45 protein-coding genes (2 of these 45 only partly in view) are annotated in these 57,671 nt (G+C 61.1%); 38 read left to right on the forward strand and 7 right to left on the reverse strand.

Annotation, left to right across the window (positions count from 1 at the left end):
* The 4 genes from ACTQZK_RS04930 to rlmH all read left to right on the forward strand — a co-directional run.
* Positions 1–451 carry the 3' portion of a TorD/DmsD family molecular chaperone gene (locus ACTQZK_RS04930; protein ID WP_216530010.1) on the forward strand. The gene continues 227 nt to the left of window position 1, outside the view, so 451 of the gene's 678 nt are visible here — the last part of the coding sequence; the start codon falls outside the window, past its left edge; its stop codon occupies positions 449–451.
* Between the two features lie 20 nt (positions 452–471).
* Positions 472–1,215 carry a 4Fe-4S dicluster domain-containing protein gene (locus tag ACTQZK_RS04935; RefSeq protein WP_216530009.1) on the forward strand — a complete coding sequence of 248 codons (744 nt, stop codon included), beginning with the start codon at positions 472–474 and terminating at the stop codon, positions 1,213–1,215.
* Positions 1,212–2,117 (forward strand): 4Fe-4S binding protein, encoded by a 906-nt coding sequence (locus tag ACTQZK_RS04940; protein ID WP_216530008.1) that lies wholly within the window; start codon positions 1,212–1,214, stop codon positions 2,115–2,117. Before ACTQZK_RS04935 ends, ACTQZK_RS04940 begins: the two co-directional genes overlap by 4 nt.
* Positions 2,118–2,242: 125 nt before the next feature.
* Positions 2,243–2,713: a 23S rRNA (pseudouridine(1915)-N(3))-methyltransferase RlmH gene (rlmH, locus tag ACTQZK_RS04945; protein ID WP_114566392.1), complete on the forward strand. Its 471-nt coding sequence runs from the start codon at positions 2,243–2,245 to the stop codon at positions 2,711–2,713.
* Here the strand turns inward: rlmH and ACTQZK_RS04950 are convergent.
* Positions 2,704–6,114: a peptidase M6 gene (locus ACTQZK_RS04950; protein WP_441898686.1), complete on the reverse strand. Its 3,411-nt coding sequence runs from the start codon at positions 6,112–6,114 to the stop codon at positions 2,704–2,706. The two genes, rlmH and ACTQZK_RS04950, sit on opposite strands and share 10 nt — an antisense overlap.
* Before the next feature lie 158 nt (positions 6,115–6,272).
* On the opposite strand from ACTQZK_RS04950, the gene ACTQZK_RS04955 reads away from it, so the two are divergent.
* From ACTQZK_RS04955 to ACTQZK_RS04975, 5 genes are all read left to right on the forward strand, one after another.
* Positions 6,273–7,133 (forward strand): exodeoxyribonuclease III, encoded by an 861-nt coding sequence (locus tag ACTQZK_RS04955; protein ID WP_216530006.1) that lies wholly within the window; start codon positions 6,273–6,275, stop codon positions 7,131–7,133.
* The gene (locus tag ACTQZK_RS04960) at positions 7,126–8,304 is read left to right on the forward strand and encodes an SLC13 family permease (RefSeq protein ID WP_441898687.1); all 1,179 of its coding nucleotides are present in this window, start codon (positions 7,126–7,128) and stop codon (positions 8,302–8,304) included. Before ACTQZK_RS04955 ends, ACTQZK_RS04960 begins: the two co-directional genes overlap by 8 nt.
* A gap of 32 nt (positions 8,305–8,336) precedes the next feature.
* Entirely contained in the window at positions 8,337–8,900 is a 564-nt protein-coding gene (gene folE / locus ACTQZK_RS04965) for a GTP cyclohydrolase I FolE (RefSeq protein WP_114566396.1), read from the forward strand.
* A 102-nt stretch (positions 8,901–9,002) separates the two neighbouring features.
* On the forward strand, positions 9,003–9,272 hold the full coding sequence (locus ACTQZK_RS04970; protein WP_441898689.1) for an ACT domain-containing protein: 270 nt from the start codon (positions 9,003–9,005) through the stop codon (positions 9,270–9,272).
* A gap of 192 nt (positions 9,273–9,464) precedes the next feature.
* The gene (locus tag ACTQZK_RS04975) at positions 9,465–10,925 is read left to right on the forward strand and encodes a CorA family divalent cation transporter (protein WP_441898691.1); all 1,461 of its coding nucleotides are present in this window, start codon (positions 9,465–9,467) and stop codon (positions 10,923–10,925) included.
* Positions 10,926–11,057: 132 nt separating this feature from the next.
* Here ACTQZK_RS04975 and ACTQZK_RS04980 read toward each other — a convergent pair whose 3' ends face one another.
* Positions 11,058–12,851 (reverse strand): FAD-dependent oxidoreductase, encoded by a 1,794-nt coding sequence (locus ACTQZK_RS04980; RefSeq protein WP_441898693.1) that lies wholly within the window; start codon positions 12,849–12,851, stop codon positions 11,058–11,060.
* A gap of 249 nt (positions 12,852–13,100) precedes the next feature.
* Between ACTQZK_RS04980 and ACTQZK_RS04985 the strand changes: the two genes are divergently transcribed.
* From ACTQZK_RS04985 to nhaA, 3 genes are all read left to right on the forward strand, one after another.
* Positions 13,101–14,039, forward strand: coding sequence for a LysR family transcriptional regulator (locus ACTQZK_RS04985; protein WP_114566403.1), 939 nt, complete (start codon positions 13,101–13,103; stop codon positions 14,037–14,039).
* Between the two features lie 84 nt (positions 14,040–14,123).
* On the forward strand, positions 14,124–14,474 hold the full coding sequence (gene nrdD / locus ACTQZK_RS04990; protein ID WP_441898695.1) for an anaerobic ribonucleoside-triphosphate reductase: 351 nt from the start codon (positions 14,124–14,126) through the stop codon (positions 14,472–14,474).
* Between the two features lie 114 nt (positions 14,475–14,588).
* Positions 14,589–16,079, forward strand: a complete 1,491-nt coding sequence (gene nhaA / locus ACTQZK_RS04995; protein ID WP_441898697.1) for a Na+/H+ antiporter NhaA — start codon at positions 14,589–14,591, stop codon at positions 16,077–16,079.
* A 72-nt stretch (positions 16,080–16,151) separates the two neighbouring features.
* Here the strand turns inward: nhaA and mscL are convergent, their stop codons facing one another.
* Positions 16,152–16,604, reverse strand: a complete 453-nt coding sequence (gene mscL, locus ACTQZK_RS05000) for a large conductance mechanosensitive channel protein MscL (RefSeq protein WP_418830805.1) — start codon at positions 16,602–16,604, stop codon at positions 16,152–16,154.
* Between the two features lie 147 nt (positions 16,605–16,751).
* Between mscL and ACTQZK_RS05005 the strand changes: the two genes are divergently transcribed.
* The 9 genes from ACTQZK_RS05005 (at position 16,752) to ACTQZK_RS05045 (ending at position 31,074) form a co-directional block, all read left to right on the forward strand.
* Positions 16,752–18,008: an isochorismate synthase gene (locus tag ACTQZK_RS05005; protein ID WP_441898699.1), complete on the forward strand. Its 1,257-nt coding sequence runs from the start codon at positions 16,752–16,754 to the stop codon at positions 18,006–18,008.
* Entirely contained in the window at positions 18,005–19,882 is a 1,878-nt protein-coding gene (gene menD / locus ACTQZK_RS05010) for a 2-succinyl-5-enolpyruvyl-6-hydroxy-3-cyclohexene-1-carboxylic-acid synthase (RefSeq protein ID WP_441898701.1), read from the forward strand. Before ACTQZK_RS05005 ends, menD begins: the two co-directional genes overlap by 4 nt.
* A gap of 85 nt (positions 19,883–19,967) precedes the next feature.
* Entirely contained in the window at positions 19,968–20,906 is a 939-nt protein-coding gene (locus ACTQZK_RS05015; RefSeq protein ID WP_225749697.1) for an alpha/beta fold hydrolase, read from the forward strand.
* A gap of 844 nt (positions 20,907–21,750) precedes the next feature.
* Positions 21,751–22,590 (forward strand): 1,4-dihydroxy-2-naphthoyl-CoA synthase, encoded by an 840-nt coding sequence (gene menB / locus ACTQZK_RS05020; RefSeq protein WP_114566410.1) that lies wholly within the window; start codon positions 21,751–21,753, stop codon positions 22,588–22,590.
* Between the two features lie 107 nt (positions 22,591–22,697).
* Positions 22,698–25,520, forward strand: coding sequence for an o-succinylbenzoate synthase (menC, locus tag ACTQZK_RS05025; RefSeq protein WP_441898704.1), 2,823 nt, complete (start codon positions 22,698–22,700; stop codon positions 25,518–25,520).
* Between the two features lie 90 nt (positions 25,521–25,610).
* Positions 25,611–27,140, forward strand: coding sequence for a basic amino acid/polyamine antiporter (locus tag ACTQZK_RS05030; RefSeq protein WP_225749700.1), 1,530 nt, complete (start codon positions 25,611–25,613; stop codon positions 27,138–27,140).
* A gap of 129 nt (positions 27,141–27,269) precedes the next feature.
* Positions 27,270–27,848, forward strand: coding sequence for a xanthine phosphoribosyltransferase (locus ACTQZK_RS05035; protein WP_114566449.1), 579 nt, complete (start codon positions 27,270–27,272; stop codon positions 27,846–27,848).
* Positions 27,845–29,278, forward strand: coding sequence for a uracil-xanthine permease family protein (locus ACTQZK_RS05040; protein ID WP_225749701.1), 1,434 nt, complete (start codon positions 27,845–27,847; stop codon positions 29,276–29,278). The genes ACTQZK_RS05035 and ACTQZK_RS05040 overlap by 4 nt, the downstream gene beginning before the upstream one ends.
* Positions 29,279–29,754: 476 nt before the next feature.
* Positions 29,755–31,074, forward strand: coding sequence for a hemolysin family protein (locus tag ACTQZK_RS05045; RefSeq protein WP_114566414.1), 1,320 nt, complete (start codon positions 29,755–29,757; stop codon positions 31,072–31,074).
* A gap of 63 nt (positions 31,075–31,137) precedes the next feature.
* Here ACTQZK_RS05045 and ACTQZK_RS05050 read toward each other — a convergent pair whose 3' ends face one another.
* Complete coding sequence (locus tag ACTQZK_RS05050; protein WP_418830627.1) at positions 31,138–31,929, reverse strand: amidohydrolase family protein; 792 nt, start codon at positions 31,927–31,929, stop codon at positions 31,138–31,140.
* Between the two features lie 344 nt (positions 31,930–32,273).
* Between ACTQZK_RS05050 and groL the strand changes: the two genes are divergently transcribed.
* The 6 genes from groL to ACTQZK_RS05080 all read left to right on the forward strand — a co-directional run bounded on the left by groL (position 32,274) and on the right by ACTQZK_RS05080 (position 41,275).
* Complete coding sequence (groL, locus tag ACTQZK_RS05055) at positions 32,274–33,860, forward strand: chaperonin GroEL (protein ID WP_225749703.1); 1,587 nt, start codon at positions 32,274–32,276, stop codon at positions 33,858–33,860.
* A 208-nt stretch (positions 33,861–34,068) separates the two neighbouring features.
* Positions 34,069–34,704 (forward strand): IMPACT family protein, encoded by a 636-nt coding sequence (locus ACTQZK_RS05060; RefSeq protein WP_216529838.1) that lies wholly within the window; start codon positions 34,069–34,071, stop codon positions 34,702–34,704.
* A 196-nt stretch (positions 34,705–34,900) separates the two neighbouring features.
* A complete protein-coding gene (locus tag ACTQZK_RS05065; protein WP_441898708.1) occupies positions 34,901–36,796 on the forward strand; it encodes a protein kinase domain-containing protein in 1,896 nt (631 codons plus the stop codon).
* A 71-nt stretch (positions 36,797–36,867) separates the two neighbouring features.
* Entirely contained in the window at positions 36,868–37,764 is an 897-nt protein-coding gene (locus ACTQZK_RS05070) for an acetamidase/formamidase family protein (RefSeq protein WP_114566419.1), read from the forward strand.
* Positions 37,765–37,937: 173 nt separating this feature from the next.
* Entirely contained in the window at positions 37,938–39,617 is a 1,680-nt protein-coding gene (locus ACTQZK_RS05075; protein ID WP_114566420.1) for an MFS transporter, read from the forward strand.
* Positions 39,618–39,652: 35 nt separating this feature from the next.
* Positions 39,653–41,275 (forward strand): amidohydrolase, encoded by a 1,623-nt coding sequence (locus ACTQZK_RS05080; protein ID WP_441898710.1) that lies wholly within the window; start codon positions 39,653–39,655, stop codon positions 41,273–41,275.
* A 109-nt stretch (positions 41,276–41,384) separates the two neighbouring features.
* Here the strand turns inward: ACTQZK_RS05080 and ACTQZK_RS05085 are convergent, their stop codons facing one another.
* Entirely contained in the window at positions 41,385–43,496 is a 2,112-nt protein-coding gene (locus ACTQZK_RS05085) for a BglG family transcription antiterminator (protein WP_441898712.1), read from the reverse strand.
* Between ACTQZK_RS05085 and ACTQZK_RS05090 the strand changes: the two genes are divergently transcribed.
* Positions 43,476–44,342, forward strand: a complete 867-nt coding sequence (locus tag ACTQZK_RS05090; protein WP_441898714.1) for an MFS transporter — start codon at positions 43,476–43,478, stop codon at positions 44,340–44,342. The two genes, ACTQZK_RS05085 and ACTQZK_RS05090, sit on opposite strands and share 21 nt — an antisense overlap.
* A complete protein-coding gene (locus ACTQZK_RS05095) occupies positions 44,339–45,019 on the forward strand; it encodes an MFS transporter (RefSeq protein WP_441898716.1) in 681 nt (226 codons plus the stop codon). Before ACTQZK_RS05090 ends, ACTQZK_RS05095 begins: the two co-directional genes overlap by 4 nt.
* A 63-nt stretch (positions 45,020–45,082) precedes the next feature.
* Here ACTQZK_RS05095 and ACTQZK_RS05100 read toward each other — a convergent pair whose 3' ends face one another.
* Together ACTQZK_RS05100 and ACTQZK_RS05105 are read right to left on the reverse strand one after the other, a co-directional pair.
* Positions 45,083–45,952: a bifunctional hydroxymethylpyrimidine kinase/phosphomethylpyrimidine kinase gene (locus tag ACTQZK_RS05100; protein WP_441898718.1), complete on the reverse strand. Its 870-nt coding sequence runs from the start codon at positions 45,950–45,952 to the stop codon at positions 45,083–45,085.
* Between the two features lie 122 nt (positions 45,953–46,074).
* The gene (locus ACTQZK_RS05105; protein ID WP_114566450.1) at positions 46,075–46,272 is read right to left on the reverse strand and encodes a DUF6724 family protein; all 198 of its coding nucleotides are present in this window, start codon (positions 46,270–46,272) and stop codon (positions 46,075–46,077) included.
* A 148-nt stretch (positions 46,273–46,420) separates the two neighbouring features.
* Here ACTQZK_RS05105 and ACTQZK_RS05110 point away from each other — a divergent pair, with 148 nt between their 5' ends.
* The 9 genes from ACTQZK_RS05110 to ACTQZK_RS05150 all read left to right on the forward strand — a co-directional run.
* Positions 46,421–49,096 (forward strand): ATP-binding response regulator, encoded by a 2,676-nt coding sequence (locus tag ACTQZK_RS05110; RefSeq protein ID WP_441898720.1) that lies wholly within the window; start codon positions 46,421–46,423, stop codon positions 49,094–49,096.
* A 576-nt stretch (positions 49,097–49,672) separates the two neighbouring features.
* Positions 49,673–50,962 carry a serine--tRNA ligase gene (gene serS / locus ACTQZK_RS05115; protein ID WP_114566426.1) on the forward strand — a complete coding sequence of 430 codons (1,290 nt, stop codon included), beginning with the start codon at positions 49,673–49,675 and terminating at the stop codon, positions 50,960–50,962.
* Positions 50,963–50,996: 34 nt separating this feature from the next.
* Positions 50,997–52,310 (forward strand): hypothetical protein, encoded by a 1,314-nt coding sequence (locus ACTQZK_RS05120; protein WP_441898722.1) that lies wholly within the window; start codon positions 50,997–50,999, stop codon positions 52,308–52,310.
* Positions 52,303–52,797 (forward strand): hypothetical protein, encoded by a 495-nt coding sequence (locus ACTQZK_RS05125; RefSeq protein ID WP_441898724.1) that lies wholly within the window; start codon positions 52,303–52,305, stop codon positions 52,795–52,797. The genes ACTQZK_RS05120 and ACTQZK_RS05125 overlap by 8 nt, the downstream gene beginning before the upstream one ends.
* Before the next feature lie 4 nt (positions 52,798–52,801).
* On the forward strand, positions 52,802–54,088 hold the full coding sequence (locus tag ACTQZK_RS05130) for an aminotransferase-like domain-containing protein (RefSeq protein ID WP_441898726.1): 1,287 nt from the start codon (positions 52,802–52,804) through the stop codon (positions 54,086–54,088).
* 55 nt (positions 54,089–54,143) lie between these two features.
* Positions 54,144–55,139 (forward strand): D-alanine--D-alanine ligase family protein, encoded by a 996-nt coding sequence (locus tag ACTQZK_RS05135; protein WP_181792531.1) that lies wholly within the window; start codon positions 54,144–54,146, stop codon positions 55,137–55,139.
* Positions 55,140–55,369: 230 nt separating this feature from the next.
* Positions 55,370–55,900 carry a YtxH domain-containing protein gene (locus tag ACTQZK_RS05140; RefSeq protein ID WP_441898728.1) on the forward strand — a complete coding sequence of 177 codons (531 nt, stop codon included), beginning with the start codon at positions 55,370–55,372 and terminating at the stop codon, positions 55,898–55,900.
* 159 nt (positions 55,901–56,059) lie between these two features.
* The gene (locus ACTQZK_RS05145) at positions 56,060–57,019 is read left to right on the forward strand and encodes a PRC-barrel domain protein (RefSeq protein ID WP_441898730.1); all 960 of its coding nucleotides are present in this window, start codon (positions 56,060–56,062) and stop codon (positions 57,017–57,019) included.
* Positions 57,020–57,671, forward strand: the 5' portion of a protein-coding gene (locus tag ACTQZK_RS05150) for a TVP38/TMEM64 family protein (RefSeq protein WP_114566429.1). It continues 170 nt past the right edge of the window; 652 of the gene's 822 nt are visible here — the first part of the coding sequence; it begins with the start codon at positions 57,020–57,022; its stop codon lies off the right edge, out of view.

Raw genomic sequence — 57,671 nt, forward strand, 5'->3', positions numbered from 1 at the left:
GCGGTTTGCCGTGTCGTTCAACCGGGTGTTTTTCGGCATGGGCCCGCGTACTGCCCAGAAAGCATTCCCGTACGAATCCGTGTACACCAGCTCGTCGGGCCTTATGATGCAGGACGCATACGCCCAGGTGAGAACTTTGTATCACGCCATGCGCTTTGCGAAAACCCCCGACTTCCCGGAGCCCGAGGACCATCTGGCCGTGGAGTTGGCGTTCATGGCGCGCTTGTGCGACGTGGCGGTGGATGCTTTGCGAGAGGGTGACGCCGCGGCCGCCGAAACCGCCCTGTCCGCTCAGCTGTCGTTCTTGCGCGACCACCTGTTGAACTGGATAGACCGGTTCGTCGTCGATGCGAAGAAGGCCGACGACGGCGGGTTCTACGGGGATTTGGCTGCGTTTACGCAGGCGTATTTGGAGGCCGACGTTGATGCGGTGGCGGAGGTTGTCGAGTAGAGCGTGCGGAGGCGAGAGGGATGACGGAGCAAATTACCCGACGAGGATTCTTGGCGGCCGGCGTTGTGGGCGCGGGTCTTGTGGGGCTGGGGGGATACGGTGCCTTGACGCGGCAGGCCGACGAGGCGTTCGTGCGCCCGCCCGGCGCGCAGTCGTCTTCGGACCTGGTGGCTGCGTGCGATCGCTGCCAGCGATGCCTGCAGGCATGTCCGTATGAGATTGTGACCCCGGTCCCGCTGTCCCAAAGCTTGGTGGCCTACGGCACGCCGATGCTTGCATTCGAGAACGGGTGCTGCGATTTCTGCATGAAGTGCACGGAAGCGTGCCCGACGGGCGCGCTTTCCTTCGGCGGCCCGCGCGAGCGGGATCTGGGCGTTGCCGTGGTGGTGAAGGACGCGTGCGTGGCGTGGGACTGGGCCGGATGCACGGTGTGCGTTGACGAATGCCCGGTCGAAGGCGCGATCGAGCTGGACGGCAACGACCGTCCGCTTGTGCACGCCGACTATTGCGACGGCTGCGGCAAGTGCGAGAAGGTGTGTCCGTCGGCTTCGCTGCGAGCGTACAACGCGGGCGTTGCGGACAAGGGCATCGTAGTGGTTTCGCGCGCCAGCGAAGCGGCTCAGATGACGGGCGCGGTGGATACGGCCACGCTGGAAGCGGGTAAAACCGTTGCCGTGACGCGCGGCGCGGAACTTGCCGCGCATACGAAGGGCGTCCATCCCGACGGCCCGGATAAAACACGCGAGGCGGGAGGGCTTCGATGAAGACGCGCGCGAAGATGGTTCGTATTGCGGTGGCTTCGGGCGTGCTGGTGCTTGCCGTTGCGCTTGCTCATGTGGGGGGCGTTGCGGCTGCGGGCACGCTTTGCGCGCTTTGCCTGGTTGGCTTTGCGCAGATCGCCGCGGCGTCGGGCTCGATTCCTTGGGGGCTTGCGCCCGGCGTGCTGGCCGTGCTGGCAATCGTGTTCCTGATCGGCCGGGCGTTTTGCTCGTGGCTGTGCCCTTCGCAGCTTTTGAAAAACGTGTTCGGCGGCCGTTCGCCTCGCGGCATTCTAGGTCGCAGCGGGAAGGCGGCGAACGGTCGCGCGCTCGAATCGTGCGCGCCGAACGACGATGCCGCGGCGCCTGCGCATGGGGGCTGCGCGTCGTGTGCGGAGGCTTCGGGGCTCGGCCTTAAAACGCAGGGCATCGTGCTGGTCGTGCTGTTGGTCGTGTCGTTTGCCGTCGGGTTCCCGGTGTTTTGCCTCCTGTGTCCGATCGGGCTTGTGTTCGGTACGCTGTGGGCGTTCAATCGCGTGTTCGTGCTGTTGCAGCCGGGCTGGGAGCTGATCGTGTTTCCGCTTATGCTGGTGGCCGAGCTGTTCTTGTTCAAACGCTGGTGCTCGTCCGTGTGTCCGCTGGGATTTTTCTTCGGGCTTGTGGGCAAGCTGCGTGCGAAGCTGGGGTTCGGGGTGCGCCCGGTTGCCGACTGCGCAACCTGCCTATCGCGCGAGGGCTGCCGCACGTGCTCGACGGTGTGCCCCGAGGACATCGACGTCTCGGATTCCGGCAAGACCACGCTCGAGCACTGCACGTTCTGCCTTGATTGCGTGGAAAACTGCCCCACGAAGTCCATCAAGCTAGCCGTGAAGGAATCTGCGGCCGACGCCGATCGATCTTCTCATTAGGTGTGATGCGACTAGTTTTCCGTGCCGCCCGATGCTCGCGCTTTCCGGTATCATGGCTGCATCAAGTGCGATGAAGCTTGCCGCGCGGTAGCCGTGCGGGCAACAAGGAAAGCGAAGGGAAGTCGATGAAGTTCACGATTGTGGCGGTGGGCAAGCTCAAGGAGCGGTTCTGGGCGGACGCCTGCGCCGAGTACCTGAAGCGTTTGCAGCCGTACGCGAAGACAACCGTGAAGGAGATTCCCGATGTTGATCCTGCGCGCGCCGGCGGCGTGGACGCCGCGCGCGAGCGGGAGGGCGCGGCCATCGTGGCGGCGATTCCTCCCAGCTCCCATGTTCTGCTGCTTGCTATCGAGGGCAAGCAGCATTCAAGCGTGTCGCTGTCGAAGCGCATCGATGCGCTGGCGTTGGGGGGCACGAGCGACCTTTCCTTCGTCATCGGCGGATCCGACGGCGTGAGCGCTGCGGTGCGCGAACGCGCGAACGAAACGCTCTCGTTCGGCCCCATCACCTTGCCGCACAACTTGGCGCGCGTGGTGCTGCTCGAGCAGCTGTACCGCGCTCAAAAGATCTCGCGCGGCGAGCCTTATCACAAGTAGCGCGCGTTGCCGGATCGGTCGGATAGCCTCTGTCGCCGCGCGGCCGCCGCTGCGCCGCCAGCGAGCATAGCGAGCGCGCCTACGACAAGCGTTGCCGCTGTTGCCGAATCACCGGTTGGCACCAAGGCTTTCGGGTCTTCGGGTTTCGCTGCGCCGTCCTTGGCCGGAACGTCCGGCGCAACCGGCGGGGTAAGCGGATCGCCCGGCTTCTGAGGATCCACGTCAAGGGGCGTCGTGATGTTGTAGAACAGGAAATCGCCCGGCCATGTGTTTTCGCGCCCGCCTTCGTTTGCGCCGGCGGGCGAGCCTTTAGGCCCGAACAGCGCCATCAGGTCATGGCCTATGTCCAGCCACCTTCCGTCTGCCAGCCAAGCGCCCGTGCACACGGGCGCCGTGGACAAGGAAGCCGTTCGATTCATGGTGGCATCAAGGAATTGAACGGTGCCCCTTATGGCTCCTTGAGCTGGCAAGGGGCCGCGCGCAAGAAGCGCGATGCCGCCGTTCTTCCCAACGCGCATGTGGCTGAAGGCGTCTCCTGTTGCGGCGTCCATGCTGATGTCGGCGCGGGCGATTTCGACGCCCTTGTCGTCGAAGCGGACGAGCAAGCCGTCCTCTCCCTCTGCTTGAGGGTCGTACGGGACCGAAAGCAGCACGTAATAGTCGCCGTTAGCGCGTTGCACGTCAAGGAGCGACCGCCCGACTGCAAGGGGGAGCGTGGCGCTCATGACGTCGGAGGTGCACGCGTTTCCTCCATCGCTTGCGTTTTCGGGGCTGTACGTGCTGTCGGCAAGCTTTCGAGCCAAGTCGGTTCCGGCTACGATGCCCACTTCTTTCAATGCGCCGGTTTCGTTGTCGATGGTTCCGCAGGCGATCGCGTCGCTTCCCGCGAGGGCGGTCACGTCGAACGATGTCCAGCCGTAGCGTGCATCGGTCGTTTTGTCCGCTTGGAGCGTCAGCTTGGTCAAAAGGTTGCCGGCTCGCCATCCTTGCGGAGTGTGCCCCGGGTACGCGGACAACATGATGACGCTTTCATCTGCGCTTATGATCCTTGGATGGCTTTCGCTGCCAAGGGAACACGTTGCTTCCACCACGCCGCGCTCAAGATCTATCCAGTAACCCTCGCATGATTTCGTTTCGTCGTTCGGCGTGGCCAGGAATGCGCGCTGGTTCGACAGCGGCACCGCGGTTAGGGTCTTCACCACTTCCCCGGCGGGCATGTCGGCCCCTTCGACCACGACGGTTTGAAGGTGCCCGGGGCTTTGCGGATCAATCGTGTGCAACTTGAGCTTTCCGTCTGCCACCTGGAAGAACTTCTGAGATCCGTCAGAGGCTGAAAACAGGTCGCTGGCAGCGGTTTGGCTGTCGTGGTATTCCGTTTCGAAATACTGGCCCGACTGCGAGATCGTTGCCATGTGGGCATCGACTTCAAGGGGGATGCCCACTTCGGGGGACAGGACGTCCTCATCGTTTTCCCGTGCGATCACGAACGTGCCTGCGGGAAAAACTATCTCGCATGTCGAGGTCGGCTTCAGATCGGCGGGGTTCACGAAGAACGGCACGGTTATCTTGGTTCCGTCTATTTTGATGTCGTAAAGGGGTGCATGCTCCCCGTCTACGATAAGGGTGGGCTGGGGTGTTGGGCCTAAGGGAAAGCTTGGCGCGCTCGACGCCTCGAACACCAGGTTGTTCGCGTTCGACACCGTGCTGAACGCAGGGGTCAGCGTGAAATCGCTCGGAGCTGCGGGCTTGTCTTCGGAAGAGTAGGAAACGGAGAATTTTCCTGCGCCTCCCCCTGTTTCGGTTGCGGTTATGGTCAATCCGGTAAAGCCCAGGTTGACGTTCTCGAAGAAGTTGGTTGACGGAAAGCTGCGCGGGGAGACCGTGTCCCCTTCGTATAGCATGCAGCCGTAGCCCGTTCCGTTTACGGCTGAAGAGACAAGCCCGCCGCCGCCGTTGGTGTGGATCTCGTTCATGTCGGGATCGACCAGCTCTATCAGCTGGTTGTACACGGTTCCGTGGCTGTTCGTGTGCGCGTAGTTCTCTCCGTTCGCGGTCAGCTCCCCTTGCACGCGGAACAGGCGGAAGCCCGAGGGCAGCGGCATCTTTCCCTCGGAAGAGCTGCCGTAGTAGACGCTTTGGTTCCCGGCGAATTGGTCGTATTCAAGCACGTAATACGACGAGAACATGCCTTCGTCCTGGTTCGAGACGACGGCTATCCGGCCGGCTTTCGTCGGATCGTTCGAGGTGAAAGGCTCCAGCGCCTGCTCGACGGTCGCGTTGCTGGGCGCTTGCTCCACAACGGTTTGCCCCTGCTTGACCGTGATGCCTTGCTCGTTGGCGATCACGCGCGTGACGTCTTCGTCGGCTATCCACCCGAGCAGCCATTTGGAAAAGCCGTTGTGGTCGCCTTGGTTGTCCATCATCATGTCGAAGGTGAGAAGCCCCGTTCGAGCATCGGTGCTTCCCTGCTGCGCCGCGTACTGGTAGTAGTCGGGCAGACCCAGAACGTGCCCGGTTTCATGGATGAGCGTTTGCGCGGCGTGTGCGTCGTTCGACGGCTCGGCCAGCGTGACGGTGTTCCAAAGGCGCACGCGTCCGTTTTCGTACGTTTCGGTCGAGCCGAAGGCGGTGCTTTCGTTGCTCCACCATACCGAGCCCCATCCGGTGTCTTTCCCGGCGAATCGCAGGTACACGGCGTCGATCTTCCCGTCCTCGTTGGCGTCGAAGCGCGTTAGATCCACGCTGTCGTCGAGCGACTTGAGCGCTTCCTCGAACAGGGCCGTTATGTTGGTCGAGTAGTAATCCCGGGGGTGTTGCGCGCGGTACTCGAACGTCTCTCCCGTAAGGGAGAGCTTGCCGTACGACGCCCGGTAATAGTACGCGCTCAAGCTTTCGTAGGGAAACGATGCGGCTCCGGGATTGGCGGCGGCTCCTTCGGACGTAGGCCCGATAAGCGCCTGCAAGGCTTGAGCCGTGTCGCCTGCTTCGAAGGAGCAATCGGGAAACGTGACGTGCAGGGCCAGCACGTGGGCCTTCCCTTGCGTGGCCATGCCGCTTGCCCAAACGCTGGGAACCGATCGCTGGGCAATGCCGTCCTGGGCATTCTGGCGTGCGAGGGCCTGCTGCACAAGCGCGTCGTTCGGCTGGTCGTTTTCGAGGGCTTGTTCGAACGCCAAGCGGTTTTCGAACGAGCCGTCGGCAAGGTAGGCGGCCTTTTGCTCCGCGGTGGGCGTGCATGGGGATTCGCCCGTTTCGTGCGCGAGCGCCCAGCCCGGCGCAAGGAAAAGCGCACATGTCAGGGCGATGCCTGCGGCAAGCGCGACCGCAATGCCGTGCAGTCGGCGTTGTTCGGGCGTGCGCTCGAGCGGCAGGGCTGTTTCGTGGCGGGCGAAGCGGTCCATGCGGTCCTCTTTTCAAGAAAGAATTCGATAGCCCGTATAGTATCGGTTTGCTTGACCGGGCACCACCTTTGCCGAGCGCGAAGGTTACATTTTCCCGCGGCAGGCTTCGCGCGCGCTTCCGCTATACTGGACGCGATCAATTCGAGGGAAGGATTCCCATGCGCTTTATATCGTGGAACGTGAACGGCTTGCGGGCTGTGCAGAAAAAGGGCTTCGAGGACATCGTGTCCGAACTTGATGCGGACATTGTGGCTTTGCAGGAAACCAAGCTTCAGGAAGGTCAGGCAACGCTCGATCTGCCGCAGTATCGCGAGTATTGGAGTTATGCGGAAAAGAAGGGCTATTCCGGCACCGCCGTGTTTTCCAAGGAGGTTCCTTCTCGCGTGATTCACGGCATTGGCTCTCCGTATCTGGATACCGAAGGCCGTGTGACGGCGCTCGAGTTTCCCCAGTTCTGGTTCGTTGACGTGTACACGCCCAACGCTCAAAACGAGCTTGCGCGCATCGATCATCGTATGGAATGGGACGATGCGTTCCGGGATTTCTGCAAGGGGCTTGAAGAGGGCGTCTTGCCTGCCGGCGTGCCGGTTGAAAGCCCTGCTCCGGGAGAGGGGCACGTTACCATTTCCGAGCTGCCCTTGACGCAGCCGGGCGATAGCGCCGATCCGAAGCCCGTTGTCGTGTGCGGCGATTTGAACGTTGCGCACCAGGAGATAGACCTGAAGAATCCCGGCCCGAACCGCGGAAAAGCCGGATTCTCCGATGAGGAGCGCGGCAAGTTCGACGAGCTGCTTGCGGCGGGCTTCACCGACACGTTTCGGCATTTGCATCCCGACGTGACGGGCGCGTACTCGTGGTGGAGCTATCGCTTCAAGGCGCGCCAGACGAACGCGGGATGGCGTATCGACTACTTCTTGGTGAGCGATTCCCTTGCGCCGAAGATTACGAGCGCGTGCATATACGACGAGGTGTACGGCAGCGACCACTGCCCGGTCGGGTTGGAATTGGACCTTGCCTGATAACGCACGCCCCTCCTTGGCGAGGCGCGGTGCTTTGACGGGCGGCTGGGTTCGGGCGTGCGCGTGCGGGGTTGTTCGTCGTATGCGCCGCGAGCCGGTCCTGTGCGTTGCATTTCTGTGCGCAGCGCTTTCCGCGCTGTTCGTTCCGCTTGATGCCGCCTACGCTTCGTACATTGACGCACGGGTGTTGATCTTGCTGTTCTGCTTGATGGCAACGGTTGCAGGCTGCAAGGCAAGCGGCTTGTTCGACATGCTTGCAAAGCTGTTGCTGCAAGGGGACCGATCGTTTCGCGTGGTGTCGTTTACGCTGGTCATGCTTCCGTTTTTCGCATCTATGCTGGTGACCAACGACGTTGCCCTGATCGCGTTCGTTCCGTTTGCCGTGCTGGTGCTGACGCATGCCGGGCGCACGCGCTCCTTGGCGTGGGTCGTGGTCTTGCAGGCCGTGGCTGCGAACTTGGGCGGCATGGCCACGCCTGTGGGCAACCCCCAGAACCTGTACCTGTTCCTGCGCTACGACGTGGGGCTTGCTGAATTTCTGGGGCTGCTCGCTCCCTACGTGGCGCTTGCCTTTGCGGCGTTGGCGGCAGCGTCGTTGGCGTCGGGGTCGGGACGCGCTCGCGTGGTCGTGCCCCTTGCGGCGAAGGGCGTCGACGTGCGGCGCGTGGCTTTGCACGGCGCGCTGTTCGCTGCGTGCTTGCTTGCCGTCGCGCGCGTGATGGACGCGTGGCTGCTTTTGGTTGCGGTGGTGGCGGTGCTGCTGCTGTTCGATAGGCCCGCGCTCAAGGCGGTCGATTACGGATTGCTGCTCACGTTCGTGTGCTTTTTCGTGTTCGCAGGCAACATTGGGCGCATCGACGAAGTGCGCGCTGCACTCGAGGGGCTTATGGACCAAAGCGCCTTGGCGGCATCGATTGCGGCGAGCCAGGTTATCAGCAACGTCCCGGCCGCAGTGTTGCTTTCGGAGTTTACCGCCGATTGGCGAAGCCTGCTGCTCGGCGTGGACATCGGCGGGCTGGGAACGCCGGTCGCGTCGTTGGCCAGCCTTATCGCGCTGAGGATATACTTGCATTCCGAAGGGGCTGGCATCGGGCGCTTCCTTGCTACGTTTGCCGTGGTGAATGTAGCATTTCTGACGTTGCTGCTTGGCTTGTGGGCATGCATGCTATGATGCTGGGACAAAACGACGAAGGAAAGCTTGGTATGGATAGAGCGAAAATAGAACAAGGCGTACGGCTGATTTTGGAGGGCATGGGCGAGGACCCTGATCGCGAGGGCTTGCTCAAGACTCCCGAGCGCGTGGCTAAAATGTACGAAGAGGTATTTTCCGGTTTGACCGAGGATCCCTCCGAACATTTTGAAACCACGTTCGACGAGCACCATGAAGAGATGATCCTGGTTCGGGACATCCCCTTCTATTCCATGTGCGAGCATCACCTGGTTCCGTTTTTCGGCTTGGCCCACGTTGCCTACATTCCCGCCGCCGACGGCCGCATTTGCGGGCTGTCGAAGCTGGCGCGCCTGGTTGACGTGTTCGCCAAGCGCCCTCAGGTGCAGGAGCGCCTTACCTCGCAAATCGCCGACACGCTGATAGAGGAGCTGCATCCTCAGGGCGTCATCGTGGTTTTGGAGGCCGAGCACATGTGCATGAGCATGCGCGGCGTGAAGAAGCCGGGCACGAAAACCATGACGAGCGCCGTTCGCGGTGCGTTTGAAAAGAGCCAAGCTACCAGGGCCGAAGCGCTTTCGCTTATCTTCGCGCGCTAGAGCTGGTGGCGCCGCGCACGTGCTTCACGTGAAACATGGCCGCGCGGTCGGGTATTATGGGTGCGAGCAGATTGTGGATGCAGGCGAGAAAGGGATTACCTTATGAAGTGCGTAGTTTCCGTTTTGGGCAAGGATCGCAGCGGCATCGTTGCAAAGGTTTCGATGGCCCTTGCCGAGTGCGGCGCCAACATCGACGATATCAGCCAGACCATTCTGGACGACATCTTCTCGATGACGATGCTCGTCACGCTTGATACTAAGGCCGCTGATTTCAATACCGTGCAGGAAAAGCTCGAGGCGGTCGGCGAAGACCTGGGCGTGCAGATCATCATTCAGCGAGAAGACGTGTTTCAGTTCATGTACAAGATTTAGCTTCGAAGCTAAATAGTCGCAGGGCCGATGCCGCTGCGATTGCAAACGTGCCGTCAGAATTTCCTGGCGGCACGTTTCGTTTGGTAACGTCATGGTCTTCGTCGCGGGCTTTCGCATTGCTTGGCTTACAATGTGCTCGCGTACGTGAGCTTCTTTGCCGAGCTTGTCCATCGAGCAAAATGTAGGTGATACATGCATCGCGGAAAAGAGAAAAGCCCTAAAGCGCTGCGCCTTGTGAGCGCGCTCCTTCTTGTCATTGCGTTGTTGGGGCTGGTTAATGCGTTGGTCCTGCTTTTTAACGTCGACGCTATCATCCAAGACCCCGAAAGCGTCAGGCAGTTGTTCGACGGGCAGGCCCTTGATAACGAGACCGTTATCTTGTTCGTGGCGGTAATCGCAGGCATAGGCATAGCGGAATCCTTGCTGCAGATTTTTTCAGCTGCGATGGGTTTTCGCGCCGCGCATGGAAAAGCTCCTGCCGAAACGTGCCAGGTTCTTGGTTTAGGGCTGATTGGCGCCGCGCTGATCTCCTCGTTGGCCACGGGTCTGCTTTCGGGCTTTACGTACCAGCATATTGTTTCGTCTGCGGCTTCCGTGATCTTGCCCGTTCTGTATTACGCGGCGGCTCGTCGTGCCACCGCGGAAACGTTTTGGCAGGGCATCAAAGAAGAGCAAGACCATGAGGACGAAAAGGCCGAAGCCGATTCGGCGGCGTCGCATGCTTTCGAAGCTCCTTGCTCGTACCGGCTTGAAGGGCGGCTGGTTCCTGTTGCCGATTCCGACCAGGCGGACGTGTTCATTGTGGGCAGGGATCCCGCCTTGTGCGGCGAGGCGTGTTCGTCTGACGACTTTGCAGAGAATCTCGTGCGTCATTGTCATGCGGACGTGCTGCCGTCGAACGTGAGCGGAACCCTTTTGCTTCCGGTTGACATGCTTCCCGAGGAGGTGAAGAAGCACGCCGCGCGCCCCCTTGAGGCTGCATACGTGTTGGACGAGGGGCACTTGGTTTTTGCGACCGAGGATCCGTTGTTTCCCGTGCTGTTCAAGCTGTACGTCGATCGGCAAACGTTTGAAAAGACCAGTTCAGCCGCAGTTCTATTCGAGTTTTTGCGCTATCTCATCGGAAACGACGCAACGTATCTTAACGAAGTTCTCGAGCGTTTGGACAAGCTTGAGGAGAACACGTCCGAAGAGGTCAACGAGATACCGAAAGACTTCGAGGAATTCGTGATGTCGTTGCGCCGTTCGCTTCGGGAATTGCTGCGCTTCTACAAGCAGTATTCTCACATGGGGCGAACCTTGGCAACGGCACGCAGCTCGGCGCTTACCGAGGATGATCGTGCGCTTTTCACCATACTGGCCGATCAGTCTCAACGGCTTGCCGACGACACGCAGGATTTGCTGGACTATGCTCTGCAAATCAAGAACCTGTACCAGGCGAAAATAGACGTACGGCAAAACAAGGTCATGCAGATTCTTACCGTGGTCACGTCCATATTCATGCCCTTGACGCTGATAACGGGATGGTACGGCATGAATTTCAAGGTTATGCCCGAACTGGGCTGGAGCATGTCCTACTTCGTCTTGATAGCGGTGGCTATCGTGATCGTGACGGTGGAGATAATCATCTTCAAGCGCAACAAGTGGTTCTAGCGGTTTGAGTTGACTGGCTCGGCGGCGTTCTTGTGCAGGCTGCGCGCCCGGCTTGGAGCGGGCGGGGTTGCTGCAAAGCCCCGTCCCCTCCAAGCCGGGCGCGCTTTCGCTTCGGCGGGGCGCGCCCGGAATTTACTTATCGGCCTTGCCGTCCTGGCTCATGATGCCGCCAGCTGCCATGAATCCTCCTACGAATGCAAGTCCCAGATCGGCGTACATGCCGGTGAGGGGCTTGCCGGCGGGGTTGCCCTCGCCCGAAGAACCGCCTGCGGTATGCCATCCTGCGTACAGGCCGGGAATCGGCTTGCCATCCGTGCTTACCACTTGCATGTGCGGCGTGATGCGCAAGCCGGTTTTCGAGCCGAATACGTGCCCGCCCAGCTTCGCTCCGTAGAACGGGGGCTCGTCTATGGCGATCATCCACTCGGGCGGGTACGGATAGGTTGCGCTGTAATCTTCGCCTTTCGCGCACGCTTCGTTCCATTGCCGTACCGCATCGGTGAGCACGCCTTGCCTGAGTTCAAGCTTTGCTTCCAGCTCTTCTATCGTGTCGCACTTGAAGACGGCTCCCCCGTCGATCATTTGCTGGAATCCGGTGTGCCAGTCGCGCAACCATTCGGGCACGCGGTCGATGAAGGGGTCGTCGGCTGCCACTATTTTTGCCTTTCGGCAAATAACCTGCCCGAAGAAGTTGTCCTGCACCAGTTGGTCGAATTTCGAATCAAAGCAGCAGTACGTTTTTCCGCCCGGTTGACTCATCTCGATGGCGGCCGTGTCGCACAACCCTGCCGACGACGGAGGGGCGTCGGTGGCGTACGGGTAGCTGGTGGCCGACGTGGATATGAAGGGTACGCGCTGGCCGTCGCGGTTGATGCGCAGCCAAGGCTGCCTCAATGCTTGGTTGCCGTCTTTGTTGATGTGGGAGTCCATCATGGTGTCGAACTCGTCGTAGTCGCGCCACCACACGCCTCCGTCGAACGCACCGGTTGAATCGTATCCCGAAAGGTCTGCGCCTACGCCTTGTCCCATGCGGATGCATTCTCCGGTGCCGTTCGGCGGGGTGGCGATGTTCGCTATGCCGGGCAAGCAGGTGGCGGAGTACTTGGCCATCATGGCGCGGTTCATTTCCATGCCGCCAGCCGTCAGCACCACGGCGCGCGTCGCTCGGACGAAGCGCTCCTCTTTCCGCTGCGTCGTCTTGACGCCCAGCACGCTTGTCCCGTCGAAAACGAGCTCGTCAACGTTGCAGCCGACGCGGATGTCGACGCCCGCGTCCCGAGCGGTTTTCTCCAGCTCTTGAAATGGGATGAGGTTGACGTTGATTCCGTTCGTGGGTGTGGACATGCCTTCCCATTCCAACAATCCGTTTCCGGCAGGCGAGGGATTCATGGGCACCCACTTTGCGTTTGCCTTTTCGTTCATCCAGTCGATGCATTTCGGTCCTTCGGCGGCCATAGCTCGAAGAAGATCGGGATCGCCCGTCATTTGCTGGCAGTCCATGACGAATTCTACGATGTTGTTCACGTCGTAGGGGTACGACGGGTAGGCCCAGTGAGCAGCTTCGGCTTGCTTGTGCCCACCGAAGTTGGAGAACACCGACGAGTGCTTCGAGTTGCCTCCTGTTTCTTCGTTGCGCTCCAGCATGAGGACGCGATAGCCTGCTTGCGCCAATCGAATGGATGCGTTCATTCCTCCCGCGCCCGATCCCACCACGACGACCTCGGTTTCCTCGTCCCATGTTGAAGGGGGCTCCACCGGGTCGATGGGCGCTGCGGCTGCTTCGAAGTTTGCTTGCGCTCCCGTGCCCGCCGTAGTTGCGGACGTGGAGGCGCCGCCCTGCGGCGAGCATCCTGCCAAGCCTGCAAGCGCGCCGGTTCCTCCCAAGATCGCGGCGCCTTTCAGAAAGCTTCTACGGTCAAGTTCCATGGTCGATCCCCTTTCCCTGCGTTGTTCGGCTCCCCAGCCGAGTTGAAGCACGCCGTCCTATTCGCGGGTCGAGCGAGTTTGCTTTCGATGCCGCACGGCGCGTATCGCCATCGTATGCCCGGTTCCTCGCCCGCACCTGAAGCCTTTTCGCATAGGGCGAAGGTATTTTTGGGGCGCTGTCCAAAACGGGTAAGAGGGTGTAAAATTTTCTTTACAACTGTTCGTCGTTGGACCAGGGAGGGGACACCGATGGATACACGGTATGTGGAAGAGTTTTTGGTTTTTGCCGAAGATGCGAACTACTCGGCGGCTGCAAAAAGGCTGTTCATCACGCGTCCGACGTTAACCGAGCATATTCACGCGCTTGAAGACGAGCTTGGGTGCTTTCTGGTGGGGAGATCCCAAGGCAAGGTGGTCTTGACTCCTGCGGGAAAGCAATTCGTGCAGTCGGGAGCGAAGCTTCTGGACTTCGTTCATGCTCTGGTGGACGACTATCAAAACATGGCCGACAATCTTTTGACGGTTACGGTTGCCCAGACTAATCTGCCTTGGCTGGAGACCATTTTGTACAAGGCGCGCTGCGAAGTGCAGCGTCGCTATCCTATGAAGCGCATCGACATCGTGACGGTTAACGGACCGTGCAGCACGGTCGAGGCGCTTAGGGATGCAACGAACGACATTGTGGTTGCAGGCGCGAAAAGCTATGTTTCCAAGGACGATCGCGGCGCGTATCCCGAAGGCATCCAGGGATTTCGCTTGGGGTCAGAGGAAATCCGACTGCTTGTTACGCAGGGAAACCCGCTGTTCGATCAAGATGTTGTTCGCGCTCGTGACCTGGACGGGATGGCCGTCATGCTGCCTCCCGACATCTACCGGGGCTATATCCGCGATGGGGTGGCGGACCGGTTTCGTTTGCGCGGCGCCGACGTTGATCTGAAGACCATGGGGTTCTCCGACCATTTCGAGTACTTCACGTACGATTTCAAAGACAGCATCGGCGTGGTTCCCACGACGCTCGTTCCCCGGTTCGGGCTTGACGAACGGGAAGAATGCCGCACGTTCGTCTTGGAGGATCTGCCGCTGCGTACCGATTTCTACGCGCTGTATACCGATGAATTCGCTCGCTCCGAAAACGGGTCGCTGTTGGTGGCCGCTATGACCAAGCTGGCTGCCGCGTCTGCTCGGTAAAGCCCCCTTGCTTCAATGATACTCTTTTAGTAGCATATACGAATGCACGACAACCTCACCGCATGAGCAAAAAGGAGCACACGCATGACTCAGGCAACCAAGCAGACCATCGACGGCGTTGACGTCTCGATCGAATACGCGAGCGCATCGGACGCCCCGGTTACCGACGCGGAGATTCGCGCCTACATCGATCGCGGTAACGCGCAGCACCCGAACAGCTCTGTGACCAGCCTTGATCTTGAAGTTGATGGTCAGGATGTGGGCATTCGCTACGGATTGGCACCCGTTCCGTTCGATCGCATTCGTCGCATTACCGGGTACTTGGTGGGCACCATGGACCGCTGGAACGACGCGAAGTCTTCCGAAGAGCACGATCGCGTGAAGCACGGTGTCGCGCGCGACGAGCGCTCGTTCGCCTGCGCGAACGGCTGCTAGCAATTTCGTACCACGCTGCGCGCTCGGGGTTTCCGGCGGGCGAAAAAATCGTATTCGTTGACGGGTCGCGACATTTGTTTGCGACTCGTTTCGTATACTAAAGCAATGACCGCGATGAAAGATACCACTGTGAAAACCCCGCAGCCTTCAGACGACCGAGCCGAGCGGCGCGAGCCGATCGGATCTTCCGAAGATACGACGGCTCCCGCTTGCTTGAGCGGCGATCCTTCGTGCGCCCCTACCGAGCGCATCCTGGAACCCGAAGTGCGCGGGCACCATCGCCGGCGTCGCAAGCTTTTGGAGTTCACGCACTCGTCCACCCGGGCTACCATGCTCATGTTGGCCGCTGCCGTGGCCGCGCTCGTTATCGAGAACACGCCCATCCTTCCGTACTTCGCCGAGTTTTGGCATTCGTTCAATATCGGGTTCTCGCTGGGCGATTTCGCGCCTCATCTTACGCTGGAGCACTTCATCAACGATTTCCTTATGGCGATCTTCTTTTTGCTGGTAGGTTTGGAAATCAAGTTCGAAATGACGGCGGGAGAGCTGACGAACCCCCGCAAGGCGCTGCTTCCCATCGTTGCCGCTGCGGGCGGCGCCGTGCTGCCCGCGCTTGTTTACTTGGCGGTGAACGCCGGTAGCGGCGCAATGCAGGGCTGGGGCGTTCCCATGGCCAACGACATCGCGTTTTGCCTGGGCATCCTTGCCCTTTTGGGAAATCGCATTCCATCGGGGCTGCGATCGTTCCTGTCTACGCTGACCATCGCCGACGACATGATCGCCATTTTGGTCATCGCCGTGTTCTATACGGCCAATCTGAACATCGTGTGGCTTGCGGGCGGCTTGGCGCTGTTCGCTGTGCTCATCTTGTTCAATCGCCTGCACATCTACGACCTGCCTCCCTACCTGCTGGTGGGCTTGCTCATGTGGGTGTGCTTCCTCATGTCCGGCGTGCACGCCACTATCGCGGGCGTTTTGCTCGCCCTGGCCATACCGGCGCGCTCGCAGGTCAAGCTGGATCGCGCGCCAAGCTGGTTCGAAGCCCGCGCGCGACGCGCCGACGAGCGCTACGACCCAGGCGAGCCCGACATCGTGCAGAAGGAGTATCTGAACGAGCTCAAGGAAATCGGCCGCGTTTCGCGCCTGTCCATTCCGCCTGTCACGCGGCTTGATCATCACCTGCACGTTCCCGTGTACTTCTTCATCCTGCCCCTGTTCGCGTTCTCGAACGCCAGCGTGGTGCTGGTGGGAATGGATCCGATGGCCATCATTACGAACCCGGTTACTATCGGCGTGTTCTGCGGTTTGCTGTTCGGCAAGCCGCTCGGGATTTTCCTGGCAACGTGGATTACGGTGAAGCTGAAGCTGTCCGATCTTCCTCGCGGCGTGAACTGGGGTCACATCGTTGGCGTGTCGGTGCTGGGCGGCGTGGGGTTCACCATGGCCATCTTCGTAACGAACCTGGCGTTCGTTGACGCCGCTACCATCGCGGTGGCGAAGGCGGCCATTCTGGCGGCGTCGCTCATTGCGGGCATCGTGGGCTTTCTGGTGCTGCGCAAGGTTACCGACGAAGTCGAGGTTGAATCCGAGGTTGAAGGGGCGTAGCGCGCGGATCTTGCGCGCCCTGCGCCCCGTTCGGCGGTTGCCTTGCGGTTGCGGAAGCGGCGCGCGATGCGCCTACTTTGCAACGATGGTCGGTTTTGCCGGCTCGGGCAGTTCTGCGGTGCAATGGGCGCAGCGGGTTGCCCCTTCCGCCACTTCTTCCAGGCAGTACGGGCAATGCGGGGCCTTCGTTTCCTCGACGGTCTTCCCGCGCTGCGCAAACGACTGCATCTTGTTCAGCGCCTTCACAATAAGGAACACCACCAGCGCGATTATCAGGAACTGGATAACTGCGCTGATGAAGTTTCCGTACGCGATGGCCGAATCTCCGGCACCCAGGGGAATGAACAGCTTCATGTCGGAGAAATCGACGCCGCCGATGAATGCGGACACGATAGGCATGATAAGGTCTTGTACCACGGAGTTGACGATGGCGGTGAATGCGGCGCCGATAACCACCGCTACGGCAAGATCCATCACGTTGCCCCTGTTGATGAACTCCTTGAATTCCTCTAAGAACTTCTTCATGGTTGTCCTTTCTGCTGAAAAGCGGTAGCTTGCGTGACTCTGCCAAGCGCCTTCCGTCAGTATAGAGGGGTCGTGCTAGAATGCCATGGTTGTAGCAACAATGAAGCAGGTCCGAAACCTTTTCGGATAGTCACGGATGGAGGCGCCATGACGCGGGTTTACTCGTACACGAAGCCGATCGAGGCCGATATGGTGGATGCGTTTTGCGTGCTTCAGAAGGGGTTCACCGATCAGTTCGTGTATTACCGCAAGGATCGACCGGTTCGTTTCATGGGACTGGGCCGGTGCATTGCGCTGCCGTCGCTGGCTGACGTGGAGTGCGATCTTGAAGGTCCCGCAGCGCAGCAACCCGTGTTCTTTTCCTTCAACCGTTTCGATGCCGAGAATCCGTCGCCTACCGACGAGCTGTTCGAGGCCTTTCCTCGCTTGCGGTTCATGTTGCCGGAAATCGTGCTGATAGAAACCGAAGAGGGCGTGCATTTGCAGGTGAATTCGCTCGGCCCCGTGTATGCCGGGCGCATCGAGCGCTTCGAGCGCCAGGCTCTTTCGGCCCCCAAGCGCCGCCGCGAAACCATTCCCTATCGCGTGGAGCCCGACTCGCGCGAGGCATGGCGCGAAGCCGTGGGCGCCGGCCTGGCTGCTATCGAGCAAGGACGCGTGGACAAAGTGGTGCTGTCCCGCCGACAGAAGCTGGTTGCCGACCGCCTCTTTTCGTCAAAGGATCTGCTGGTCAATCTCATTGACGGCGAGGCTCGCGGCACGGTGCTCCTGTACCGGTACGCCGACGTGTTCTTCTGCGGCTGCACGCCTGAACTGCTCGTGCGCAAGCGCGGTGCCGAAGTGGAGAGCATGTGCCTGGCCGGTACGTGCCCGGCCGGCGCGACGGAGCAGGAGCGCGCCCATCTGGCCGATGCGCTGATGGGCGACCAGAAGAACCGGGCGGAGCACGACTACGTGGTTCGGTTCATCCGCGAAGTGTTCCGCCGCACGTGCTACGACGTGGACGTGCCCGCCAACCCGGGCATTCTGCCGCTTACGCACGTGCAGCACCTGTTCACGCCCGCGCGCGCTCGCATGCTCGAGGGCGTTGACCTGTGGACGATGATGGGCGACCTGCACCCAACCCCGGCGGTTGCGGGCACACCGGTGGGCGAGGCCCAGATGCTCATTCGGCGCATCGAGGAGTACAACCGGGGCTTTTTCGCGGGGGCGTGCGGGTACGTTGATGGTGCAGGCGACGGCGAGTTTTCCGTTGCGTTGCGCACGGGCGTGTTCGACGGCGAGATAGGCTGGGTGTACGCTGGCTGCGGCATCGTGGCTGGTAGCGATGCCGACGATGAGTACGATGAGATCGGCATGAAGCTGAAGACGGTCCTCAGCGCCTTTGAAGGGAGCCAGGCATGAGCGAGGCGAAAGGGCGGGGCCAGCGCCTCGTTTCGTCCGAGTATAAGCCGGCGGCTTCGTCTTGCTATCTCGGCGGCGTGGAGTTTTTGGCGGCGTTTTTCGACGAGCTCAGTTGCTGGGGCGTGCGAGACGTGGTGGTGAGCCCCGGGTCTCGTTCTACGCCGCTTTCGATGACCGCGTACGAGCTGTCGCGCCGCGCGCCCGAGCGCATGCGGGTGTTCGTCGACGTCGATGAGCGCGGGGCTGCGTTTTTCGCGCTTGGCCTGGCGAAGGCGACCGGCCGGCCGGTCGCCGTGGTGTGCACGTCGGGGTCGGCGGTGGCGAACTACTATCCCGCCGTCCTTGAGGCGGAGTCCTCGCGCGTGCCGCTGATCGTTTTAACGGGCGACCGCCCGCCGCGCCTGCAGGGATTGGGCGCGCCGCAAACGTGCGACCAGCTCAATGCGTACGGCAGCCATGTTCGCGCGTTCAGGCAGATGCCCCTGCCCTCCGCCGACCCTGCGGCCGTGGGTTTTGCCCGCCAGGCGGCGCGCGAAGCGTGCATCGCGTCTCTGGGCGAAGGGGTGCTTCCCGATGAAAGCCCCCGATTGGCGGCAGCATGCTGGGGCGGCCCCGTGCACCTCAACTTTCCGTTCGACGAACCGCTCAAGCCCGACCTTTCCACGGAAGGGGTGTTTGACGTCGGCAGATCTTTGTCGGAGGCGTTCGGGGTCATGCGTCCGCGTGCATCGTTCGGCATGCAAGATGCCGCACGCGTTTCTTCGTTGCTTGCCAACCGCCGCACGCTCGTGTTGGCGGGGGAAGGCTCGTGCGCAACGGAGTTCGAGGCGCGCAAGGTGCTTGCGTGGGCCGAGGCGTTCGACCTCCCCGTTTTGGCAGATCCGCTTTCCGGCCTGCGCTGCTTTGCGGATAACGTGGTGATCGACAACTACGATTCTCTGTTCGGCGTTGGCGGGTCGGTCCCCGAAGAGCGCGCTCCGCAGGCGGTTATCCGCTTCGGGCGCTTCCCGGTGTCGAAGAAGGCGACGCAGATGGTGGCGTCGCTTCGCCCGATGCAGATTGTCGTCGATCCGCTTGAAACGCGCGATTGCAATGCGGCCACCGATCTGTTCGTGCGTTGCAAGCCGGTCGAGTTCGCGGGGTCGTTGCGCGTGGCTTGCGACCTGGGGACCATCGATCATGAGCCTTCGGATCGGCAGCGGGATTTCGCAGGCGCTTGGAAGGCCGCGAACGATGCGGCGCGAAGCTGCTTGCTTGCGGCTGACTCCGTCGAGGCGGGCTTCGAGGGCGCGTTCGTGCGGCGCGTCGTGGAGCTTACGCCCTCCGGATCGTGCCTGTTCGCAGCCAACTCCATGAGCGTGCGTGCCGTGGACACGTTCTGCCTCAAGGGCAACAAGTCCTTGACGGTGCTGTGCAATCGCGGGTTGAACGGTATCGACGGCACGGTGTCCACGGCGCTGGGCGCTGCTCAATCGTTCGCGCAAACGACGCTGCTCACGGGCGATCTTACCCTGCTGCACGACGTGAACGCCCTTGCCCTGCAACGCGAGCTGCGCGTTCAAGCGGCGCAGGGCGGCGGTTCGCCCAGCATCGTGATCGTGCTGCTCAACAACAACGGCGGCGGCATCTTCGACATGCTGCCCCAGAAATCCGACGAGGACTACTTCGAGCGGCTGTTCCTCACCCCGCAAGACGTCGATTTCGCCGCCGCTGCGCAAGCGTTTCGCGTGCCCTATCGACGCGCCGAGACCGTTTCGCAGTTCGACGAAGCGTACCGGGCATGTCTTGGCGTTCCCGGTATCAGTCTGATCGAGGTTCCGGTTCCCCTGGAAGGCCTGCGGGAGCGATACGCGCCGTATTGGAATCTTTCCTAATGGGGGCCGATGCGCGTGCGCTGCGCCGGTCCAGCCTGTTGAACCGGTTCAGATGCCCGCTTGCGCCATGCGGTTCGGAGGTGCGATGAGCGAAGTCTTGCAGCACGAGTTCGGAGATGCGATGAGCGGGGTTTTGCAGCATGAGAGCAGCTTCGATGTGCGCGGCGTGCGCTACCGCTACCTGATCTGGACGGGGGCTTGCCGGTCGCTTCCCCCGGTTATCTTGCTTCATGGGTTTTCCCAGAGCGCCGACTCGTGGGATCAAGTTGCCCCCTTGCTTGCTTGCCATCGCATGGTATATGCGCTTGACCTGGTTGGACATGGAGGGTCGGCCGCTCCTGCGGATTCGTTTTCCTATGCGCTGCAAGCTCAGGGGGAGGCTCTGCTTTCGTTTGCCGCGCACGCGGCGGCGGAAAACGGCGGGCGCCGCCCTGCGGTGATCGGGTATTCGATGGGCGGTCGTATTGCACTGTCTTCCCTGGTTGGACAGCCGGAAGCGTTCTCTCGTACGGTGAGCTCGCTTGTTCTGGAAAGCGCTGGGCTCGGATTCGCCACCGATGCCGATCGTGCTTGTGCGGCAGATCGCGATGCGGCCAATGCCTCCCGCTTGCGGGAGCAGGGCCTGAAGGCGTTCATGGATGCATGGGAGCGTCTTCCGCTGTTCGCTTCCCAACGACGTTTGCCCCCGAACGTGCGGTCGCACGTGCGCGCCGGACGGCTCGCTAATGACGCGGAGGCGCTTGCGCGTACGTTCGAGCATGCCGGCCAGCATTCTATGCCAACGCGCAAAGAGGTGCTTTCCGCGCTGGCTACTGTTTGCGACCAGGGAGTTTCGGTTCAGTATCTGACCGGGTCGCTCGATCGGAAGTACTGTGCGCTGTCCGAAGAGCTGCGCTGCGTTCCCGACGTTGCCGTCGAGGTAGTTCAAGGTTCGGGACACAACGTGCATCTGGAGGCGCCCGCGGATTTCGTTCGATGCGTCGAGGCGTTCCTGGCGCCCGCGCCCCTCAGGCCGCGCGCATAGCGTTGTTGGTTTTTGCTTTGCGGCGTAGGTGCGAAGCGTCCGCTCGCGCGGGAGGCGCGGTGTTTACGGGTGCGCCCATGGGGGAGGGGGTGCGCGCCTCCCGGTGCCCCTGCTCCTGCGCGCCCTTGCGCCAGCGGTCGGCGACGTCCTGAGCCAGCTCGATCGGCCGCGCCTCTGCTCCCTTGCCGACCGTCCGCCTGCTCCGCGTATGGGGAGCGCGCACGAAAAACCCCTGTCGCTGGCAGGTTTTGACGGTTTGAGGTCGTCGAGTCGAGCAGCGTGTTTGCCAGAGTTCGACCTGCTTTTCGTTTTGCCTGCTCACAGCCTTGATCTGCCAGGCTGCCTTTTCCAGAGCACCTGCCTTGCCAGATCAATCGACCTCAAACCGTCAAAACCTGCCAGCGAGGGCGGTTTTTCGTGCGCAAGCCTCTTTCCGGGTGCAGGGTTGCGGCTGGGCGCTGCCGCTGACGGGGTGCGACGGTTCTGACAGGGCGCCCTGCCGCCAACAAGGCGCGGCAGCGGCGTGCGGCGACGGCAGGACGCGGCGTGCGACAGCGCGTTCCGGCGCTGCCAGCAGGCCCCGGCGGTTCTGACAGCGCGTGGTAGCGGAGGGCTTGCGAGAGCGGTCGAACGGGCGCTGCTCGGCGCGCGGCTCGCCCCGGCGGCCTGGCTTGTGCGCGACGGCGGGCGTTTTCCGCCGATTCCCCAGGTTGCGTCGTTTCTTTCCGGAGATATTCTGCGGAGACGTGCGCCTTTTCCCATTACGCGTTACTATAAGCCAATCCAACCGAAAACCTCCCATACGGCGTGCTCGGCTGATCGAGCGCGTAATGAAAGGACGGCCATGAGCGATACTGCGTGGCAGGCGGGCAAATCGTATCGAGAAATCGTGTACGAGACGTGCGACGGCATTGCCAAAATCACCATCAACCGGCCCGAACGTCGCAACGCCTTCACTCCGCTCACCGTTACGGAGCTTTACGACGCGTTCAGCGTGGCACGCGACGACGCTTCGGTCGGCGTCATCATCCTGACGGGCGCGAACCACGGCGGCCGTCCCGAAGACGAGGCGTTCTGCTCCGGCGGCGACCAGAAGATTCGCGGCAACGGCGGCTATGTGGGCGAGGACAACATCCCGCGCCTCAACGTGCTTGACCTGCAGCGCCTCATCCGCGTTGTCCCCAAGCCCGTTATCGCCATGGTCAACGGCTATGCCATCGGCGGCGGTCACGTGCTGCATATTCTGTGCGACCTGTCCATTGCGGCCGAAACGGCCAAGTTCGGCCAGACGGGTCCGAAGGTCGGCAGTTTCGACGCTGGTTACGGCGCGGGCTATCTGGCCAACATCGTAGGCCAGAAGAAGGCGCGCGAAATCTGGTACCTGTGTCGGCAGTACACGGCGGCCGAGGCTTTGGACATGGGCCTGGTCAATAAGGTGGTTCCCTTCGACCAGCTCGAGCAGGAGTGCGTGAGCTGGGCGCGCGAAATGCTGCAGTTCAGCCCCACGGCTCTGCGATTCATGAAGGCGTCGTTCAACGCGGCCACCGACGGCTTGGCGGGCATTCAGCAGCTTGCCGGCGATGCGACGCTTCTGTATTACACTACGGACGAGGCGAAGGAAGGTCGCGACGCGTTCAAGGAGCATCGCGCGCCCGACTTCACTCAGTTCCCGAAGTTTCCCTAAGATGGTGAATCCTGGCGTGCGGCGGCGTTTGCGCGCCAGGCGCGATGATAGTGCCTGGCCGTTGCGGCCAGCGACGAAGTGCTTGAGAGGCGGGGCGGAGTGCGGCGATGATCGGCGCATTTGAAAGCATGGTGCGGCAGTGCCCGCAACGTACGTGCTTCACGTACGTTGACGAAGCGGGTGCGGAGCTGTCGTTTTCGTATCGCGAAACGCGGATGCTGTCTGCGGCCATCGCGCGCAACTTGCAGTCCCATGGAGCGAATCCGGGGGACTGCCTTGTCGTCGATCTGCCGAACTGCCCTGCGTACGTGTTCCTTATGCTGGCCGCTGCGTACGGCGGCTTCACGCTGATCGCGCTCAACAACCGTTTGACAAGCGCCGAGAAGATGAGTCGCGTCATGGAGGTGGAGCGCACGTCCGATGTGCGCATCGCCGCACGTATCGACGAGGGCAACGTGAAGCGCGTACTCGATCGGGCGTCGGCGCTTCTTGCCGGCGAAGAATCGACCGCGTCGCCTGCGTCGCGCGCTGCCGCTCGGCCGAGTCGACCGACGTTCTCCACGCTTGTTGCGGCCGCTTCGGCCGAGGCTCGCTCGACGAAGGCCCTGGGAAGGGCGGGTACGGGCAGGGCTTCCGCCCGTCGACGCGACGCCGTTGCTCGCCAAGATGCTCTTGAGGGCATCATCCACTTTGCCGAGCATGCCGCGCACGTGTTCGATTCCAGCATGCGAGCCGTGATCATGTTCACCTCGGGAACGACCGGCCGCGCAAAAGCAGTACCTCTCACCTGGGATAACGTGTGCCGTTCCTCGGAGATATCCAACACCGCCCTCAACCGTCGGGCCGAAGGGCTGTGGCAGGCCGCGCTGCCGCTGTACCACATAGGCGGGTTCCAGGTGGTGGTTCGCAGCTTTTTGAACAACAACAGCTTCGTGCTGTACCGCCGTTTCGATCCCGACCGCCTGTTGGGCGACGCTGCAAGCAAGGGCGCTACGCACGTGTCGGTGGTGGACAAGATGCTGCAGGATCTGCTTGCTTCGGGCCGTGCGGAAACGCTGAAGCGCTACGCCTGCATTCTTTTGGGCGGCGGAGCAACGAACCCGCAAACGCTCGAGCGCTCCTGTGCGCTGGGTCTTCGCGTGTACGCAAGCTACGGCATGACCGAGACTTCAAGCCAGATTGCCCACGCCCAGGTCACGTCTTCGTTCCAAGGCGGGCTGCGCCTGCTTCCCGGTTACAAGGCCCGCATTGTCGATCCGGGCGAGGATGGCTTCGGCCGTTTGGCGGTGAAGGGTCCCGGTGTGTTCGCGGGGTACCTGAACGCCCGCGCAGCTCATACGGTGGACGGGTACTTCCTCACGGGCGATACCGCCGCCATGTACCAGGGCTCCATCTACGTGAAGGAGCGTACCGAGGACATGTTCGTCTCGGGCGGGGAGAACATCTATCCCGCCGAGATCAAGGAACGGCTTCTGCGCGTTCCGGGGGTCGCCGATGCGCATGTGTTCGGGGTTCCCGACGAGCGATGGGGGCGCCGACCCGTGGCGTTCGTGGAGCGCGAACGGGCGCAGGAGGCATCAAGGTCGTCTGCGCTGGACAACTGCCGATTCGCGCATGCCGTGCGCGCTCATCTGGCGCCGCGGCTCTCGAAGCTGTACCTGCCGAAGCACGTGTGCGTGCTTGACGAGTTTCCGCGCAGCGGCATTGGCAAGGTGGACCGCGCTGCCCTCGAAAGGCTGTACGACCAGCGCATCGAGGTGGTGCGCGTAACCCTGCACCGCATTCGCCTGCCTTTCGAGCGCCCCTTTAAAACTCCGAAGGGCGTGATGGCCCAGCGCGAGTCCATCATCGTGGAAGTGACCGACCATGCCGGCCGTACCGGGTTGGGCGAGTGCGTCGCGTTCCCGACGGACTGGTATCTACCGGAAACGCTTGATCAGGATGCGCGGATTCTGCGGGACGTGCTGGCGCCCCTTGTGCTGCGCGCGACGATGCTCCATCCAAGCGAGGCATCCGCCCTGTTTGCCACGCAGCCTGAATCGGCTTCGTTTCCCTTGGCGTGCGGCGCCATGGAGCCTGCCCTGTGGGATTTGTACGGCAAGATAGTCGGCAAGCCGTTGTGGCAGCTCATAGGCGGGTCGAACAAGAAGTCGCCGCGCATCGGGGGACCGCTGTCCGCCTCCGTTTCCGCCGGGGCGGTTTTGGGGTTGGCCTCCGAAGCCGACACGGTGGCCTCGGCGCGCCGTTGCGTGGAGGCGGGCTACCGGCGCGTGAAGCTGAAGGTGGCTCCTGGTACGCTTGGATGCGTGCGCGCGGTGCGCGAGGCGTTCCCCGACCTCGCCATTACGCTTGATGCGAACCAGAGTTTTTCCGATCGCGATGCGGACGAGCTGCGCGCGCTCGACGCTTGCAACGTGGCTTGGATCGAGGAGCCGCTTGATCCCCGTCGCGTTTCGGGGTCGGATTCCTCAGATATCTTCACCCGGCTGGCGCGGCTGCAAAGAACCATGCGAACCCCGTTGTGCCTTGACGAGTCGATTGCCCGTCCGGCGGATCTTGCCCGCGCGCTTTCGCACCCCGAACTGAAATGCTATGCCGTGAAGATCGGCAAGTTCGGAGGCGTGCAGCCTGCGCTCGATTTTGTGAACGCAGCGGCTGAGCGCGGCATAGACGTATGGATGGGGGGCATGTACGACACGGGTATCTCCAAGCGTCTGCATGCTGCGTTCCAGACGCTGCCCAACGTTACGGCGCCGGGAGACATAGGGTCGACCGCTCGATATTTCTCGCATGACGTGACCGATCCTCCGTACACGGCTGAACGCGGCCTGGTCACGTTGAACCGGGAAGGCAACCCATACGGCATAGGATGCGATCTCAACCGCTCGGTTCTGGCGAACGTGCTTGTTGGTCGGACAGCGGTCGAATAGCTTTATCCAAAATGTTGCATAACCGTCTGTTCGGAAAGCGATGCAGTGGGGTATGATGCACGGTATTGTACAAAGAGGAACGGGGATTTCATGAGCGCACCCGCAGCGAATCACGCGGCCGCATCAACTTCTGCGGCGGGATCTGGCAGCATTACAGGAGCGGACGGGTCCTCTGGATCGCCGCAAATTCATGGCAACTTAGGAATATTTCGCCTGGTCACTACTGTTATTACGCTGATTGTCGGCGGCGGTGTATTCACGCTGGCGGGCGATCAGGCCGCTGGCGGCGCAAGCGGCGCGGCTATCCTTACGGCATGGAGCATTTCCGGTATCGGCGTGCTGTGCCTGGTGATGACGTTTTATGCACTCTCTCGCATAAAGCCTCAGCTAAAGGGTGGAATTTACAGCTACGCAAGCGCCGGTTTCGGCGACTTTCTGGGGTTCAACAGCGCGTGGGGCTACTGGATCAGTGCGCTTTTGTGCACGGTCAGCTTCTCTGCGCTGCTGTTCGGCGCCCTCTCGTACTTCTTCCCCATTTTCGGCGGTGGAACCAATCTGCCTTCCGTGATCGGGGCCAGCGTTCTCATCTGGTTCTACGTGTTCTTGGTGTCGCGCGGCATCAAGGAGGCTACGGGCGTGAACGCCGTCATCACCATCAGCAAGTTCGTGCCTATTTTCGTCGCCATCACGGCCATCATCTTCTTGCAGAAGTTCGATCCGGCGGTGTTCATGGCCAACCTCACCACGGGTTCCGATCCGGGGCTTCCCTTCTTCGACCAGGTGAGCAGCACTATGATGATCACCATCTGGGTGTTCGTGGGCATCGAGGGCGCCGTGGCCATTTCCGGGCGCGCCAAGAAAGAGCGCGACGTAGGCAAGGCCACTATTATCGCGTTCGTGTGCGTGTTGGCAATCTACCTGATGGTCAGCATGCTCAGCATGGGCGTGATGCCGCTTTCCCAGCTTGCCCAGCTGGAGAACCCGGCTTTGGCGGGCGTCATGGAGTACGCCGTTGGCCCGTGGGGCGCCATGCTCATCAACGGCGGCGTTGTGCTGTCGCTGGTGGGGGCCATGCTGGGATACACGGTGCTGTCGAGCGAGTCCCCGTATGAGGCCGCCGAGCAGGGCGTGTTCATCAAGGCGTTCGCGAAGACCAACAAAAAGGGCGCGCCTATCGTGACGCTGGTGGTCACGAACATTATCATCGAGGTGTTCCTGGTTCTCATGCTGTTCTCGGACAGCACCTACCAATTCTTCTACACGCTTTCGGCGGGAATGATCCTGCTTCCGTACTTGTTGTCGGCGGCGTACTTCGCCAAGATCACGTTCACCGAGCCCGGGGCATTCAAGGGCCGCATCGGCGGCAACATCGTTTTGTGGCGCATTTTCGGAATCATCGGCGTGCTGTACAGCTTCTTTTTGGCGTGGGCGAGCGGGGCGGTGGGCCTTACCATCATGTCGCTTTTGTACGCGCCGGGCATCCTGATGTACATCAAGGGCAAAAAAGAGCGCAACGAGCCTTATCTGGTAAGCCTGCGCGACAAAGTGGTGGTGGCCGTCATCCTTTTGGCTGCGGCGGTTTCCATCGTTCTGATCGCAACCGGGCAGGTTGTTATCTAATTTTCCGCGTTCGAGTGCGCGCGTTCCTTTACACTGGTTCGCAGTAGAAATGCGGCTGGTGGCCGCATGGTAAGGGAACGCGCGGCTTTGTGCTGCGCGACGGACAATCGTGCAAGTACGGAGGAGAACGTGGAACTGCTGGAGGAACGCATCAGGCGTGATGGGGTGGTGAAGTCGGAGGGCGTCCTGAAGGTGGACAGCTTCCTGAACCATCAACTGGACATTGATCTCTTCGATGAGATGGGCGCCGAGTTCAAGCGGCTGTTCGCTGATGCTCCCGTAACGAAGATTCTTACCATCGAGGCTTCCGGCATTGGAATAGCCTGCGTGGTTGCTCGGCATTTCGGGGTGCCGGTGGTGTTTGCGAAGAAAGCTCAGTCGATCAACCTGGATGGCGAGATGTACACCACGTGCATCCAGTCGTTCACGCACGGTCGCGTGTACGACGTCATCGTGTCCAAAAAGTTCTTGGGGCCGAACGACCACGTTTTGATCATCGACGACTTCCTGGCTAACGGGTGCGCGCTGAACGGGCTGATCGAGCTTGTGGACGAAGCGGGCGCAACGGTCGAGGGCATTGGCATCGCGGTCGAGAAGGGCTTCCAGCCGGGCGGCGCCGATCTGCGCGAACGCGGGTATCGCCTGGAGTCGCTTGCCATCGTCGAGAGCATGGATCCGGAAACGGGCGAGATCGGGTTTCGCCGATGAAGACGTTCGCAACCGAGAACCTGTTCAAGCTTGACGGCGACATCCCCCTGCTTCGAGCCGTTCCTTTTGGCGTTCAGCACATCCTTGCGATGTTCGTCGCCAACCTCGCGCCCATCGTCATCGTGGCCAGCGCCGCCGGCTTGAGCGACGGGCAGACCGGCACGCTCATCCAAAGCGCCATGCTGATTGCGGGCATCGGCACGCTCATTCAGCTGTTCCCGTTGTGGCGTGTGGGGTCGGGATTGCCTATTGTCATGGGCATCAGCTTCACCTTCGTGACGGTGCTGTGCGGCATCGTGGCTACGTACGGCTACAACGTGGCTATTGGCGCCATCATCATCGGTGGCATCATCGAGGGCGTTTTGGGCCTGTTCGCGCGGTATTGGCGTCGCATCATATCGCCCATCGTTGCGGCGGTGGTGGTGACGTCCATCGGGTTCTCGCTTTTGGGCGTGGGCGCTGCTTCGTTCGGCGGCGGCAACGGCGCGCCGGACTTCGGTTCTCCGCAAAACTTGCTGCTGGGAACCATCTCGCTTGTTTCGTGTCTGGTGTTTCAGGTTCTGGCCAAAGGCAAGACCAAGCAGTTGTCGGTTTTGTTCGGCCTGATCATTGGCTATGTGGTTGCGTTGGTGCTGGGCGCGGTCGACTTCAGCGGCTTCGAGGGGCTTAGCTTGTTCGCATTCCCCCAGTTCATGCCGTTTGCTCCGGAGTTTAATCTGGGCGCCATCGTTTCGGTGACGCTGATCTTCCTGGTGTCGGCTACCGAGACCATCGGCGACACGTCGGCCCTTACCATGGTGGGCCTGAACCGCGAGGTCAAAGAGAAGGAGCTTTCGGGCTCGATCGCTTGCGACGGTTTCGTCAGCTCGTTGTCGGCGTGCTTCGGGTGCCTGCCCATCACGTCGTTCTCGCAGAACGTCGGCCTGGTGGCCATGACGAAGGTTGTGAACCGCAAGGCTATCGCCACGGGTGCGGCCATCATGATTTTGGCGGCGTTCCTGCCGGTCATCAGCGCGGTGTTCTCGTCTTTGCCCGAGGCGGTGCTGGGCGGTTGCACCATCATGATGTTCGGCAACATTATCGTGAGCGGTTTTCAGATGATCGCGCGGGCGGGCTTCACGCAGCGCAATATCTTGATCGCCGCGCTTTCGCTGGCGGTTGGCATTGGCTTTACGCAGGTGGCGGACTTGTTCGCGGTGTTCCCGGAGCTGATCCAAAGCGTGTTCGCGCAGAACTGCGTGGCCATGGTATTCCTGGTTGCCGTAGTGGCGAACCTGGTGTTGCCCAAAAACATCAAAGTGGAGGGAGATCCGGGGGCGGCTGATTCTATCCAGGGCGACTCGCCTGTTGAGGGTGCCGCTGGGGAGGGAGTTGCTTCAGCCGGGGCGCCCTCGCAGTCTGCTGACGCGGGAGATTTAGCGCGCGCCTAGTATACGACGAAGCGAAGCGAGCGCCGTCGGACCTTGCGGGGTCCGACGGCGCTCGTGCGTGATGGGCGCCGCGCCGCGCCGGGCGCGGGTGTCGGGTACGCGCATCGGGCGCGGCGGGGCTGCGCGCCGGGCACGGCGGAGGCTGTCGGCGCCGCTGCAGGGATATTGTCGCCCGAAACGTACGGTTTTGCCGCGAAAACCGTACGTTTCGGGCGACAATGCGTTCTTCGTCGTGCGCTCGGACCCGCGACCCGCGCCCGGCCCCGAACCCGCGACCTGCGACCCGCGCCGCGGCCCATGCCCTTGCGGCCCCTGGTTGTCCTTTGGTAACACTTCTGTATAAAGCGTAGTTTTTCACTCAGGCTCTCCTGCGAACTGGTACAAATAGTAGGGACAGCAAAAGCGCTGCTTGGCAGGTGGCCTAGGAAACCGCCTTCAGCAGACATTGACAACCGAACCTAAGGAGACCAGCTTTAATGCCTGTTGCGTTAAGCCTTTTTCTTGTCCTGTTCTTTCTCATCATGAATGCGTTTTTCGTCGCCGCCGAGTTTTCGCTCGTTCGCGTGCGCAAATCCCAGGTTGAGATCCTTGTCGAAGAGGGTCGTCCCGGCGCCAAGTACACCAAATTGGTCGCTGACAACGTTAACGCGTACCTTTCCGCTTGCCAGCTGGGCATCACCCTTGCCTCGCTCGCGCTGGGCTGGCTGGGCGAACCTGCCGTTTCCGCGCTCATTTCTCCGCTGCTTTCGGCGTTCGGTCTGCCCGAGGCCGCCATTCACGCTATCGCCATCGCCGTTGGCTTCATCATCATCACGGCGTTGCACATCGTGGTGGGCGAGCTTATTCCGAAGTCGCTCGCCATTTTCTCAACTGAAAAGTACTCCCTGCTCACGGCCACGCCGCTTGTGTGGTTCTACCGTCTGACCTACCCGGTCATGTGGCTGTTCAACACCATTACGAACGGCGTCATGAAAATGCTCGGCCATGATGCAGCCAGCGAGCACGAGGTGTACACCGACGAAGAAATCAAGCTGCTGATCGACGAGAGCACCGAAAGCGGTCTGATCGATCCCGAGCAGAACGCCTACGTGGACAACATTTTTGACCTGGGCGACAAGGACGCCGAGGCTATCATGACCCCGCGCACCGACCTCATCTGCATCGACCTGGAGGATTCGCTCGAGGAGAACATGCAGCTGGTGCAGCGTTATAAGTACACGCGCTACCCGGCATGCCGCGGGACGAAGGACCGCATCGTGGGCTTCGTGCATGTGAAGGACCTGTACACGCTGTCTGAGCATGCAACGGTGGACGACCTGCGCATTCGAACGATTCAGGCCGTCCCCGAGGGCGTGCCCATCGCCAAGCTGCTGCAGACGCTGCAGGAAAAGCGTACCAAGATCGCGGTGGTCATCGACGAGCACGGTGGTACTGCCGGCATCGTTACCATGAGCGACATCATGGAACAGATCGTGGGTCGCATCGACGACGAGTACCAGCACGGCGACACCGACGAAGTGGTGAACATGGAAGACGGCAGCTACCTGGTGGACGGTTCGCTGCCTATCGATGAGGTGGGCGATCTGATCGGCTTCAAGCCCGTCGAGTCGGAGGAGTGCGAAACGGCGGGCGGCTTGCTGCTCACGCTGTTCGACCGAATTCCCGACGAAGGCGACTCGGTGTCGGTCGAAGGCGGCGGCAAGAAGGCGTCGTTCACCGTTGTGGACATGGACCGCCACCGCATTGACAAGATTCGCCTTGTGCTGGAAGACCTGCCGGAGGGCGAAGACGAATAACGCGCATCAAAAAGAGGGCTCGCAATTCTGCGGGCCCTCTTTTACGAAAGCGCGGTTTCTCGGCTACCCCACCTTCACGCCGGCGAACCGCTCGGCGTTGTGCCAAAGCATGTTCTCCAGCTCGTCTTCGCTGAAACCTGCGGTAACGAACTGGTCGTATTCGGCGGCGGGATCCCACATGGGGAAGTCCGACCCGAACATGATGCGGTCGGTGCCCCACATGCGCGCCAACTCCACGGTGCGGCGTTGTCCCAGGAAGAACTGCGAACTGGACGCGTCCACGAACAGATTCTCGTTGTGCAGGATGTCGTAGCCTACGTCGTAGCGCGACCAGCAGCCGAAATGCGCGGCATCCACCACAAGGTCGGGGAACGTCTTCAGGACGTTCAACAGCCGCTGTGGATGCGAATAGTCGTATCGGTAGTCGCCGGTATGCAGCACGATAGGCACGCGGCCTTCTATGATTTCGTACACGTTCATAAGGCGCGGGTCGTCCATATTCACATGCTGCGTGTCGGGGTGCAGCTTCATGCCGTGCAGACCCAGGCCGATGGCCCGCTCGATTTCCCTTTCGGGATCCGGGTAATCTTGGTGCATGGTCATGAAACCGATGAACTCAGGATGCAGCCGGCATTGCTCGGCGATGAAATTGTTGATGGTTTCCACGCTGCCCGGCGTGGTGGCCACCGAATGCACAATGAAGTGCGTGATGGGCGCACGCTCCTTCGAGGCCAGCAGGTGCTCCACCGTGCCTTCGCCGTACATGTCGATGACGTAGAAGTCCCCGATGGCGTCGACGGCGCGCGAGGCGATTTTATCCGGGTAGATGTGGGCGTGGGCGTCGATGACGGCCATGGGCTCGTGCTCCTTTGCAATGTGCGGTTTGTGCGGTGCGACGCTGGGCGGCGCACGCGAAAACGACGCTGCCCAAGAGCCGTGCAACTTTCGATTGTAGAACATCGCGGTTTTGGGCGCATTAGGCAGAAGGATATTTCTGGGTGTCACTTTGCATTGGTCGCGAGGAAAAAAGGCCGAAAGACTAGCACTCGAAGCAAAAGAGTGCTAACTTTTTCGACAGTGACTTTAACAAGCTCCCGCACGCCTGAAACGGCGATGTTGAACCGCTTGAGGGCGCGGGACGCCTATCGTGCGCGCGGTGATGGCGAAGCGCCGCACACTGATGAGAAGGGAACCGAACTATGTCCAAAGACATTGCTTTCGACAACGAAACCCGTGCGAAAATGGCCGCTGGCGTGAACAAGCTGGCTGACGCCGTAAGGGTGACGATCGGCCCCAAGGGCCGCTACGTTGCCATGCAGAAGGAGCACGAGAAGCCGAACGTTTCCAACGATGGCGCAACCGTGGCGGCCAACGTCGACCTTGAGGATCCCATCGAGAACATGGGCATGAAGATCGTGCGCGAGGCTGCTGTGGCGGCCAACAACGATGCGGGCGACGGCACCACGACGGCAACCATCCTGTCCGACGCCATTGTGAGCGAAGGCGTGCGCTGCGTTATCTCGGGTTCCGATCCGCTGGCGTTGCGCCGCGGCATCCAGCGCGCCGCAGACGCGGTGGCGCAGGAGGTGCTCAAGGACGCCGTCGAGGTTTCCACGCGTGAGCAGATAGCCGAGATCGCAACGGTTTCCGCAGGAGATCGGGTCATCGGCGAAAAGATCGCCGAGGCCATGGACGCTATCGGCAAAGACGGCATCATCTCTGTGGAGAAGTCCCAGAACTTCGGCATCGAGGTGAAGATCCTCAAGGGCATGATGTTCGACAACGGCTTTATCTCCCCTTACATGGCCGATGATCAGGGCCGTTTGGAAGGCGAGCTGAAAGAGCCCTACATCTTTCTGACCGATCAGCGCCTGGGCGACAATTTCGCCGACATCGTGCCCGTGCTGGAGGAGGTCATGCAGTCCGGCCACCCGCTGCTGATCGCCGCCGAGGACGTGCGTGGCGAGGCCCTGAACGCGCTGCTCATGAACCGTCGTCGCGGCACGCTGATCAGCGTTGCGGTAAAGGCGCCCGCTTTGGGCGACCGTCGCAAGGCGGAGCTTGAGGACTTGGCCATTCTTACCGGCGGCGAGGTCATTACTCCCGATCGCGGCCTGTCGCTCTCCGATGCGCGCAAGAGCATGCTCGGTCGCGCTGCAAGCGTGCAGATCACCAAGGACCGTACGACCATTCTGGGCGGCAAGGGCAAGCCCGAGGACGTCGAGCAGCGTTGCGCGCAGCTGCGCGCCGAGATCGAGCGCACGCAGATCGACTACGATCGCGACGTGCTGCGCGAGCGCTTGGCGAAGCTGTCCAGCGGCATCGCGGTGATGGAAGTGGGCGCTGCTACCGAGTCCGAGATGAACGAGATTCGCAGCCGCATCCAGGACGCCTTGCTGGCCACGCGCTCTGCCGCCGAGCAGGGCCTGGTCGCTGGCGGCGGCGTGGCGCTGCTGCAGGCTGCCGCTGTGCTGGACGATCTGAAGTGCGACAACCCCGAGGAGCAGCTGGGCGTGGACATCCTGCGCAAGGCGCTCGAAGAGCCGCTGCGCGCGCTTGCCGAGAACGCGGGCTACCGTGGCGACGTTGCGGTCGAGACGGTCAAGGAGCTGCCGCAGGGCCATGGCTTGGATTGCATGACCGGCGAATACGGCGACATGATTTCTCGCGGCATTGCCGATCCCGCCAAGGTGACGTGCACGGCGTTGCAGGCTGCGGCTTCCGTTGCGTCCCTGATTCTGATCACGAACGCGTCGGTGAGCGACATGGTTCCCGAAGAGGACTAGTGCTCGAATTCGCGTTCCTCGCATTCTGACACCGGCCCGCGCTCATGTGCGGGCCGGCGTTTTTTACGGGGCGGTTCCGTGCGACAAGGGCGGGATTCATGTTGAAGGTGCTTTACTGCCTTCGGGTTCGGAGCTTTCATCGCGGTGTTCTCACGCGATGCCCTCGGCGAGTTCTCGCAGATTCGCCCATCCGTGCTACACTTTTCCCATGACTTCCTACACCACCATAGAAGGGCGGGCAACCGCCGAGATCGAAGAGAAGAAAAGCCGGTTCATCGCCAGCTTGGCCCACGTGGAAACCGAGGAGGAGGCGCTCGCCTTCCTCGAGGAGATCCGCGCGGCGAACCGCATGGCGCGCCATAACGTGTACGCGTACGTGCTGCGCGAAGGCGGCGCAGGCTCTTCGGGCCGCGTGCGGTACTCCGACGATGGCGAGCCGCAGAAGACGGCCGGCCTTCCCACCCTCGAGGTTGTTCAGCACGCAGGTCTTACCGACGTCATCGTGGTGGTCACGCGCTACTTCGGCGGCGTGCTGCTGGGAACGGGCGGCCTGGTGCGCGCTTACACGCAGGCGACGCAGGCGGGCGTCGAGGCGGCGCAGCTCGTGGTGGTTTCGCGCTGCGTGGACATTCGCATTCGCACGGCGTATGCAAAGTACGACCAGCTGATGCGCATTGCGACGGACTGCGGCGCGAAGGTGCTCGATACGGTGTACGACGATGCCGTTACCCTGCAACTGCGCATGCTCGACGGCACGCAGGACCCGCTGCTGAAAAAGCTGACGGAACTGGAGCGCGGACAGGAAAACGTTACGGTGAGCGACCCCTTGGAGGCTGCGTTCTAGCCACCTCTCGCTCGGCGCGTTCGCGCCCGCCGAGCTCGCACGCCCCGCGCCCATCGCGCCCCGCGCCTGCACACCGCCCGCCCTCCGCGCTCTGCCGTTATTGCCATCGCGGTGCCGTGGTGACCCCGGCATCTGAGCGCCCTTTGGACGCATCTGCTCTATAATGTCCCCCATGGCGCGCAACCAGCAACTCATATTGAATCGATACCGGCCAATCGCGGAAGCGGGGGCGGGTGGCTTCGGCACCGTGCAGGTGGCGTGGGACACGCGCATTCAGCGCCGCGTTGCCATCAAGTGCATCGAGCTGGACGACGTCGACGCTGCCCGGGCCGCTCTTCCGGGCGCGAACGCAGCGCCGTTGCCGGACGCTTCGCGCGATGCGGCGTTTGACGACCCCCTGTTTTCCGACGACGAAGACGAAGCGCTGTTTTCCCAGGCTGGAGCATCGGTTGATCTGTTGGCGGAAGCTCCGCTCGTGCGCTCTCTCGCGCATATCCCGGGTTTGGACGAAGCGCGCACGGCGGCCATGCTTACCGATGCGAGCATTGTGGCGGTGTACGATTTCGAGGTGCAGGACGCTACGGCGTACCTCATCATGGAATACGTCGAAGGCATGTCGTTGAGCGAACTGCTTCGCCGACATGGCGACCGTTTGACCCTCGATATTGTGGCGGCGGTATTCTCGGCGGTGTCGCATGCGCTTGAGGTGGCGCACAGCAACCAGGTGCTTCACCTGGACATCAAGCCCGACAACATCCTGATCAACCATCAAGGTCAGGTGAAAGTGACCGATTTCGGCTTGGCGACGCTAGCGGATGCTTCGGGTTTCGGCACGGCTGGAGGCGGCACCATCGGCTACATGCCGCTTGAGCAAATGCGGCAGGAAAACCTGGACGTGCGCTGCGACGAATGGGCGTTGGCTTCGGTCGCGTACGAAATGCTCACAGGAGAAAATCCGTTCCTTGCGTCCGATTTGAAGCGTGCCGAGCTTGCAATCGAGGATGCGGAGCTCGTGTTGCCGTCGTTGTGTTGGGAAGGGCTTGACCCTGCAATTGACGACGTGGTGTTCTATGCGCTCGACCCCGATCGCGAAGAACGCTACGCAACGATTTCCGATTTCGCAGAGGAACTTGAGCCGTTCCTGGGCGATTCAAAGCGCGGCGTTCGCGAGCTTGCAGCTATTGTCGGATATGCCGATGAGCAGGATGAAGAACCTGTCGAGGACGAGCCTTGCCTTCCGCGCGTGCCTTTGCGCGAGCGCTTCACGCCGCTGCATCGTGCGATTGCGACCCATGCGGTGGGCGGTGCGGGCAGCGCGCTGCTGGCGTTCGTGGCGCTTTGGAACATGCCGCAGACAAGCGGTTTCGCGAATCCGCTGTTCTGGGGTATCTTCGCGCTCATCGTGCTTGCGGGTGCGTTGCGGCCGCACCTGGGCGCGCTGCTCGGGTATTTCGCGCTGGCCGCCATGTTCATCGTGCAAGGCGTTCCGGCGGCAGGGTGCGTGCTGCTGGCGGCTGCGGCCACGTGGTGGTACTTCGTTGGGCGCGAGGGGGACGCCGAAGCGAACGTTGCTTTGGCGGTGCCGCTCGCGGGCGCGTTCGGTTTGGGGCAGCTTGCGCCGTTGGCGGCCGGACTGAGCCTGGCTCCCGTGCGGGCTATGGGGACAGCCGCGTTCTCGGTGCTGGTCGCCGTCATGCTGGCCGCCTGCGGGTCCCATAACCTTCTGAGCTGGGACGTGCTTGCGAACTGGAACGTGGGCGCGCGCAGCGACCTGGCGGGCGCCATGGGCGCGCTGCTCGTGCAGCCTCCGCTTTGGTGCGTTGCCGGCAGTTGGATCGCGTCGGCCGGCGCGCTGGCTGCGATTCGCTTGCGGCCGACGCGCGCGTTTGCGGTTCTGGGCACGTGCGTAGCCGGTGCGCTTCTGCTTGGAGGCGTCGCCGTTGCGGCATGGGTTGCATCGGGTCAGGTTACGTGGATGCCCTCTCTCGGGAATCTGGGGTTCACCGCGATATCCATTGCGTTGGCGCTTGCGGCGTGCGTGTTCGTGCCCGACCCCGTGTACTACGACGAAGACGATTGGGCGGAAGAATAACCTGCTTATCGTACTGTTGGGCGGGCTTCGTACTATAATCGAGCCGAAAACCTGCGAGGAAAGGAAAACCCATGCAGCAACTGGGAGACGAGCGTGTTCTGTTCGCGTTTGCGCGCGATTTGGAGCCGGCTCTTACCGTAGAATCGGGCGAGACGGTGCGTATTCGCACGAAGGATTGCTTCGGCAATCAAGTTCGGACGTCCGATGACGCGCTTGACGAAATCGATTGGGACGCCATCAATCCGGCTACCGGCCCTGTTTTCGTGAAGGGCGCTCGTCCGGGCGGTGCGCTCAAGGTGGTTATCGAGAACATCGAGCTGGATGACCAGACCGCTTCGTGCACGGGCAAGGACGAAGGCGTGTGCGGCGATCGGTTCGATGCGTGGAGCACGCGCCTGTGCGCCATCAAGAACGACGAGCTGGTGTGGAACGACAAGCTGTCCATTCCGCTGAATCCCATGATCGGCGTTATCGGCGTTGCTCCGGCGGGCGACCCGGTGAACTGCGGAACGCCGGGGAGCCATGGCGGCAACATGGACAACACCGCCATTACCACGGGAGCCACGCTGTACTTCCCGGTGGCGGTGGAGGGCGCGCTGTTCGGCTGCGGCGACATGCACGCCGCCATGGGCGATGGCGAGATCAGCGTTTCGGGCGCGGAAGTGGCCGGCTACGCTACGGTCACGCTTACGGCGCTGCCCGATCTGCACGTGACGGATCCCATCATCGAGAACGAAACGCATCTGGGGATCATCGCATCCGCCGAGTCGCTTGACGCCGCCGCGGATCGCGCGGTGCACGAGATGGTCGATTTGCTGCACGACCGCACGGGCACGCCCCAGGACGAGTTGGTGATGCTGTTGTCCCTGGTCGCTGACGTGCAGGTCTGCCAAATGGTCGACCCGGAAAAGACCGTGCGCTTCATGGTGCCGAAGTACGTGCTGGAAGCGCTGGAGTTCAGCTTGTAGCGAAGCGATGCACGAAGATGCCCTTGTTCCTTTGCGGCGTCTTCGTGCTTCCTGCTTGTAATGGCATAGAACAATTACCGTTGAAACGGTAATTGTTCTATGCCATCTCCCCCTTATTCGTTCCTACAATGCATGGTGTTGAACGAACTGTCACTATACAAGGGGGTATGCACATGGCAGCGAAACCGGCCGCTTCGGCGGCTCAGGCGAAAGACGGGGCCTCGAAATTCCTGGTCCTTCCCATCATTATTCTCATCATGGCCCAAATGGGCACGTCGGGAGAGAACAGCGCTCTCAGCCTGGCGAACACGGAACTAGTTAACCAACTGGGCGCGACGGTTCCCGATATTCAGCTGGCCAACATGGTCTATTCTCTCATGGCCGGTGCGCTGATGATCGCCGGCGGCCTGCTGGGAACCGTTATCGGCTGGAAGCGCAACTTCCGCATGGGCGCGTTGCTCTGCGCGGCCGGTGAAATCCTCATGGCGTTCTCTCCGAACATGCTCGTGTTCATCTGGGGCGGCCGCGTGCTCGTGGGCTTCGGCGCCAGCTTCATGATTCCGTCGGTGCTCGGCTTGATTCCAAAGATCTACCAGGGTAAAAACCGCGTGCAGGCGTACGGCTGCATCGGCGCCGCTTCCGGTTTGGCCGCCGTGCTGCCCTTGCTTTTGGGCGTACTCATGGAGATGGCAGGCTTTCGCATTACGTATGTGGTGCTGGGCTGCTACTTCCTGGTCGTGTTTCTGCTTTCCTTCAAGCTCCCTGCCATCGAGGAAGGTGGCGAGCGCGCGAAGTTCGACGGCGTGGGCACCGGCATTGCTGCAGGCGGCCTGTTCCTGTTCCTCGTTGGCCTTTCCCGTATTTCGGTTTGGGGCCTGTTCGAGCCTTTCGAGGCTGCTCCGTTCACCATTTTCGGCATGTCCCCGGCTCTGCCGATGACGCTGCTTGGCCTGTTGATGCTGGTCGCACTCGTGTTCGTGGAGAAGCGCATCGAGAAGAAGAACGGCAGCGCGCTGCTTCCGCAGGTGTTCCTCAAGACGCCGCAGGTGCTTGCCGGTTTGGTCGCTTCGGCTCTGACCTTCTTCTTCATGGGCATCCAGTCCATCCTTCTGGCGCCGTATCTGATGCTGGTCGCCGGCTGGTCTCCTGTCACCATGGGCGCCATGTCCCTTATGGTGGGCATTCCCACCTTCCTGCTCTCGCTCGGTATTCCGAAGCTGTTCCCGAACGCCAATCCGCGCCGCGTGCTGCAGCTTGGCTACATCGTCATGGCTGGCTCGCTTGTTCTTATGTGCTTCTCGATTTCCGAGGCGGGCGTCGGTTTTGGTATGTACGTTGGATTCTTCCTGGTGGGCGTTGGCGCCGGCATTTCCAGCTCCCATACGAACAACGTGGTCGCGCTGGCTCTCAATGACCGCGACGCAGCGCAGTCGGGCGGCATTCAGACCACGATGCGCAACGTGGGCCAGGCCATCGGCGTTGCCGCGCTGGGCGCCGTGCTGCTGTTCGGCATTACGTCCAACATCGACTCCGCCATGAAGGCCGATCCCACCATCACGCCGGAGGTTCGCCAGGCTGTGTCCCAGCGTTCCATCACGCTCATGAGCGACGAGAGCTTCCTGGCTACTATCGACGACATCGAGATGAGCGATGCGGAGCGCGAGAGCCTGGCTGCCATCAACGCGACGGCGCGCGTGGACTCCACCAAGACCGCCTTCATCGTGGCTGCCATCATCATGGCTGCGGGCTTGCTGACAACGCCGTTCATCACGGTCCTTCGCAAGGAAGAGGAAGCGGAGACATCCGCTCGGCCCGCAGCTCTTGTGGCCGATGAGCTTGAAACCGCTCGATAAACAGGGAATACACGGAAGTAAGGAGGGCATGCGTTATGAAGACGCTGTATTGCAACGGAGATTTCGTTCCCATGACCGATGCGAACGCCACGTTCGAGGCGCTGCTGGTTGAGGACGACGGCACCATCGCGTTTGCGGGCACCCTAGATGAGGCGCGCAATCGCGCGGGCGATGCTCGGGAAATCGATCTTGAGGGAAAGACCGTGCTCCCGGGATTCATTGACCCCCATAGCCATTTGACGGGCACCACGCAGTACATCTCCACGGCAAGCTTATCGGAATGCACGTCGTTCGACGACATCGTGAACGCGCTGACCGCCTTTATCGAGAAGCGCGGCATTACGGCCGACGGCGTGGTGATGGGCACGGGGTATGACCAGAACTTCCTGGTCGAAGGCCAGCATCCGACGAAGGACGTGCTTGATCGGGCGTCTCGCGAGATCCCTATTTTCATCGTCCACGCGTCGGGTCACATGGGGGTCGCGAACTCCCGATCGCTCGAACTGGTAGGCGTCACGGCTGAAACGCCTGATCCCGAGGGGGGTCTGTACGGGCGCGTCGAGGGCAGCATGGAGCCGAACGGCTACGCTGAGGAGCCTGCCACGCTGTTCAACTTCTACGCCATGTGCCAGCCCCGCATGAACTTGGACGTCCCGGCGATGTTTGATGAGATGCAGGATTACTATCTTGAGAACGGCGTAACCACTGCGCAAGACGGTGCCACGCAGCCGGATTTCGCGGATATGCTGGCTGCATTCGCCCGTGCGGGAAAGATGAAGCTCGACATCGTGGGCTACCCCATGGACGGCCACGGCGTCGAGGGCATGCTCGAGCGCAATGCTGACTTCGACAGCCAGGATTATATCGGACATTTCCGCTTGGGCGGTATCAAGATGTTCTTGGACGGATCTCCGCAGGGCCGTACGGCTTGGATGACCCAACCTTACGAACCGGGCGAAGACGGAGCCACTGATTACGTGGCGTACGGTACTATGAGCGATGACGAGGCGTATGCGTTTATTCGCAGCGGCATCGACACCAATCACCAAGTGCTGTGCCACTGCAACGGCGATGCTGCAGGCGATCAGCTCATCGCCCAGTACAAGCGTGCGCTCGAAGATTCGCCGAACCCGAACAAGCATAAGCTGCGCCCGGTCATGATCCATTGCCAGACGATTCGCCAAGATCAATACCAGGCTATGGCTGAAATAGGGATGATCCCCAGCATCTTCACATCGCATATTTGGTATTGGGGCGACATTCATCTCAACAACTTCGGCCAGGCTCGCGGTGGTCGCATTAGCGCCGTGCGCGACGCTTTGGACGCGGGTCTTCCGTTCACGTTCCATACCGACGTGCCCGTTGTTCCCCCGAAGATGCTGGAAACCGTCTGGTGCGCGGTCAATCGCATTACGAAAGCCGGCGTCCAACTGGATGAAAGCCAGAAAATCGACGTTTTCGATGGGCTGAAAGCTATCACCATAAACGGTGCGTACCAATACGGTGAAGAAGACCGCAAGGGTACGCTTGAGGTGGGAAAGCTTGCCGACCTGGTCATTCTTGATGCGAATCCGCTCAAGGTGGATCCGATGGACATCCGCTCCATAAAGGTTCTCGAAACCATCAAAGAAGGCACGTCGGTTTACCGCTGCGCGTAATCTTTCGTTCCGCGCGGCACGCAATGCCGAAAACGGGTTTTGCCCCAAAGCCCGTTTTACCTCCTGGAGCCCGCACGATTCCGTGCGGGCTCGCTGCGTAGCAGGAAGGTTAGGCGGGGAAATATGCCGTCAAGGCATCTTGGGAAACTTGGCGTTCGGTGAGTATTCGCTTGAACTGCTCGGTTAACGAAGATACGGCGCTGCGATCGTTTTCCGAAACCAACAGTACCGCCACCGTCTTTACAAGCGCGCCGATCAAGTTGAAGTTGTCCACAGGAAAGAACACTGCGCAGGTCGAGAGCACTTTGGCGCTGAACAAAGGAAGAACCAGGGTAGACCCCGAAGCAAAGAACGATGCCTCGAACAATCTTGCAAACTGCTCGTTCTTCATGTCGAGAATTTTCCGATCCGCCAGCTCCCGGTGCACCTCATGGGCCAACTCCCTCATGTCGTCTGCTTGCGTAACAGCGTCGACCTCTATACAGTGCAGCTGCGTTTCAAGGTCGTTATTGAGCATGGGGATGGATGTCATGATGCGCATGATGTCCTGCTCGTCGATGGCCTCGGAAACGGTGATCGTGGGGAACGTGCTATCCAGTGGCTCGAACGATATAAGGAAGTCGAAGCGACTGGATAGCGCTGTCGATTCAGCGGGGGACTGCTCCACATCGTTTTCCGTAATTACGTCTACGATTCTGATTTTGGATGCAAGCTTCTCGATGCGGTATTTGCCGTACGCTGCCTGCTCGACCCCTGCATTCACCACAAGGCCCACGCGGAACACGCGCTCGGTATGCACGTGGTCAAGGTATTCGAGCAATGCCATGATGATGCGGGTGTAGTCGGCCCCAAAGACATTGAAGTCTTGCAATTCAGGTGCGTCGTGCAATGCTTCGGATAGCAGCAGAAAGCCGTCCATGTTGTCGTATTTCACTACGTGTTCGATGGGTCCGGGAATGGAGAGGTTGCAGGATTTCCTTAAAAGGGCGCCGTCTGTCAGTACGAGCAGTCGTTGGCGCAGCGCGTGGTCGGGCGCTTGCCCGAAACGCTGCTCGAAGGTTCTTTCAATGCGCTCTACCGCCTCGATGGTGCGAGGGGCTGGCTCGTACTCTTCAATGTTTCGCCTGCTCCATTGCCAGGTGCCGCAGGAGAACAGGTTGGATGCCAGCGCTATCTCGTGGTCGTTGACGGGCATTCCCAGGTGCCGCTCGAACCGGGTTTTCAGCTTGCGAGCAAGTTGGGGATGGGCTGCTTTGAACTCGGATGACTCGTTGAGCGTGTGGCCAAGCCTCAAGCGGGCGCACATTACTTTGAGGTAGAACGACGTTTGCTGCCGTGAGTTCTTCGAAAGTTGCAGCCCCATTTCCTGCTCGGCCTCATCGGCTACGGTCTGCAAAAAGCGCGCATCTTGCCCCATGAACGTTGGCTCGATGCGGTTTTGCATCATGCGTCGGTCAAGCTTGTAGAAAAAGTACTTTATAAAGAACCGTATCGCAACCTCGGATCCTTCGATGCTGAGCCTGTCTTTCTTGCGGATGGACAATCGAAACGACTTCAGCATGAAGCTCCACCATTTCATGTCCATTTGAAGTTGCTGCTTGTTCGTAAACAGGCTGTGCGCAAGGGAGTCTACGGTAAAAGCCTTTGGCGAGCAGGTTATAAGGAGAATCCCGCGGTAAAACCGCTCCAGGCGAGGTCTCATTTCGATGGCGTTGTCGGCGACCATGGCTTCAAGACGACTTTGCTCGCCGCGTGCGAGGGCCATGCGGATGCCGTTGCCGCGCTTGCTGCGTATGCGCGAAGCGAATCCGGCGTGTGCAAGGTGCTCGTTTACGACCTTTGCGTCGGTGCGCACGGTTTTTTCCGAACAGCCGATGATGCGCGCCAGCTCTTCAACGGGCGTGTAGTGATCAAGATACAGCAGGTGATTCAGCAGCATGCTTTGACGCACGTTCATGGCGGTCCTTCTTCGGTGTTCTGTCCGTCTGGCTGATGCGAGGGTGCGGGTGCACCGACACATCAATTTTACCGAAGATGCGGTAATTCTTCTACAGAAGGCGCGAAAAGGCGTGGGTACAATGGGTTGAGCGACGTGTTCAGCCAGCAGATAGCAGGGGGTGCTGACGTGGCATTGGGGAATAACTCTCGTGTTCGAGCTGCGGATAGGGTCGAAGGAGCGCCGTTTCTTGTAGCTCCTCTTGTGGTTATCGTTCTTGCTCAAATTGGAACGTCAAGCGACAACGCTGCGCTTGGCATTGCCGTACAGCAGCTGGTTGGCGCGCTTGGGGCGACCGTTGCCGATGTGCAGATGGCAAACCTCGCTTACTCCCTTATAGCGGGATCGTTCATGATCGCTGGAGGCATGGTGGGGGTGGTTGTCGGATGGCGCAAGACGCTGCGCATCGGCTTGGTTCTGGCTATCTTGGGAGAGATTGTAGTAGCGCTTTCTCCGAATATGGGCGTGTTCACTTGGGGAGGGCGCTCGATCGTCGGTTTGGGCGCAAGTTTCATCACGCCGTCGGTGCTTGGCTTGATTCCCGCATTGTACGAGGGCCGCGCTCGGGCGACTGCATTCGGATTCGTGGCTGCTGCATCGGCTGTTTCCGCTTTGGTTCCCATCCCTTTTGGTCTTCTGCTTGATACTGCGGGATTCCGCGTAACGTTCGGCGTGATCGCGGCTTATTTCGCGATCGTGCTTGTTTGCACGCGCTTGCTTCCGAACCTTTCGAAACCGGATGCTTCCATGAGCATTGATGTGGGCGGTATTGTGCTGGCAGCTAGCGGTTTGGCTTTCTTGTTGTTCGGCATCGCGCGCGTGTCTTCGTGGGGGTTCGTCGAGCCGTTGTCGGAATGTCCCTTCACTATTGGAGGGATTGCCCCTACGCTGCCTGCGATAGCTACAGGTTTGTGCCTGCTTACTTGCTTGGTGCTGTTCGAGCGCAGACGAGAGTCCCAGGGAAAGGCCGCATTGCTGCCCCGCGCGTTCGTGGATGCGCCGTGCGTCCGCGCAGGATTGCTCGCGGTGGGGGTGCCGTTGTTTTGCATGGGGCTCAGGGAATCATCGTGACGCCGTACCTGCAGCTTGTAGCTGGATTCAGCGCGCTTCAGACGGGCTTGCTCTCGCTGCTTTCGGGCATCCCCATGCTCTTGTGCGCCATGCTGGTGCCAAAGCTCGTGAAGAAAACTCGCCCTCGCTTGGTCATTCGCGTTGGGTACGGCTTGATTATCGCGGGTGCGTGCAGCATGGCACTTTCGTTTGAGCCGCACGGCGTAACGCCGCTGCTGTTCTTCGCCACTTCGTTGGTTGGAGCTGGGCTGGGCGTTGTCAATTCTCAGGCGAACAATGCGGTGGCTTCGGTAGTCGATCCCGTTGCCGCTCAACAATCGGGCGGCATTCAGGGCACGGCGCGTAACGTAGGCATGGCGCTCGGGACGGCGATCATGGGGTCTTTACTGCTCGTGACGATGCAGGTTGGCGCTTCTGCTGAATTGAGCGCGCTTGAGGGAGACGCCGTGGGTTCTGCGGCCGTTATGATCCAGGAAGAGATTTCGTTCTGCGACGACGCCACGTACGAGGAGCTTGCCGTTCGATCAAGTGTCGAAGGCGGCGACGAAAAGGTTGTTGTGGAGTCGCTTGCCGCCGCACGCTGCAACGCAGCAAGCGTGTCGATGCTCGTGCTTGCCGGGATTGTGGGTGTAGCCTTTATCGGCACCCGTCATATAGTTCGAAAGTTGCAGGGATAGAACAAGGGGGCAGGGTCGTGAATGAACCCTTGCCCCCCTTGCGCCCCTCGCCCTGCCCTGGTTTTACAGAAGCCCGCAAACCTTTCCCAACAGGGGCTCGAAGCTGACGCCCCGGTCTTTGAATTCGGGCTGCTTCGCGCTGACGATCATGGCGTCGTGCACGAAGTCGCCGGCGAACGCAACTGCTTCGGCCAGGCTGCGACCAGCCATAACGGCTGCCAGTAGGCACGAAGCGTACAGGTCGCCCGTTCCGTGCAGCATGTAGGGAAGGTACTCGTTGCACACTTCCACCGTATCGCAGTCTGCTCCGCCCACGAAGTTGCGTATGCAGGTTTCCCCTTCGCGCTGAATGCCTTTCAGCACAACGTGCTTCGCGCCCTTCGCCACCAGCGCGTCGATCATGCGCTTGGCTTCGTCGTCCGAAATGTCGGTGCCGCGCCACTCTTCGCCCAAGATGATGGCCGCTTCGGTCAGGTTGGGGGTCAGGATGTCCGCTCCGCACGCCAGCTCGGCCATGGCGGCGCAAAGCTCCGGGGTGTACGTGGGGTAAACCTTGCCGTGGTCGGCCATGACGGGATCGACCACGCGCAGCGCGTTGGGGTACATGGCGTACAGGTCCCGAATGCGGTCGACCTGCTCCGGCGCGCCTAGAAAGCCCGAGTACACGGCATCTATTTCCACGCCGATCTTTTCCCAGGCGCCCAGGTAGTCTTCCAGCATTTCGGTGGTGTCGTGCATGTACCAACCCGGAAAAGCCGTGTGGGATGAAAACAGCCCCGTCGGAACGGGGCATACGTCGCATCCGGCCGCGGACAGCACGGGGATGGCCACGCCGAGCGAGCATTTGCCGTAGCCGCACAAATCGTGCACGGCGGCAACGCGAGGAATGTAGTCGCCTTCGCGACGGTACAAATACGTATCGGACTCTGACATGGATGGACCTTCCTGTTCGAGTTTCGCCGTCGGACAAGAGGGCTTCGGGCTGCGTGCAGCCACTGAGCCTTCATGCCTATGGTGAAGCTATGCGGATCGGTTGACGGGTCGAAAACGACGGATTACTTGCTTTCGTCCTCGTCATCGTCGTCGAAAAACGACCAATCGTCTTCACCGGGTTCCCGGTTGACGAACGTTTTGCGCGTACGGCGTTCCATGATGATGCACGCGATAAGGCTGATGACAAGTCCTGCGCCCACCAGGCATCCAATGCCGGCGTACGTTTCGAAAAGAAAGTGGTACAACGCACCGAAATCCATGATTACCTCGTTGTTCTGCCCGTGGCGATCGCTGTCGCCGCGGAAGGTTTGCACTCCAGCGTTAGAGTATACTATGCCCAACCGATTCCGATATGGGTTGGTTCCGAGATTCCTTTATTCTTTTCGCTCATCAAAGAAGGGCGTGTGCATGTCGGCTGTGAACAGGGGGAAGGGAGAGCGCCGCGCAATTGCGACGGCTGTCTCTGTTGCGGCCGTCCTCCTTGTGATCGTGGCCGTGTTCAGCCTGACCGCGTTCATCGATCAGAAGCTCAACGAAAGCGCCGAGCAGCAAGTGGTCACCTTCACCGAGCAGGCTGCGGGAAACGTGTCCGATCGCGCGGTCATGATGGAGGACGCGATCGGCGCGTTTACCGTGCAGTCGTCCGATCCGCAGGCTCTTCTTCCGGCTCTTTCGGCGTTGCAGGAGCGCTTGGGCTTGGCGGGCGCCGCCTTCGCGGGCATGGACGGCACGGGCGTGGAAAGCGACGGCTCGCCGTTCAGCGTCGATCAGATCGAAGGGCCTGAAACGGCCTTGTCCCAGGGCGACCCGTCGTATTCCGGAACCTTCACAACCCAGGACGGCGTTCGCGTGCGCACGGTGCAGCGCCCGCTGTACATCGACGGCCAGCAGGTGGGCGCGCTGTATGCGCAGATTCCATTGAGCCTGTTCGCCATGCCCGAGCATCTGGACATGTTCGACGGGCGCGGCTACTTTATTCTGTTCCAGGCCGACACGGGCGAGATCCTGGTTCCTCCCGCCGACAAAACCAAAACCGTTCTGCCTCCCGAGGCCAATCTGTACGAGTTTCTGGATGAGGCTTCTCGGTACGAAGAGCCCCTGTCTCTTGCATCTCCGGAAAGTTTGAACAACGCTCTTTTGTCGCTTCAGGCTCGGCAGGGAAGCGACCTGGAGGGCCTGTTCAATATCGTGTACGACCGCTCAAGCGGTTTGGTTACCGCGCCGGTTGACGGCAAGGTCTCGTACGTGTGCGTCGCTCCGGTAAGCAAAGGCCCTTGGTACGTGTGCAGCGTGGTGCCGGTCGAAAACGTGCGCGCCGAAGCGGCGGTGGTCACCACCACGTTCCAGGCGGTGTTCGGAATTGTCATGGTGTGCCTTATCGTGGCGGGCTTCATGGTGTTCGCCGCGTATCGCCGCCGGGTGCGCGAGCGAAACGTTGCCATGATGGCCCAGCTGTACCGCGCGCTTTCCGACAGCGTGGACCTTGCCGTTAACCTGTACCATCCCGAGGATCGCCAGGTTACGCCTATCGTGGCGAAATCGGCGGACATCATCGGCTACGCGCTGGACGATTTCCTGAAAAACGAGCGCTTGGCAAGCGAGATGGGGCTTTCCGAAAAAGGAGTCGATTTGTTCAGCCGAATCAGAAAAGGGCTGGTCGACGAATTCGAGCACGGCGAATTCTCGTTTCGCAGCACGCGCACAGGCTCTGCCCGCTGGGTTGCCTATTCGGTTCGGCCGCTGGTGTTCGAGGGCAAGCAGCAGGTGCTTATCGTTTTGCGGGACTCCACGCCCGACAAGCAGATTCAGCTGTCCATGAAGGATGCCATGAATGCTGCAGAAGCCGCCAACCAGGCAAAATCTGATTTTCTTTCGCGCATGTCGCATGAGATTCGCACGCCTATGAACGTGATTATCGGCATGCTCCAGATTGCGCGCGGCAACGTGGACGATCCCGAGAAAATGCGCGTGAACCTTGCCAAGATCGGCACGGCGTCGGATCATTTGCTGGGCTTGATCAACGACGTTCTGGACCTTTCGAAGATCGAGAACGGGAAGATGACCCTTGCCAGCGATCCCTTCCGTCTAGCCGACCTGCTCGATCATGTGGAGGAAGTTATTCGCCCGCAGTGCGAGCAGCGCAGCCAGGAGCTCACGGTGCGCGGGCCTGCTTGTGCGGACGCCGTGTACGTGGGCGACACGGTGCGTTTGAAGCAGCTCCTGATCAACCTTTTGTCGAACTCCGTCAAGTACACGCCCGAGGGCGGCCACGTGAAGCTTGAAACGAACGCCGCCGCTGCTCCGGTCATGGGGTATCGTCAGGTGGTGTTCGTGGTGTCTGATGACGGCATCGGCATGTCGGAAGAATTCGTCGAGCGCATGTTCGAGCCGTTCGTCATGGAGGGCCGTTCGCACGAGCAGGGCACGGGGTTGGGCATGTCCATCGTCAAGAATGTCGTAACCATGATGGGCGGATCGATCGAGGTTGACTCCGCTATAGGGAAGGGCACGACATTCACGGTTACGTTGAGTTTGCGAATCGCGTTCGAGGCTGAGCTCAAGTCGTTTGAAGACGACGCGCGCGACCGTGGCTCTAACGGGCCTTCGACCCCTCGCAGCGATGCTCCCGACGAAGAGGGGTCGCTTTCCCTTGCGACGCTTTCCGCCCCTCGCGCCATCGAGCGCAGCGAGCTCGAAGGGCTGCGCGTGCTGATTGCCGAAGACAACGATCTGAATGCGGAAATCGCTTGCGAGCTTTTGGCGGCAGAGGGTCTTTCCATCGAACGCGCACGGGACGGCGAGGAGGCATGTGCCCTGTTCGAGGCGTCTGACGTGGGGCATTACGACGTGGTGCTCATGGATGTGCAGATGCCCAAGATGAACGGCTACGACGCCACGCGTTGCATCCGTGCCCTTGATCGCGAGGACGCGCGTACCGTGGCTATTGTGGCTATGTCGGCGAATGCGTTTTCCGAGGACGTGAACGCGTCGCTTGCCAGCGGCATGGACGCGCACCTTTCCAAGCCCATCGAGGTTCGCCGCGTTCTATCTACCATCGTGGAGTACACGCGCAAGCGCCGCTAGTCCGCTTTTCCGCCGTGCGCCCCGGCGCGCTTCCGCGTGCTGCCGCAGGTGCCGTGCGCCCCGGTGCGCTGCCGCGGGTGCCGTGCGCCCCGGTGCGCTGCCGAAAAGAACGAGTTTTGCGGCGATTTTCCGCCTTCGAGGAGACCTCTTCTTGAGGGCGTTTTGCATCGCACCAGGTCACAAAGCTGCTAGGGGCTTTTATCCTGGTTTGAGGACCAGCAAAACTCGCTCATTTTGACAGCGCGTCGGGGCGTGCGGTTTGCGGGCGCGTCCGGGTCGCGCGGGCATGCGGCTGGGTCGCTCGGGCAGGCAGCTCGCGGGCGCGTGCCAGGACGTCGGCGTGTGCGGCTCGCGGACATGCGGCCGGGGCGTGCAAGCTCGCGGGCATGCGGCCGGGTCGCGCAAGCTCACGGACATGCGGCCGGGTCGCGCAAGCCCTCGGCGCACGGCTGGGAGATCGGGCATCCGGGCTCGAAGGCGGGCCGAACATGCCAACGGCGTGAAGGACCGGCAAGCTGCGCCGGGCGTGAGGTATACTGGTCCAATTATCGTATCCAACCAAGAAGGAGCGCTACCATGCTCGACATCAAGTTTGTCCGCGACAACCAGGAAGCGGTCGCTGAAGCGATGAAGAACCGCAATGCTTCATGGGATGCGTCGCGCTTCTCTCAGCTTGACGAAACGCGCCGCGCGGCCATCGCGAAGGAAGAAGCGCTGCAGGCCGAGCGTAATGCCGCATCCAAATCTATCGGGGCCATGATGGCCGCAGGCCAGAAGGACGAGGCCGAAGCCGCGAAGGAGCGCGTGCGCGCCATCAACGAAGAGATCGCCTCCATCGGCAAAGAGCGCGAAGCCGCCGACGCCGACCTGCGCGAGCTCATGATGCGCACGCCCAACATGCCGGCCGACTCCACGCCCGTAGGCCAGAGCGAAGACGACAACCCCGAGGTGCGCCGCTGGGGCACGCCCCGCGATTTCGCCGCTGAAGGCATCGAGGCGAAGCCGCACTGGGACCTTGGTCCTGAACTGGGAATCATCGACTTCGAGCGTGGCGTGAAGCTGGCCAAGAGCCGCTTCTACCTGCTGGGCGGCCTGGGCGCTCGCCTGGAGCGCTCGCTCATCAACTTCATGGCCGACACGCATGCCAGCCGCGGTTACAAGGAATGGTGGTGCCCGGCTATGGCGAACGGCACCACGCTTACGGGCACGGGTCAGCTTCCGAAGTTTGAAGAGGACCTGTTCAAGACTACGAACGGCCTGTACCTCATCCCCACGGCCGAGGTGCAGCTGACCAACATCCATGCGGGCGAAGTGCTCGACGCCGACCAGCTTCCCTTGCATTACTGCGCGTTCACGCCGTGCTTCCGCGAAGAGGCGGGCAGCGCGGGTCGCGATACGCGCGGAATCATTCGCGTGCATCAGTTCAGCAAGGTGGAAATGGTGAAGTTCGCGAAGCCCGAGGAAAGCTTCGACGAGCTTGAGGGCATGGTCGCCGATGCCGAGCACATCCTGCAGAAGCTGGAGCTGCCGTATCGCGTGATCAGCCTGTGCACGGGCGATATCGGCTTCTCCGCCGCCAAGACGTACGACCTTGAGGTGTGGCTGCCCAGCTACAACGGCTACAAAGAGATATCCTCCTGCTCGAACTGCGTTGACTTCCAGGCTCGCCGGGCGAACATCAAGTACCGCGATCCCGAGAACTTCAAGGGTACGCGCTACCTGCACACGCTGAACGGTTCCGGCTTGGCAGTGGGCCGCACTATGGCCGCCATCATCGAGAACTATCAGCAGCCCGACGGCACCATCAAGGTTCCCGACGTGCTGGTCCCCTATATGGGCGGCGTTGAGGTCATTGCGCCGGAATAGCAATTTCCAGGCGTTGTAGAGGAGTAACGCAAGCGTGGTAACGAAACGCAAGCGCACCGTTGAATCGAAGAAAAAGCCGGGAGATACCGGCAAGGTCGCGCGGGTTGAAGAACCCGCGCGCCGCGTTGCGCCGAAAAAAGTTGAGGCGGCGGATGATCGATCCGCCAAAGAGCAGGCGCCGAAGACGCCGTCCGCCAAGAAACCCGCCGGCAAGGATGCGGCGGCCAAAACCCCTACACCGCGCAAGCCGAAGCGCGTGAAGGGCAAGCCCTCGGTCAAGGCTGCCGGCAAGCCGGTTGCCAAGCCCGCCGCGAAATCCGTTTCGGCTCCGAAAGCCGCCCCGGTTTCGAAAGCTGCTCCGACGTCGGCTCCGACGTCGGATCCCGCAGCCTCTTCGTCGACGCCTGCGCCCGCCCAAGATGCTCGGACTGCGGTACCGGCTTCCAAGGAAGCCGGCCGTCCCGCGCAGGCATCGGCTTCCCAAAGCGTCCCCAAATCTGCCCCCAAGCCTGTGTACAAGTCCGGCGCACAGGCGTATGCCCAGCCGGGCGCCAAGCTTTCGAACGAAGGCGATCCCGCCGACGCTTCCGATCAGATTGGGAGTCAGCGCAAGAAGGCGAAGACGACGAAGTCGTTCAAGCTTCGCTGGCCGGCGGTTGCGGCGTTGTCTGTTTTGGCAGTATTGGTGCTGATCGTTGGCGTGTTTTCGTGGGATCGATGGCTGCGTTACAACGATGCGGCCGAGTTTCAGGGCGAATGGCGCACGCCCGGCTCTACGGCGGTCGTCGTTATTGACGGCCAAACCATCAAGCTTACTCCCGATGTGTCGTACGCCTATACTTTGGATACGGGCGCCAAGACCATCTCGTTTACCTTCGGGAACATGCAGGGCGAGGGCCGCTATCGTTTTTCGCTCGATCGGTCCCAGCTGGTCATCACCGACGGAAAAGAGTACACGTGGTTCTCCACGCTGATCGACGATATCGGTTGGATATTTGATCAGGCGTTGCGCTCATTGCAGGACCAGCCTGCCGAGAGTCCGACGCCAGGCGAAAACGTGACGGTGCTCGATCGTTTGTCGGGCGACGCTTCGGCTTCCCCGCGCGAAGGAGCTCCCGTTGCTTCGGGCGAAGACTCTGCTGCGAGCCAGGATGCAGATGCGAACGGAGGCGAGGGTGCATCCGGCGATGCGAACGCGGGCGCTGCCGAAGGAGCGGCATCCGCCGATGGGACGGGCGCTGCCGAAGGAGCCCCTTCGGCCGAAGGCGCAAGCTCGACCGGCACCTCGAGCCCGGTCGATCCTGAAACCGCTGCCCCTTCGCAGCTGTTCGATGTGCGCGATGTCTAGTTCTCGGATTCACTGCGGTCGCGATGCAGCGCCCCTGTCGTCTTCCGGCTCTTTTCGCGCTCCCAAGCTTTCCCTTGAGCGCTTGACCGTTCGGGTCGACCGCGTTGTATGCGACGTGCTGCTGGCGCCGGGATCGCCGCGTATGACCTCGCCGGCGCTCATGACTTGCGTGTGTCGGGCATACCCGAACCTTCCGCGTCATGCGTGCGTGAACGATGCGGGCGACACGTTCGCGGACGTCATGAACTGCACGTCGATCCCGCACCTTCTGGAGCATTTGGTCATCGACGAGCAGGCTCAGTCGGCTGCCGTCCAGAAGCCGTCCAATGCGTCGACCGACGTCGGGCCGGTGTTTGTCGGGACAACCGAGTGGACGGACGAATTCGCGGGCCGAGCGCGGATCGAAGTGAGCTTCACCGACGATTTGGTTGCTTTGCGGGCTTTTCGCGACGCGGCCCGTTTTCTGAACGAGACGGTGGTACCCTGACCCCATGACTACAGCTCATCTGACATTTGACCAAACTGATGACAAGATAGCCGATCGCGTCAAGAAAATGCGATCGTCCGCCGTGCGCGACCTGTTCGCGGCTGCTACGCGCCCCGATGTCATCAGCCTGTCGGGCGGCATGCCCGATGTATCGCTGCTGCCCCAGGCTTCCATCAAGAAGGCCGTGCGCGCCGCATGCGATGACCAGCGCTCCGTTGCCTTGCAATACGGCGCAACCGATGGTCGCAAAGAGACGAAGCAGGTGTTCTGCGATCTCATGCGCGATATAGGCGTGCGAGCCAAGCCTGAGAACATCCTGATCACGTCCGGTGCGCAAGAGGCTCTTGACCTCATTTCCAAAGCGTTCATCAATCCGGGCGACATCATCTTGGCCGAAGGCCCCACGTACCTGGGCGCGCTTCAGGCGTTCAGCGCGTACGAGCCGGACGTTCGCTGCATCGCGTTCGACGAAGAAGGCATGCGCACGGATCTGCTGGAAGCCGAGCTGAAGCGTATCGGCAAGGGCAATCCGCGCCTCAAGTTCTGCTACACCATTCCCAATTTTCAGAACCCCGGCGGCGTGACCATGTCGGCCGCGCGCCGAAAGCGTTTGCTGGAATTGGCCGACGAATACGGTTTCATGGTGGTCGAGGACGACCCGTACGGACGCTTGCGCTATGACGGGGGCCACATGGTTCCGCTCAAGGCCATGGATGATCGCGTGGTGTACCTGGGAACCATTTCCAAGGTGTTCGCTCCGGGGTTGCGCACGGGATGGATCGTGGCGCCGCGGGACGTGCTGGCGAAAGTCAACCTGGTCAAGCAGGGGACCGACCTGTGCGGAAGCTCGTTCGATCAGGTGGTCGTAGAGCATTACTTCACCGATACCCCGTGGCAAAAAACGCTGCAGAAGTTCGTGCAGACGTACCATGTGCGTCGCGACGCGATGCTGTCTGCGCTTGAAGAGTATTTCCCGCCGGAGGCCTCGTGGACGCGTCCCGAAGGCGGCTTTTTCGTGTGGGTGACGCTTCCCGATTACTTCGATACCGGCATCATGCTGAGCGAGGCGCTGGAAGCGGGCGTGACGTACGTGCCGGGAGACAGCTTCTTCCCGGGCGCGGTTGCGGGCAAGAATTCCATGCGCATCAACTTCAGCTTCGAAAGCCCCGAGAACATCGCGGAGGCTGTTCGCCGCTTGGCTCACGTGATCGAGGATCGTTTGGAGCTGTACCGTGCATTCCTGGAGGCCGGCGCCATCAAGGCTCCGTCTGCCAGCCAGCCGACGGACTGACGCCCTTGCAACGTTGGCGCACCAGTGATTTTGAGAACCGATTGTAGGAGCAAACATGGGCCTGAAAGTAGCAGTTTTGATGGGCGGCGCTTCGTTCGAGCGCGAGTTTTCCCTGGCCAGCGGCAAGCATGTGTGCGCAGCTCTTGAGGAAGCTGGCCACAAGGTGGTTCCTTTGGACACCACGTCCGACCTGGTTCCCACGCTTCGAAGCGAGCGCCCCGACGTATGCTACAGCGCGCTGCACGGAAAGCACGGCGAGGACGGTACCATTCAAAGCTTGCTCGAATTCGTGGGCATTCCCTTCGTGGGCTCCCCGGCTAGCGTGTGCCAGCGCACCTGGAACAAGGACTCGCTGCATTCGGAGATGGCCACGTATCGCGCCATCACCGGCGATGCTCCGGTTGCTTCGTGGCCGCAGGGTCTTTACATCGCTCGCGACGCATTCAAAAGTATGGGCGCTGCAACGGCGCTCGACCTGGTGGAAGACCGCGTGATCGGCGGCTATCCCGTGGCGGTCAAGCCTGCTCACGGCGGGTCCGCCATGGGCGTGCATCGCGTGGATTCGGTGGATCAGCTGGGCGAGGCTATCTTGGACGCGCTGTCGTTTGACGAAGCCGTGGTCATCGAACAGTGGGTCGAAGGCGTCGAGATGGCCGTGTCCGTGCTGGGCAACGGCTGGGACGCGTACGCCTTGCCGCCGGTCGAGATCGTTGCGAAGAGCGGCATGTTCGACACCGAAGCTCGCATGACTCCCGGCGCGGTCGAGTATTTCGCGCCTGTGCGCCCTGCCTCTCTTTCGCAGGACGAGGCGGAGGCTCACGCCATTCGTGCGGAAATAGAGCGTGCGGCCCTCGAGGTGTATCGGGCCTACAACGTGCGCGACCTTGCCCGCATCGACCTCATCTGGGACGGTGCTCAGGCGCGCGTATTCGAAGTGAATGTGTCTCCGGGCATGGCGGAGTCGTCCTTGTTCCCCGCCGCGTGCGCCGCAGCAGGGCTTTCGCTTCCGGCCGTGCTTGACGAGCTGGTCAACAACGCGCTTGCTCGATAGCGCGGAACAGGGTAGGCAAGCAAGACGACGGAGCGTTTTCTACAGTTCAGCCAAAAGGGGAGTCCGGGCGACTTCCCTTTTTCGTTTCGCCAGCCTGTTCTTTTGCTGCATCCGCCTTCGCCACTCAACAAACCGGCAACCGAATAATAGAGCGCTGATGTTTTCCTATCCGGGCGGGTAAGGGTGCGCCTATAATAGTTGCACAGACAAACGTCCAAAAGGAGGCCGTTATGGGCAACAAATTCGGAGTTTTTCTCGCTGGCGGACTCGCTGGCGCTGTGATCGCGCTGCTGTACGCTCCCCGTTCGGGCCAGGAGACGCGTGCTCTTGTGACCGATAAGGTGAACGCCGCATGGGGCGAGGCTCAGGAGTTCGGCACCCAGGCTGCCGGCAACGTTCAGCACGTGTACCAGGATGTTGCCAGCAAGGGCCAGCAGTTCGCTCAGGACGCGCAGGCGAAAAGCCAGGAGCTGTACGGCCAGGCCAGCGCTCGCGTGCAGGAGGCTGCCGACAACATCAAGCCCGCGTTCTCTCAGAAAAACGACGAGCTTCGCGACAAGATCGAAGCTGCTCGTCAGCGCATTGCATCCCAGGTAGCAAAGAACGCGGAAGAGGCTCAGGCAACTGCCGCCGAGACTATTCCGGTTGCAGCGGATACCGCCCATGACGTGGTCGACGCTGCACAGGACGCCGCAGAAGAGGCCGTTGATGCCGCTGCTGACAAGGCGCAGGAGGCTGCCGACAAGGTCGCCGGCGAATAAAGCGACGCGAGATATAGGCGAGGTGAAGCGGTTGCGCGGATCAAGCGGTCGGAAACGGTCGCGCCGCGCACCGCTTTTTACATATAGATGGTAGCGAAGGCGCCGGGACTGCGGAGGAGAAGCCGCACCGTGCGCCCGATCGTTGCGGAGAAGAAGGTTATGGCAAGCAAACTTATCACGACCGACGAACTCACGGGGGTTCGCGTCATTGGCGGGAAGAACGGCACGAAGCGCATTGGCAAAGTGCGTCGTTTCGTGTTTCACCCGAAGGAAAAGCGCTGCGTCGGCTTCATCGTGAAGCGCCCCGACCTTCTATGGATGTTCCGACGGAAGGACAAGTTCGTGTCCATAGAGGGATACGACCTGGTGGATGGGCGTATTTCCATTCGCAACGTCCCTGAGGCGACGGATCGCGCTGCTTGCAAGGCACTTGGCGTCGACTGGGACGAATGTGTGCTCTGGATCGGCCTGCCCGTGATGACTGAAAGCGGCGACGCGTTCGGAACGGTGGGCAACGTCACGTTCAACCGCATTACGGGAGAGGTTGTTTCGTTCGATACCGATTCCGGCGCTACTGCAAACGCGCTCTTGGGCAAGCGCACTGTTTCGGCGGACCTTATCAAAGGCTTTCGCCGCGGCATGGGAGCGGCCCTTGCGCAGGTTGGGCAGGAAGGCGTGGCTTCCGACGACGTCGTGCTGGGGGCCATCATGGTTTCCGACGAGGTGAAAGATCTTGCAGCTGAGGGCGGAGTTGCCGAAAAGGCGGGCCAGGCTACGGCTGTTGCGATGGGCAAGGTTCATACGACCGTCGACAAGGTGAAGCCGGTTGCTTCCGAGGCGGCTAAGAAAACGGGCGAAGCCGTGAACAAGGGCGCCTACGCCACCGGGAAGCAAATTGCGAAATCCAAGACGATGTTCTCCGATTTCAAGGATGAGTACGACAAGGCGCGCGGCCCGAAGCCGAGCAAGCAAGAGAACGCTATCGAAAAGACGGCAAGCCCCTCTCCGTCAGTTGCCGAAAAGCAGCCGGCCAAGCAGCCTACGAAGAAGCCCGCGCCCAAGAAGAACATGTTCGCGGAGTTCAAGGATGAATTCGACAAAGCACGTCACGAGGATTAAATGGGCAATCATACAGAAGATCACGACTCTCGGTTTGATACGGGAAAGCTGAAGCAGAAAGCGGCTGAGCGCAAGCAGGAGCTGCATGAGAAGGCCGAGCAGGAAGTTACTGTGCGCGGCCATAAAATGGAGAAGGGCGACATCTTCAAGTTCGTTGGCCTGATCGGGTTCTTCGCGATCATGGTTTTGATCTGCGTGCTTCTGTGGCCGTACGTTCACGACGTGTTCGAACCCGGCGGCATCGATCGCATCATAAACGACGTGCGCGGCGCGGGTCCGGTTGGATTCCTTATTCTGCTAGGGCTTCAGTTTCTTCAAATCGTGGTGGCGTTCATCCCCGGCGAGGTTGTTCAGATTGCGGCTGGCATGCTGTACGGCCCTTGGATCGGCGGGCTGATCATCCTGACGGGTTGCGTCATATCGAGCGCTTTCATTTTCTCGCTCGTACACAAGCTGGGCGCGCCGTTCGTGCAAAGCATGGTGCCCACGCAGTATTTGGATAAGTTCCGCAGGTTCGAGTTGACCGGCAAATTGAACATCGTCGTGTTCATCTTGTTCCTGATTCCCGGCCTGCCCAAAGACGTGTTCACGTACTTGGTGCCGCTGACGGATATGCGCATGCGCACGTTTCTCATTCTTTCGAATATAGGGC

It is taken from the genome of Paraeggerthella sp. LCP19S3_G8 (assembly GCF_052119225.1).
Taxonomy (GTDB): domain Bacteria; phylum Actinomycetota; class Coriobacteriia; order Coriobacteriales; family Eggerthellaceae; genus Paraeggerthella; species Paraeggerthella hominis.

What these genes read in the sequence shown, in the direction of transcription:
- ACTQZK_RS04935 (WP_216530009.1), top strand. Translation starts at nt 472, where the DNA reads ATGACGGAGCAAATTACCCGACGAGGATTCTTGGCGGCCGGCGTTGTG.
- ACTQZK_RS04940 (WP_216530008.1), top strand. Translation starts at nt 1,212, where the DNA reads ATGAAGACGCGCGCGAAGATGGTTCGTATTGCGGTGGCTTCGGGCGTG.
- rlmH (WP_114566392.1), top strand. Translation starts at nt 2,243, where the DNA reads ATGAAGTTCACGATTGTGGCGGTGGGCAAGCTCAAGGAGCGGTTCTGG.
- ACTQZK_RS04950 (WP_441898686.1), bottom strand. Translation starts at nt 6,114, where the DNA reads ATGGACCGCTTCGCCCGCCACGAAACAGCCCTGCCGCTCGAGCGCACG.
- ACTQZK_RS04955 (WP_216530006.1), top strand. Translation starts at nt 6,273, where the DNA reads ATGCGCTTTATATCGTGGAACGTGAACGGCTTGCGGGCTGTGCAGAAA.
- folE (WP_114566396.1), top strand. Translation starts at nt 8,337, where the DNA reads ATGGATAGAGCGAAAATAGAACAAGGCGTACGGCTGATTTTGGAGGGC.
- ACTQZK_RS04970 (WP_441898689.1), top strand. Translation starts at nt 9,003, where the DNA reads ATGAAGTGCGTAGTTTCCGTTTTGGGCAAGGATCGCAGCGGCATCGTT.
- ACTQZK_RS04975 (WP_441898691.1), top strand. Translation starts at nt 9,465, where the DNA reads ATGCATCGCGGAAAAGAGAAAAGCCCTAAAGCGCTGCGCCTTGTGAGC.
- ACTQZK_RS04980 (WP_441898693.1), bottom strand. Translation starts at nt 12,851, where the DNA reads ATGGAACTTGACCGTAGAAGCTTTCTGAAAGGCGCCGCGATCTTGGGA.
- ACTQZK_RS04985 (WP_114566403.1), top strand. Translation starts at nt 13,101, where the DNA reads ATGGATACACGGTATGTGGAAGAGTTTTTGGTTTTTGCCGAAGATGCG.
- nrdD (WP_441898695.1), top strand. Translation starts at nt 14,124, where the DNA reads ATGACTCAGGCAACCAAGCAGACCATCGACGGCGTTGACGTCTCGATC.
- nhaA (WP_441898697.1), top strand. Translation starts at nt 14,589, where the DNA reads ATGAAAGATACCACTGTGAAAACCCCGCAGCCTTCAGACGACCGAGCC.
- mscL (WP_418830805.1), bottom strand. Translation starts at nt 16,604, where the DNA reads ATGAAGAAGTTCTTAGAGGAATTCAAGGAGTTCATCAACAGGGGCAAC.
- ACTQZK_RS05005 (WP_441898699.1), top strand. Translation starts at nt 16,752, where the DNA reads ATGACGCGGGTTTACTCGTACACGAAGCCGATCGAGGCCGATATGGTG.
- menD (WP_441898701.1), top strand. Translation starts at nt 18,005, where the DNA reads ATGAGCGAGGCGAAAGGGCGGGGCCAGCGCCTCGTTTCGTCCGAGTAT.
- ACTQZK_RS05015 (WP_225749697.1), top strand. Translation starts at nt 19,968, where the DNA reads ATGAGCGAAGTCTTGCAGCACGAGTTCGGAGATGCGATGAGCGGGGTT.
- menB (WP_114566410.1), top strand. Translation starts at nt 21,751, where the DNA reads ATGAGCGATACTGCGTGGCAGGCGGGCAAATCGTATCGAGAAATCGTG.
- menC (WP_441898704.1), top strand. Translation starts at nt 22,698, where the DNA reads ATGATCGGCGCATTTGAAAGCATGGTGCGGCAGTGCCCGCAACGTACG.
- ACTQZK_RS05030 (WP_225749700.1), top strand. Translation starts at nt 25,611, where the DNA reads ATGAGCGCACCCGCAGCGAATCACGCGGCCGCATCAACTTCTGCGGCG.
- ACTQZK_RS05040 (WP_225749701.1), top strand. Translation starts at nt 27,845, where the DNA reads ATGAAGACGTTCGCAACCGAGAACCTGTTCAAGCTTGACGGCGACATC.
- ACTQZK_RS05045 (WP_114566414.1), top strand. Translation starts at nt 29,755, where the DNA reads ATGCCTGTTGCGTTAAGCCTTTTTCTTGTCCTGTTCTTTCTCATCATG.
- ACTQZK_RS05050 (WP_418830627.1), bottom strand. Translation starts at nt 31,929, where the DNA reads ATGGCCGTCATCGACGCCCACGCCCACATCTACCCGGATAAAATCGCC.
- groL (WP_225749703.1), top strand. Translation starts at nt 32,274, where the DNA reads ATGTCCAAAGACATTGCTTTCGACAACGAAACCCGTGCGAAAATGGCC.
- ACTQZK_RS05060 (WP_216529838.1), top strand. Translation starts at nt 34,069, where the DNA reads ATGACTTCCTACACCACCATAGAAGGGCGGGCAACCGCCGAGATCGAA.
- ACTQZK_RS05070 (WP_114566419.1), top strand. Translation starts at nt 36,868, where the DNA reads ATGCAGCAACTGGGAGACGAGCGTGTTCTGTTCGCGTTTGCGCGCGAT.
- ACTQZK_RS05075 (WP_114566420.1), top strand. Translation starts at nt 37,938, where the DNA reads ATGGCAGCGAAACCGGCCGCTTCGGCGGCTCAGGCGAAAGACGGGGCC.
- ACTQZK_RS05080 (WP_441898710.1), top strand. Translation starts at nt 39,653, where the DNA reads ATGAAGACGCTGTATTGCAACGGAGATTTCGTTCCCATGACCGATGCG.
- ACTQZK_RS05100 (WP_441898718.1), bottom strand. Translation starts at nt 45,952, where the DNA reads ATGTCAGAGTCCGATACGTATTTGTACCGTCGCGAAGGCGACTACATT.
- ACTQZK_RS05105 (WP_114566450.1), bottom strand. Translation starts at nt 46,272, where the DNA reads ATGGATTTCGGTGCGTTGTACCACTTTCTTTTCGAAACGTACGCCGGC.
- ACTQZK_RS05110 (WP_441898720.1), top strand. Translation starts at nt 46,421, where the DNA reads ATGTCGGCTGTGAACAGGGGGAAGGGAGAGCGCCGCGCAATTGCGACG.
- serS (WP_114566426.1), top strand. Translation starts at nt 49,673, where the DNA reads ATGCTCGACATCAAGTTTGTCCGCGACAACCAGGAAGCGGTCGCTGAA.
- ACTQZK_RS05125 (WP_441898724.1), top strand. Translation starts at nt 52,303, where the DNA reads ATGTCTAGTTCTCGGATTCACTGCGGTCGCGATGCAGCGCCCCTGTCG.
- ACTQZK_RS05130 (WP_441898726.1), top strand. Translation starts at nt 52,802, where the DNA reads ATGACTACAGCTCATCTGACATTTGACCAAACTGATGACAAGATAGCC.
- ACTQZK_RS05135 (WP_181792531.1), top strand. Translation starts at nt 54,144, where the DNA reads ATGGGCCTGAAAGTAGCAGTTTTGATGGGCGGCGCTTCGTTCGAGCGC.
- ACTQZK_RS05140 (WP_441898728.1), top strand. Translation starts at nt 55,370, where the DNA reads ATGGGCAACAAATTCGGAGTTTTTCTCGCTGGCGGACTCGCTGGCGCT.
- ACTQZK_RS05145 (WP_441898730.1), top strand. Translation starts at nt 56,060, where the DNA reads ATGGCAAGCAAACTTATCACGACCGACGAACTCACGGGGGTTCGCGTC.